Source organism: Bartonella sp. AA126HLJHH, assembly GCF_042197425.1.
Classification (GTDB): Bacteria; Pseudomonadota; Alphaproteobacteria; order Rhizobiales; family Rhizobiaceae; genus Bartonella.
The window spans coordinates 1-57,671 of record NZ_JBHIRU010000001.1 but is presented as its reverse complement, the minus strand read 5'-3'; the positions used below and the strand labels follow the sequence as shown (position 1 = coordinate 57,671).

Here is a 57,671-nt window from a genome sequence, read left to right as displayed (position 1 = left end):
TTACTAAGCCGCGCCCTCAAGGACGAAATTCAATGATATCCTGTTTTTTAATAATTCCAATCGTAAAAAATAGAAACATGCTATGATAGACATATAAAATAGATTTTATTGATGGTTGTATAAGGCAGTCATATTCCAGAAAATTATAGATTCATATCATTCGATTCTTTATGAAACATGGCTGAAATATAAAAGTTTTGGCTTTTGTCTAAGAGCTATCTCTTTGAAGATAAATTGTCGTTTCCACTTATACATGTTTATGTAATGTAATGAACAAGATATTTTTATTGTCTCTTAAATTCATCTCACAATGATATTTGCAAACAGAATAATACAAGACTCATTAGGTAGAAGCATCTTATTTATGTAACGTATAAGCTAAGAATATCGGGGCAGGGATATTGCGAATCTCTGTTTTTGTAATTCTTTAAAACAAGAAGACAATCTAATTTGGGAAGAAGATGAAATTTTAAAGCTGAAAATCTGTTCCCATTTCTACAATCATTTTTAAATTCGGTTTTACGCTATCTAAAGCAATATCTTTTAAATAATAGAGATTATCTCACACCTTTATTTTCTCATTTTCTAATGAAAGCATTTCTCTGATGTGTCAGGTAAAATAGAATGCCCAAAAAAACACGATTGCTGTTGTATATTCATGTTCTTGTTTTAAAGAGACCTCTCTCTTAAAACTCCCAAGTCCACTTCGCGACGGTGACCGTGAATAGTATAACGATAAAGCCATTGTGCACATCCCCATCTTTACGTTTATGAAGGAGGAAGACGAGCATCATTACCCCCCAATGTTGAAACAGCTCTTGGCACTTGAAGCTGTTCAGTAGAGATATTTAAGCCTTTTATTTTCTCACATGTCAATTCTGTTTTTTATATGCAAGAAATGATTTTTGGAATTATAACTTTGAAAGTCTAAGATTGAGAAAATGTTATTGTACTTGTTTGTGACTGTCAGTTAAACTAAAAAATAATGTGATTATAAAGATAAAAAATTGATTTATATAAATAATTCATTTTATTTTTGTATTGAGTTAATTAAAAATATGTGTTTGCTTGTCACAAGCGGGTTAGTACGTGGATAAAAAATTATTAAAGATACTTCTAATGAATCATCTCAAGTGTCAAGGGTTGTTTCAATATTAGAACATGGCAAGTAAAATGACGGTGTCGGTTTGTCATCTGTATAAACATTAAAATGGTGGTAAAAAAAGGATTTTATATACTTCACAGGGATTTTTTATACGTTTTACAGGTACCATTGTGAAATGGAATGGCATGCATTGAGAGATATCTTAAAAAAATGCATGAAGGAGCAACAGCTATAGTGTTTTTGGGTGTTCTATTTTACCTGACATATCAAAGAAACGCTTTCATTAAAGAACGAGCAAAATAAAGGTGTGAGGTAAAGAGTAATCTCCATTATTAAAAAAACATTGATGTAGATGCTTTTAAAATCGTAAAGTCTCATTAAAGAATAATAGTAAAATTAACGATTGATTTCTTTACGCCTTCATATTCTTCCTAAATTAGATTGTATTTGCGTTTCAAGAATAAATCAAACGGTAAAATATTTTTTTTCAATTTGCTACACAAAAGCTGAAACTAAGGATTTTAATAATTCTCTAATCTCTGTTTCAAACTGCGGTGGCATGAGAGTTGGATATTGATTTATAAGCAATGGCAAAAGCGTATACTTTAGTAAGGTAAATGACGTCATAAAACACAAACTTTATCAACCATGAATTGAAGAAATATTCCGGCTTTTTATAAAATATTTTGCGAAACAAGGCATCGTACATCTGGTTTTGTATTCACTTATTCTTACAAACACTTGTACACATGCCTTACGTCATATTATTATAAGTCAATACACTGTTATATAGCTGAGAAAGTACTCAATACCCGATTAAAGCACTATGCACATGATTGATTTTATTTTTTAGTGCAATAAAATAAAATTTATCCTTCTTGAGAATCGTCACTTTTTTTTAGTTCTTCAAGTATTGGCATAGACATGATGTTATAGCCTGAATCAACATAATGGATTTCACCTGTGACACCTGATGATAAGTCAGAGAGTAGATAAAGAGCAGATTTTCCAATTTCATGAATATTTACGGTACGACGTAATGGGGCATTACGGCGTTGATGTGAAAATATTGCCCGTGCAGCTGCAATACCATTACCTGCTAAAGTTCTAACAGGACCAGCGGAAATCGCATTGACACGAATATTTTGAGGACCAAAGTCCGCTGCTAAATAACGTACCATAGCTTCTAAAGCTGCTTTAGCAACACCCATGATGTTATAATTAGGCACAACTTGCTGTGAAGCACCATAGGTAAGAGTTAAAAGTGCTCCTCCATTCGGCATAAGCTTACCCGCGCGCTGGGCAATTTCAGTAAAGGAATAAGCTGAAATAACCATCGTGCGTTGAAAGTTTTCACGTGTTGTAACATCAACGTAACGCCCTTTTAGCTGAGTTTTATCTGAAAAACCAATGGCATGGACAATAAAATCAATTGTTTTCCATTCTTTTTCAAGTTGCTCAAAGACGTAATCAATATTTTCACTTTTTTCAACGTCACACTCTAGCACTAATTTGCAGCCAAGTTTATCTGCTAGGGGATGAACACGTTTGCCAAAAGCATTTCCTTGATAAGTCAACGCTAATTCCGCTCCTGCTTGTGCGAGCTGACAGGCAATGCCCCAAGCAATTGAATGGTCATTCGCAATTCCCATAATAAGGCCGCGTTTGCCCTCCATCAAACCTTTCATATTATTCTCCGTAAGACCGTACTTTTTTCAATTACTAAGAGCTTTTGTTTATACATAACGTTGGAAAACAAGCGTTGCATTGGTACCGCCAAAGCCAAAAGTATTCGACAATACGGTATTCAGTTGTTGATGATCACGTCGTTCACGAACGATTGGCATATCAGCAAAAGCTGGATCAAGTTCTTCAATATGGGCACTTTCACAAATAAAATTATGATTCATCATTAACAATGTATAGATTGCTTCGTGAACACCTGCTGCTCCCAAGGAATGTCCTGTTAGAGACTTGGTAGCGGAAATGGGGGGGCATTGATCACCTGCTCCAAAGACACGACGGATAGCTTCTATCTCAGGAGGATCACCAACAGGAGTTGCTGTCGCATGGGGATTGATATAATCAATTTTATTATTGACTGTTGCAAGAGCCATGCGCATGCACCGCTCCGCTCCCTCTCCTGATGGGGCAACCATATCATGTCCATCGGATGTCGCACCGTATCCAACGATTTCTCCGTAGATTTTTGCACCACGTGCTTTAGCAAGTTCTAAATCTTCAAGGACTAAAACGCCAGCCCCTCCAGCAATGACAAAACCATCACGATTAACATCATAAGCACGTGAAGCTTTGTGAGGGGTGTCATTATATCTGCTGGACATAGCGCCCATGGCATCGAATAAAACAGATAGTGTCCAATCCAAATCTTCGCAGCCTCCGGCAAAGATGCGCTTCTGTTTACCATATTGAATCATTTCGTAAGCATTACCAATACAATGATTGGAGGTAGCACAAGCTGAAGAGATTGAATAATTGATCCCCTTTATTTTAAAGAAAGTTGCTAATGTTGCAGATGCTGTAGAACTCATCGCTTTAGGGACAACAAAAGGTCCAACACGTTTTGGGCCTTTTTGGCGTGTAATGTCAGCAGCTTCTACGATTGAATGTGTTGAAGCACCTCCAGAACCCATAATAATACCCGTGTGTTCGTTCGATACTTCATGCGGTTCTAGACCCGCATCAGCAATTGCTTGATCCATGGCGATATGATTCCATGCTGTTCCACGCCCATGAAAACGTAGAGCACGTCGATCTACGAGTTCTTCTATATTAATATCGGGCTTGCCATAAACTCTGCTACGAAAGCCTAATTCAGCATATTGAGGTGCGTAAGAAATTCCGGATTTTGCTTCACGTAAACTGGTTAAAACAGCTCCAGGGTTATTTCCAATTGCGGAGACAATTCCCATTCCGGTTACAACAACTCGACGCATTCATACCTCCTCGTTCCATACAGAATAGTGAAAAGTTCTTTCTGACGGAAATAACGTTCAATCTTCTTTGAATAAAGCAACGCGTAAATCGTTCGCCTTATAAATAGTCTCTCCATCTGCTTTTAGCCACCCATCAGCTATTCCTAAGACTAAATTTCCACGTCGAATACGCTTAAAATCTATTTCATATTCAAGAATTTTGGTTTGTGGAGTTACCATCCCTGATAACTTTACTTCACCTGTTGATATTGCTCTTCCTTTGCCTGGTTCGCCTAGCCAACCAAGAAAAAAACCTGTTAATTGCCACATACCATCCAGTCCAAGACATCCTGGCATGACGGGATCGCCTATAAAGTGACAATTAAAGAACCACATGTCTGGTGTAATGTCAAATTCGGCGCGAACCATTCCTTTATTGTATTTACCATCAGTTTCACTAATTTGAGTGATTCGATGAATCATTAACATTGGCGGTGCTGGCAATTGCGCATTACCTCTACCAAACATTTCGCCGCGAGCGCAGCTTAGAAGCTCTTCATAAGTGTAGCGAGACTTTTGTTCAGCCATTGTTACTCCATTTATTTGCATATATCTTTATTTCTGCGCTTTTCCCAACCTACTTTTAGAGCAAATTTTAAAGAGAGGGAAATGATTTTATATCATTTTTAATGACAAAAGCCTTTTTTTATGTATTCTACATAGGTAATTATTTAAAAATGGAATACAAGATTACACCATACTATTCCCATTTTTTTGTATTTTGATCTTATTTAGCAGGAATATATTTGGGTTTGTAATTATGTCAGTGAGTGCAGACAATTTAGATATGAATGAAGAGCAGCAGTTCACAAAAGAGTGTGGAAAAATTGTGCAATATTATTCCATTTCTATGTTAGAAAAACATTTGCGTCAAAATGGTCTGCGTCCAACACGTCAGCGGTTAGAGCTTGCACATATGATTTTTTCTCAAGGAAATCGTCATATTACTGCTGAAGAGCTCTATGAGGAAGCGGTGAGGGCAGGTGTACCTGTATCTTTAGCAACGGTTTATAATACGCTTCATCAATTTACGGAAGCGGGATTATTACGGATTATTGCCGTAGAAGGTTCAAAAACTTGGTTTGATACCAATACCTCTGATCACTACCATTTTTATATAGAAGGTGAAAATCGTATTCTTGATATTCCTTATAATTTGGAAGAAGCTCCCATTATTAGAAATTTGCCTAAGCCACCAGAAGGTATGGAAATTTCACATGTTGATTTAATCGTGCGATTGAAACCAAAAAATCAATCTTGTGATAGGCAGTGAGGATATTCAATGAGGAATAAAAATTAAACTTGTTGAGTTTGATTATTCACCAGCCTTTTACTTTTACTTTTTCATCAGGATAGATTCCCCATAACTGGGGTTGTTGAAGCCATCCGCGTGTATTATTAATGTTTAATTCGCACCATTGTCCATCACATTGGCGGATGTTACCAATGACATTAGGTTCTACTTCTGCCACAAGTTCTGCGTTGTCGGTGGGATTTTTTCGTAGCATCAGCCTTTTAGTTTTATCTTTTTGCCATGGAATAGTTATAGCAGTTCGCTTTCCCGATAAAAGCGATTGATACACCCACCCCTCATCGCCTTCGGCATCACGAATTTTGCGCCATTGATCATATTCTTGAATGATTTCAATAGGTAAGCCCTTCTTTTTGTAGGTAAAAATGATAGAATAGTTGCTTCCTGGTCCGACGCGTACATTAACGCTGGTGGGTTTAATCGAAGCAAATCGCGGAAGTGGTAAACCACTGGGCCCTAAATTTTGATTAAATGTTTGTGCATGCAACAAATGAGGTGAAACTAATACAATGACTGTTGCTATTAAGATACATGATGCGAGTATTGAAACGCGAAACCAACGAGAATTTTGCACACCGAACTCCTTTATTTCATCATATATTGGAAATTTAAAATCTGAAAGATAAGACTGGAAACTGATAAAAAGTATGACACATTGCTCGTTAAAGAGATCTAAACGATGAAAAAATTGCTACAAAAATATCAAAATAAGGAAAACAAAAGGTTTGTATTTCTTAGTGCTTATCTTGTTTATGAGGGGGTAGATATAAATAAACATTAGATTTTTATGTAGCTGTAAGCGTGATAAAACAGTAAAGTATATTGGAGCCATAGGCAGTTTTTGTACAGGAAATTAGGGCTAAAGTATTGCATCTCTTTTTTGAGTTTGTTTCTCAAAGTAAAAGTGCATGTATGCATACTATGAACAAAGAGCTGTTCAGAAAGGGATTATTGTGTGGCTTGAAAAGAAGTTTTGAATGAACAAAATAATACGATAAATAAAACATTTAAGCGTAAAAATATGAGCAACATTATAGAGTAGATTGATATATGAAGGGCTAATTTTAACAGGACACTTTTTCGTGATAATTCATTTATAAAATTTTCTACACTCTAATCTTATGCCATGATAATGCTTATCCGTATGGTAGATAAGCGGGCTCCATCGTTCTATTTACCAGCTTTCAATGTTATGCAGTTCCTATTATTTATAGTGTTTATAAGAAGCATTTTTGTTTTTTCTTAAATAGCTTTTATTCTATTTGCATACGAATCCCGCTTATGATGTACAAGAAAATAATCTTGATTGATTCAATATGAGAAAGTGTTGAGAAACTTTACGTTATTCAGAATTATTACTTAATATGAAAAACGATTACTTATAATAATAAATCTCCGCGTTAAAAACTTTAACTCGTTATTTAAATTTTAAAAACATTTCCATCAAAAATGGTAATAAAAGGCACATTCATCCATATTAAAATACAGTGTTTTCCCTGTTTATTGTCAATTTTCTTTTTCTCTAACTCAGTATAGAAGAAAGTTGAATGAAATAGAAAGGCTTATTCGATACACTGATGAGGGTAATTACATAAGTGATGAATAGAAGAAATTTATCAAGAAAAAAGAATCTATAGTGCAGTGGTTGAAATTCGTCATCCTTTAGAGAGACAGAATCAAGAGATATAAAAAGTTATGGAATTATATCGTTTCGTTACATAACTGAAGGGAAAGAGGATTATGAATTTGATATTATATTTTACACACAATCGCATATTGCGATAGTTATTTTTGTTTTGTAATCAGACCTAGGATGATCGAAAGATGTAGAATATTTAATGACAAAAAAGAAGTTCATCATGAAATTTGTACATAAGAAGCAGTGATGTAAGAGATATCCAGAAGGAGAAAATTATAGCGAAAAGTAATAATAAAACACCCCGCACTCAATTTACATAGGAAAAAGTCGCTTAAATATCTCAAGTGTAGTTTGTTATCTATTTTTAAAATATAAGAGTGAAATAAAAACCACCTCTATGATAGAAACCTTATTATTTTCAAATAACTAACATATTAGATAACATTGTACATAAAAACCTACACAAGCAATGCATCGCAATTGCCTATGAAGATAAAATTTTCTAGTAGCTTACTATCTATTGCTTATGCAATTATATAATATCATAAAGTATATTACTTTACCGCAACAGTTCGTCCGTTACTAACAAAACCTTCTCTTTGTGCACGCTTACGAGCAAGCTTACGTGTACGACGAATAGCTTCAGCTTTTTCACGAGCACGCTTCTCAGATGGCTTCTCATAATAACTACGCATTTTCATTTCACGGAAGATACCTTCACGCTGCATCTTTTTTTTCAACGCACGGAGCGCTTGGTCAACATTATTATCACGAACGAGTACTTGCACTATCTATCCTGCTTTTTTCAGTGTCATAAATGATAGGAAAAAACCTACGTCCTTTTAAAGGCATATCCAAAAGGACAAGCACTTATATCATATAAATGAGACATTTGTCTATATCGCTTTTTAAAATTCTATTTTTTTTACAATAAAAACGCTTTTTATAATGAATGATAGAATTTACGGTTATAAATTTATGAAAGTCCTTGTATTTGATCATTTTCGTCAAGATGAATTTTTTCAGCCGTGGGATAATGGGGTAGTCCCGGCATGGTCATAACATCTCCACAAATGACAACAATAAAACCGGCTCCCGCACAGAGACGAACTTCTCGTATGGGAATTTCAAAATCAACAGGAGCTCCGTATTGCGTGGGATCAGAAGAAAAAGAATAAGGTGTTTTTGCCATACAAATAGGGTAGACGCCAAAACCTTCTTTTTCCCAAGTTTCAAGTTGTTTGAGAATAGGGGCTGAGATGATGGCGCCACGTCCACCGTATAGCTTTGTTATAATACAATTAATTTTTTGAACGAGTGGAATATCATCTTGATAGAGAACTTTAAAATCAGAATCGTGCTTTTCAATCAAGGTAACGAGTTCTTGTGCAAGTTCTATAGCGCCTTTTCCACCTTGTTCCCAATGCTTACAGATAATAGCTTTGTGTCCAGTTGTTGCAACTATTTTTTGTAATGTTTTTATTTCAGCATCGCTATCGCTGTCAAAATGATTGATAGCCACAACACAAGGAATACCGTAGTGCTTCATATTTTTTATGTGTCGTAAAAGATTGGCTGCCCCTTTTTCTAAAGCGGTGATATTTTCTTCTGTCAGGTTATTTTTATCCAGACCACCATTCATTTTTAATGCACGAATAGTTGCGACGATCACTGTCGCATTTGGTACAATACCTGCTTGCCTACATTTGATATTGAAGAACTTTTCTGCTCCAAGATCTGCTCCAAACCCTGCTTCTGTGACAACATAATCAGCAAGTTTTAAAGCAGTTTTTGTTGCTATAACTGAATTGCAACCATGAGCAATGTTGGCAAAAGGTCCTCCATGAACGAGAACAGGATTATTTTCAATTGTCTGTACGAGATTGGGTTGTATAGCATCTTTGAGAAGAACTGCCATTGCACCTTCCGCATTGAGATCAGCAACGGTGATGGGCGTTTTATCATAACGATAAGCAACAATAATTTTTTTGAGTCTTTGTGTAAGGTTTTCTAAATTTTCAGAGAGACAAAGAAGCGCCATAATTTCTGATGCAACAGTAATATCAAAACCTGTTTGACGTGGAAAACCATTTGTTATGCCCCCCAATGAAATGACAATATCGCGCAATACACGGTCATTCATATCAAGAACGCGTTTCCAAACAATGCGACGTGGATCAATGTTTAGAGTATTTCCCCAATAAAGATGATTATCTATCATTGCGGCAAGAAGATTATGAGCAGCTGTAATAGCATGAAAATCACCGGTAAAATGTAAATTAAGGTCATCCATTGGAATGACTTGCGCATAACCACCACCAGCAGCACCACCTTTTACACCAAAACAGGGACCTAAAGATGGTTCTCTCAAGGTAGCTATTGTTTTTTTACCAATAAGATTAAGAGCATCACTTAGTCCAACTGTTGTTGTTGTTTTGCCTTCTCCGGCAGGTGTGGGATTGATAGCTGTGACAAGGATAAGTTTACCATCTGGATTTTTATTAAGCGATTTTATGTATTCAGAAGAAATTTTAGCTTTATCATGACCATAGGGAATGAGATTTTCATGTGAGATACCAATTTTTTGTGCAATTTCAATAATATGTTGCTTTTTAGCAGTGCGAGCAATTTCAATATCAGTTTTAGGCATGGAAAAATTCTTTAAATTCAGCTTTTATTAATGTTTGGGATCTGTACCCCATGGATTAATTAGAAAAATTCATAAAGAACAGAAAAATATTAAGATATCATAGAAATCGTTGATATGCCATGCAAGAGATAATGCTAAAGAAGCACAAGAAGAGTTTTATTGTTTTTTAGGAAAAAGAATCACTTTGCTTTTAAGCAGTAAAAATACGTTTAATTCAATTAAAAATATTACAAAAAGAAGCTGTGGTTTGCAACAAATGCTGATGATATTAATGGATACCATAAGTGTTTCATAGTAGTACGTTTGAGAAGTAGTTTATTTATTCTTTCCAACAACACACTGAAAAAGTTTCACATGGTGGTAAACCGGAATTTATGGCGGCACATCTGAAGTCCCTCTTAAGATGGGACTGCTAGGAATAAAATATCCAGAAACATCCAGTTATGGAACAATTAGAAATAAGCACGTAAAAAATTACCTAACTGAGTAGAGAGTATAATCCGGAAGAGACCAAAAACAAGCGCATAGATTGAAAAAAGAAAACAACAACATACGCTACTCATGCAATCGCTACGATTATAAGCTAATAAAAGCACCTTAGAGCTGAATTGAAGGATTCATAACATCTTATTCTAGCAAAATGGCTAAAGAAACGACTCACAACAGAATGAAATAACAAAATACAAAGATAGGTAAAAATAAATCACAAAATAAAGAATTTAAAAAGTCTGACTTTATAAGTAAGATATTGATAGATGGCGCACCCGAAGAGATTCGAACTCCTGACCCCCAGATTCGTAGTCTGGTGCTCTATCCAGCTGAGCTACGGGTGCATACATTTCAATTTTTTACATTGTCTAAGACAAAGGGTTCCTAATCGTTTCATTAAAGAAATGCAAGTGAAACTTGAGTCGTCATAAAAAAATCTCTCTTTTTTTATGATATATTTTAAAAAAGGATATAATATATTATGGCTTCAGTTGGTTTTGATATGAACATTTTTTTGTCATGACCATACAAAGCAATATGAACGATAGTTAACTTGACGTTTTAATCTATGAAAGATAGTCAAGCAGAGGTGAGATGTGTTTTTTGCGGTGGGGGTAAGATATATGCACCCGCTGTTGGGTTTTTGTGTAAAACGCCGATATTACTGTTGAAAACTATTTCAGATGAACATGACACAGCAAGGGCGGATGTATGGCGTTATTAAAAAAGAGCTTTCCATTAGTGTTTTTAATCGTTGTTTTAACGGTTACTTATTGGGCTGGAAAAAAGAGTGCAGACCAACCCATTTCTATGGTGGATAAAACAAGAGTATCGGATAAAGCTTCAAATGAAAAAATGGGAAGGCCACCGGTAAATGTTGTCGTTGATCTTGTAAAAGTTCAAGATCTTTACGAACAACTTAACGTTCTTGGGAGTGGAAAAGCTCTTGCAGAAGTCGAGCTTACCCCTTTATCCTCAGGTGTTATTGATAAGCTTTTCGTATCAGCGGGTACAAAAGTACAAGCTGATGATGTGATTGCAAAGCTTGATTCTAAAAAAGAAGAAATAGCGGCTGCAAAAGCAAAAGTGCAACGTGATAACAATGCATTGACGCTTTCGCGTATTCTTAAATTACGCGCCAGCAATACAGCAACGGAAGTTCAAGAAATTATGGCACGCTTAGAGTTGGATAACGCAAATTTAGTTTTGCGTAATGCTGAATTAGATCTCGATCGGCGAACAATTCGAGCACCGATTCCTGGAGTTGTTGGTATTTTGCCCGTTGATGCGGGGAATAACGTGACCCTTAATACTGTAATAGGCCGTATTGAGAATAGAGAACGTATTTTGGTCGATATATGGGCCCCTGAACGATATGTGTCGCGCATCCATAAAGGAGATGAGGTAACGGCAACGTTAATCGCGCAGCCAGATAGATCTTTTGTTGGTCATATTTATGCGATTGATAATATCGTTGATCCAGAAAGTCGCACACTTCATGTTCAGGTTGAAATCAACAATGAAAAAGATACGCTCATGTCTGGTATGTCCTTTTCTGTTTCCTTGCAGTTTCATGGTGGTTCTTTTCCTGTCGTTAATCCTCTTGCAGTGCAATGGAATAGTAAAGGGTCATTCGTTTGGCGTGTGAGAGAAGGAAAAGTAGAGTCTATACCCGTAACAATTATTCAGCATAAAGCGGATCAGGTTTTCGTGAAAGCTCCCCTAGAAAATGGTGATCAAGTTGTCATTCAAGGGGTGCAAATGCTTTATCCAGGAAGTAAAGTAACTATTGATGATCCAAAGTCTCATCAACAGCAATTATCAGTAGGTTATGGAACGGATATACAATGAGCCAAGAATTGAGCACAAAACAGCCTATGTCAAAGGTGGAGCAAGGTGGTCTCATTACCTTATTTATTCGCAGACCGGTTTTTACTCTTGTTTTGAATGCTATGATCATCATTGCAGGATTTGCAGCATGGTTAAATGTTGATGTAAGAGAATTACCCGATGTTGATACTCCTGTAACAACGATTGTGACGATGTTTTCTGGTGCATCGGCAGAAACAATTGATCGTGAAGTTACAAAAGTTATAGAAGATGCTGTTTCTCGTGTTTCAGGTGTTAAGACGATTTCTTCAACGTCTTCTTTTGGACGCTCCCGTGTGAAGATTAACTTTAATGTCGGTGTTGATTTGAATGTTGCAGCATCTGATATTCGTGATGCTCTCTCTCGTGTTACCTATTCTTTACCGAAAGATGCGGATTCGCCTTTGATTATTAAAGCAGATTCGAATGCTGCTGCCATGATGTATTTGGTTGTGACGTCACCAACAATGAGTGTTGATGATTTAACCACGATTGTAAACGATCAGATTGTTGATGCTATTTCTGCTGTTGATGGTGTTGGTGATGTACAGGTCGATAGTGCTCGCACAAAGATTTTTCAGATTGATATAGATCAAGCAAAACTTGCAAGTTATGGATTAACTGTAGCAGATATTTCACGTGTTCTTGCTGATATGACAACAGATGTGCCAGTAGGGTCATTACGCAATTCTAAGCAAAGTTTAGTTGTACGTGCTACTGCACGTTTAACAACACCAGAATCTTTTGAACAAGTTGTTTTAAAGCCTCATGTGCATCTTGGTGATGTTGCGCATGTTACTTTATCGCCGGATATAGAAACAGTTATTCTTCGTATCAATGGAAAGACAGGTATTGGATTAGGTATCGTGCGTAAAGCACAATCCAACACTCTTAATATTTCTGAAGGTGTGAGAGCCGTTGTTGATAATCTCAAAAGTATTGTTCCTTCTTCTGTAAATATAGACGTTATTAATGACGATGCAATTTTTATTAAAAGCGCTCTTCATGAGGTTGAAGTTGCGTTGGGTATTGCTATTTTGAGCGTTATCTTGGTCATTTTTCTTTTTCTCAGAGACATTCGTGTAACGCTGATACCTGCTTTATCTCTTCCTGTCGCTTTGATTGGTACCATTGCGGCTATTTATCTTGTAGGGTTTTCATTGAATATTCTCACATTTTTAGGACTTGTTTTAGCAACAGGGCTTGTTGTGGATGATGCCATTGTTGTTCTTGAGAATATTGTTCGGTGGCGCAACATGGGATTAGGTTCCAGAGCAGCAGCGGTGATAGGAACACGTGAAGTATTTTTTGCTGTTTTAGCAACAACATTGACTTTAGTGGCTGTGTTTGTTCCTATTTCCTTTCTTCCTGGGCAAGTTGGAGGTCTTTTTAGAGAATTTGGTTTTGTTTTGGCAATTTCTATTTTGCTTTCTTCAGTTGTTGCCTTAACGCTTTGTCCAATGTTGGCTTCGCGTTTTCTCAAAGAACATATTGAGGAAAAAGAGGAAAAGTCCCATCATTTTGCTTTTTTATATAAATTAGGTACTTTTTTTCATAAGGCATATACTTACAGTTTGCATAAGTGTTTAGAAAAGCCTTGGGCTGTTGTTTTTGCTTCACTTATTTTTGCGGGTCTTTGTGTTGGAGGCTATACGAAGCTACAACAGGAATTAACGCCAGCAGAAGACAGAGCTGTGATCTTTTTGGTTATTAATGGACCACAAGGTATTTCAACACAATATTTGAACGAGCAAATAGAGCAAATTGAAGCAAGTCTACAGCCATTACGTGATGCAGGGGAGATTGCTAACAGTTACTCTATTGCGGGTGCTGGCGGTTCACCCAATACTGCTTTTTTGATTTTATTGCTTTCATCTTGGGATAAACGTTTACGGAGTCAGCAAGAAATCGTGAAAGATATTAATGCAAAGGTTAAACAGTTTCCCGCAGTTTTTGTGTTTGCTGCGCAGGGAAATTCTCTAGGTGTGAGCGGAACTGGGCAAGGGTTGCAATTTGCAATTCTTGGCAATGATTATGCAATATTACAACCCATTGCTGATAAGCTGGTAAGTGCTTTACAAGATGATCCGCGTTTTATTCGCCCACGCCTTACTGTTGATGCAACGCAACCGCAATTTTTTATTGAAATCAATCGAAAAAAAGCCTCCGATTTAGGGATTGATATCACCAATTTGGGCGATACATTACAAACAATGTTGGATGGTAAAAAGATTGGTTCCATTAACGTGGATGATCATTCTTACGATGTTAAATTGATATCGCGTACAAATTCTATGAAGAGTCCTAGCGATTTAGAAAATATTTTTTTAAAAACCAAAGACAATCGATATGTTCCTTTATCGGTTATTGCGCGTTTACATGAAAAAGCTATTGCTCCTCAATTAAAACGGGAAAAACGCATGAGTGCTGTTATTTTAAGCGCAAATCTTGCTCCAGATATCGCTTTAGGGGAAGCTTACCAAACTGTACAGAAAATTGCTTCTCCTTTGTTATCAAAAGGAACCTATTTGGTTCCCTTAGGGGAAGCCGAAACGCTTAATGAAACATCTTCCAATTTTATGATTGTTTTTGGCATTGCCTTTTTGATTATTTTATTGATTTTGGCTGCTCAGTTTGAAAGCTTTATTTCAGGATTCATTATCATGGCCACTGTCCCATTAGGGATTGGTTGTGCTGTAATTGCTATGCTATTAAGTGGTGTGAGTCTTAATATTTACAGCCAAATTGGATTAATTTTGTTAATTGGTGTTATGGCAAAAAATGGTATTCTCATTGTTGAATTTGCAGATCAATTACGTGATCAGGGAAGAAGCGTGCGTGAAGCCGTAGAAGAAGCAGCAAACATTCGCCTTCGTCCAGTTTGTATGACAATGATTTGTGCCATTTTAGGAGGTATTCCTTTGGTTTTAGCCAAAGGTGCTGGCGCAGAAGCTCGTATAGCTTTAGGTTGGGTTATCGTTGGTGGCTTAGGTTTAGCAACTATTTTTACGCTTTATGTTACACCGGTTGTTTATCTTTTTTTAGGGCGTTTTATAAGACCAAAAGCAGAAGAAGATTTACGTTTAACAAAAGAACTCAATCAAGTTAAATGATGTATATGATAGAAAAGATTTGAAAATTTATTCTTGTAAAAATATCATTTTCGGATCTTATCCTTTATATTTTGTATATTCCTTCATTTTTATGTGAGCAGTGAAAATAGCGAGCAATAAAAGAGATGCTTTCTGCTTTGTTATTGTTTGGGCATAGATTTCATTATCAATAACCGTATAGGATAAGCTTATGGGAGATAGCTTTTCGATTCGAAATGAAATGGCTTTTGAAGCCACATTAAAAGCTTTAAGAAACCATGCCGCAAAGGATGGGGTCTATGATATTCGTCGGCATTTTGTAGAAGATGAACAGCGTTTTTCCCATTTTTCCCTCAGACTTGATGATCTTCTTTTCGATTTTTCAAAATGTGGTGTGACATTTAAAACATTGCAACTTCTAGATGATTTAGCGGTCGCAGCAGATGTGTTAGGCCGGCGTGATGCAATGTTTTCTGGTAAGGCGATTAATACAACTGAAAAACGCTCAGTTCTTCATATTGCATTACGTTTACCTGCTGATGAAATTTTCATGTTGGATGGTCATAATCTTATTCGCGATATTCAAGACGTCTTTGACGATATGGAAAGATTTTCTGAAAAGGTGCGTGATGGAAGCTATAAGGGAGGCAGTGGCGAGAGAATAAGTGATATTGTCAATATTGGTATTGGTGGTTCTGATCTTGGTCCTGCAATGGTCACGTATGCTTTAAAACCTTATCATGATGGTCCACAGTGTCATTTTGTTTCGAATGCTGACAGTGCCCATATTTCTGATACTCTCTCTATTTTGAATCCAGCAACAACGCTGTTTGTCATTGCTTCTAAAACTTTTACAACGGCTGAAACAATGGTCAATGCTCAAGTTGCACGTCAGTGGATTTGTTCACATTTAGGAGAAGAAGCCGTTTGTACGCATTTTGTTGCTGTTTCAAGTGCGCTTGATAAAGTGGCAGAATTTGGCATAGATTCCACAAGAGTTTTTAAATTTTGGAATTGGGTTGGAGGACGTTATTCAATTTGGTCAGCCATTGGACTTGTTGTTATGTTTGCAATAGGTGGTGGAAATTTTCGCCAATTTCTCAATGGTGCTTTGCAAATGGATCAACATTTTAAAACTATGCCTTTGCATAAAAATATTCCTATTCGTTTTGCTCTTTTAGGATTCTGGCATCGTGTTATTTGTGGTTATTCATCACGTTCGATCATTCCTTATGCACAGCGTTTAATACATTTTCCAGCTTATTTACAACAGCTTGATATGGAATCAAATGGTAAGCAAGTCTCGCTGGATGGAAAACCATTAAGTTTTTCAAGTGGTCCAATTGTTTGGGGGGATTCAGGAACAAATAGTCAACATGCTTTTTTTCAGCTTCTGCATCAAGGAACAGATATTATTCCTGTAGAATTTATTTTATTTATAAAAGGGCATGAGAAAAAATTACATTCTATGTATGAGATGTTGCTAGCAAACGGTTTAGCACAATCAAAAGCCTTGATGAAGGGGCGTAGTATTGAAGATGCTCGGCATATCTTGATAAAAAATGGAGTTGATGAGGGTGAAGCAGATCATTTAGCACGTCATAGAAGTTTTAAAGGAAACCGTCCCAGCATTACGCTGGTTCAAGATTCATTAACGCCTTTTGCACTCGGTCGTCTTATTGCGCTTTATGAACATCGCACTTTTGTTGAAGGGATTTTAATGAATATTAATTCATTTGATCAATGGGGTGTTGAACTTGGTAAAGAATTAGCAAACGAGTTACTACCAATTCTTCGTGGAGAAAGTAAAGCGGATAATCGCGATAGTTCAACATTAGGGTTGCTAGCACATATTCAAGCAAGACGTGCAAAATAAATATAATTTGACAGTAGGTTTTGTACTAACTAAGCAAAAGTAGAATGAGAGAGAAATATGAGATAATTCTTTAATTTTACTATGCGTTCTCTTGTTATCTGAACTAGATTTATGTAACAGAAAATCAAAAAAGTGCAAAAATTGTAAAAATGAGAATTTATTCGCAAAAACGATAAAGACCTTTGAGAGGTCTTTGAAGACCCTTTGAGAACCCCTTAAAAACTCTTTGAAAAAAATAAATTGGTAAAAACCTAGTGTCAAAATATACAAAACCCGTTGGCAAGCTACAGACAAGCTACGATTAAAGACAGTTTTAATAATATCGCTTTATAAATTAATGGCGGAGAGAGAGGGATTTGAACCCCCGATAGAGTTGCCCCTATGCCGCATTTCGAGTGCGGTGCTTTCAACCACTCAGCCATCTCTCCATAATAAAGTGAAACAAAAATCGGCACTATTTGAGTGTATAAGGGGTAGATAACCTTCAATTGTTTTTGGTACAACCTTTTTTTCTTTTTTATGGGACTTTATTGACAGAGAATAGAAATTCCTTCATATATACAAAATATAAGCGTGGGGAAATCTGCGCATATTTGTGTTGAAGAAGGTTTTATCCTTCTTTGGGATCTATTACGACTGATAAAAAGCAGCCTATTTTCCCTTATTTCAAGGCAGAAATTAAATAAGAGCTGGAGTGAACGGAAGGATAAAAAATGTTCGCAGTCATTAAAACTGGTGGTAAGCAATACCGCATTGTTGCTAATCAAGTGGTAAAAGTTGAAAAAGTTAGTGGAAATGCGGGTGATGTGGTTGAATTCAATGACATATTAATGGTTGGGCAAGAAGGTAATGCGGTTATTGGTACCCCTGTCGTTGCTGATGCATTGGTGACAGCTGAGATTTTAGAACAGGCACGTGGGCGCAAGGTTATCGCATTTAAGAAGCGCCGTCGTCAAAATTCTAAACGCACGCGTGGCCATCGTCAAGAATTTACGAGGCTTCGTGTTTTAGAAATTTTAATGGGTGGTTCAAAACCTAAAAAAGTTGCTGCGAAACCTATAAAAGAAGAAGAAACTACACCAAAAGAAACAAAAGCTGCTGCTTCTGTTGAGAAGACGGCTAAAAAAACGGTTGAAAAAAAGACTGCGTCGCAGAAGAAAGCATCTGTAGCATCAAAGAGTAAGAAAGATTAAAGGAGAGCGTCTATGGCACATAAAAAAGCTGGTGGTTCCTCGCGTAATGGTCGTGATTCAGAATCGAAACGTCTAGGCGTTAAAAAATTTGGTGGTGAAACCGTTATTGCCGGAAATATTATTATTCGCCAGCGTGGTACACGTTGGCATCCTGGAAACAATGTCGGCATTGGAAAAGACCATACGCTTTTTGCATTATCAAATGGAAAGGTTTCTTTTCAACGCAAAGCGGGTAATCGTTCCTATGTTTCAGTCATTCCTATGGTGGAGGCAGCAGAGTAATCTGTAACACTCTCTAGCCATCAACGGGATTTCATTGAATTGTAGTTGTGGTTTTATAAGTATTCAAAGGGAAAGATGAATCTCATCTTTCCCTTTTTGCGTTGGTACTATAATAAATGTAGAAGATAAAAAGGTAGAATCGGGGAAATAGCTTTTCTCAATGAGGGAAAAAGTTTGTGCGCTGTTATGTTAGTATTTAAGTACTGAACATATTGATATTATGATAGAGTTTGTTGATAAGTTTCTGTATAATAATCAGTGAGGAGAGATTTTCTTTTTATGTATGAAGAAGCGTCGAGTAATTTCTTATAAGAGAAGCAGTTTGTTTTCAGAAAATTATGAGAAATTTAATGAGAGCATTATTGATGTAATCATTTTGATAAAGATGGATCTTTTTATCGGCATTGTGGTATTGATGAGTTGTCATACTGTTTTTAGGTGGTAGTGTGGGTAGGTGGGGCTATTCATTTAAAAAGACATAGGGATAAAAAATCCATAAGAAGGTAGTCAAAACTACTTTGAAAGTGACGTGCATTAAGGAATTTTCGGTAAATCGAGAGTGAAATTATATTTTTAAGGAGTACGGTGTTTAAAGATATAAAAATAACCAACTTGCAATCAGCGCCCTTCAAGAATATTTTTTCTGATTTCACTATTATTGTGTATTGTTGAAATAGACAAGCATAAGAGCTAGGGTTAAGGCAATAATTGCTTTTCATTTTTTACTTTATTTATCTTATTTGTAGAGTTTTTCTTGATTTTAGTAGTTGGTGATGGTGCTTGGGAGGGGATGTCGTACTTTGCAAATGTGCGACAGAGGGTATTGTGTATTTGCGATATTGATTGAAGTAAAGGTGTAGCTTAAAATATATAAATATTATATATCGAGAGTTTGATATCATAAGATGGGTAGCACGGAATTTTAAAGATGATAAGTTGCATGGAGCAATTTGTAATTATGTAATGAACTTATAAAGAGGGATAATAGGTTAAATAAACTTTGAGGAATCAATTAAAATATTAGCTGAAGTTACGGATGATTGGGAAGGATGCTTTCTTGTAGGGAGAATAGTGAAAAGTTATGTTGGATAACTTAGGATAATGAGAGCATTTTGAAAGCATAGTTTTTCAGGTGATTGGTGCTGTAAAAAACGGGGTTTTGTCTTTGTAAAGTAAAAGAGTAAGAGGCAGACTTGTTTATGATGGTTTTAAGCACTGAGGTGGATAATAATATCTAATTGTTTTATCGGTTATATTGAGGTATTTAAGCACCTCACTTAGCTATATTCTGTAAATATAAAGAGAGCTGTGGTGGTATTTATAGCTTGTATTTTGGGAAATGCAGCTTTGAAAAGGAATGTATCAGAGATATTGGTGTTCAAATGTGAGGCAATTTGAATTCATGATGAGATATGAGAAAGCAGAAGCAATGAATGTAGATTTTACTGATGGTGAAATCTTGTCTATAAGATCTGTACAACTTGCAGCTGCTTTTGATCATAAAAATGATGCAATTTATGCTGCTGCTGAATTGCTTGTGCAGGTTGGTGCAGTTGATAAGTGTTATCTGGCAAGTATGCTTGCACGTGAAGAAACAACCAATACTTGGCTTGGAAATGGTATAGCCATTCCTCATGGTATGGCTGAAAATCGTGATTTAATTATCAAGGATGCTGTTGCTGTTATACAGGTGCCTGCTGGTGTTGAGTGGCAGGATGGCAAGAAAGCATATTTGGTTATTGCCATTGCAGCGTGTCCAGATCGCTATAGAGAAATTTGTAAAAAATTGACGTCTCTTTTATTTGATAAAAAACAGCTTGAAGTACTTGCAACAACTGTGGACAAACAGCAAATTGTTACAACTTTGTTTGACCAAGAGATGAAGATAGAAAAAACTTTTATTGGTGACCTTTCGGTGTGTCAGGAATGGACTTTAGATTATCCAAGTGGTCTTCATGCACGACCAGCTTCTCTATGGGTTGATTTTGCGAAAAAGGCTCAAAACTCTATCAGAGTTCGCCATGGTCAATATACCGTTGAAATGAAAAATTTGGTTGGTTTATTGCAATTAGGAGCAAAAAACGGTGATGTTCTGATTTTTTCTACAGATGCTGCAGAAGGAGCACAACTTCTCAATGATGCCATTGCTATTGCAAAAAAAGTGAGTATTAGTGAAAAATGTCTGATGAGAGCAATGGAATCTCAAACAAAGGCTTTTCATGGTTGGTATCCACGCTCTATGCAAAAAGGCATTTCTGGTGTTGGAGCGAGTTCAGGATTAGCATTTGGTAAGATTTTTGTTTTAAGGCAAAATGATATTTCCATAATAGATCAGCCAATTGATTTTGCAGCTGGTGCAGCATGTCTTGAAAATGCTCTTACAAAAACAAAACATAAAATGGCATCTGTGATTTCTGATATTACAGTGCGTATGGGAGCAGATTCTGCTGCGATTTTTTCTGCGCAAATGGTTTTGCTTGAAGATGAAAATTTAATAGCTCAAGCTTGTCGTTTTATAGCGGAAGGTCATGGTGTCGCTTGGTCTTGGGATAGAGCGGTTCGTCAATTTTCAGATATGTTTTTTAAGGTAGATAATCCTTTGTTAGCAGCACGTGCTGTTAATTTAGTTGATGTTGGTCGACGTGTTTTAGGTGAAATCAATCCATCCTATAGATCGTTCTTTTTAAATGATATTCCACATGGTGTAATTCTGGTTACAAATGACCTTTCTCCTTCTGATGTAGCACAACTTGATTGTACAAGGGTAAAAGGATTAGCAACAGCATGGGGAGGTCCATTATCTCATACAGCTATTTTGGCGCGTACTCTTGGTATTCCAATGGTTGTTGCTGCAGGTGATGATATTTTAGCAATTCAGTCTGATATTCAGGCTATTATTGATGGCGATAACGGGTTTATTTACCTTAATCCTACGCTTGAAGACGTTGAAGATGCTCAAAGGCATATTGATACTGTTGCGCAAAAACGTGTCAGTGAAATAAATGCATGTAGATTACCAGCGCAAACGACAGATGGTCAAAGAATTCGTATCATGGCTAATGTCAATTACGCAAATCAGGTTCCTGTTGCGCTTGATTTAGGGGCTGAAGGTGTTGGACTCATGCGCACGGAATTTTTGTTTTTAGAGAATCCATATATTCCGGATGAAGAGCTACAATTTAATATATATCGGGCGATGATTACAGCTGTAGGAGATAAGCCATTAATTATTCGTGCACTTGATATTGGTGGAGATAAACAGGTTACGCATTTACATTTATCTAAAGAGGACAATCCTTTTTTAGGTGTTCGAGGAACGCGGCTTTTGTTACGTCGACGTGATCTTTTGGTGCCTCAATTACGTGCTTTATATCGAGCGGCAAAAGAGGGTGGAGATCTATGGATTGTGTTTCCGATGGTCATGTCTGTTTCAGAGATTGTCGCTATAAAAAAGATTGCAGAGGAAATCCGCAACGATGTTGATGCACCAAAATTAAAACTTGGTATTATGATCGAAGTTCCAGCAGCGGCCATTATGGCAGATGTATTAAGCGCCCATGTTGATTTTTTTTCAATTGGAACCAATGACCTAACACAGTATACAATGGCTGTTGATCGGCAAAATCCGTACCTTGTGTCTGAAGCTGATAGCCTTGATCCAGCAGTTTTGCGTATGATTTATCAGACTATTCAGGGAGCTGCACAACATAAGTGTTGGGTTAGTGTATGTGGTGGTATGGCTGGAGATCCTTTTGGTGCAATGATTTTGACTGGATTGGGAATTAATGAGCTTTCTATGATATCTTGCGATATTTCTCCAGTAAAGGCGTGTTTACAGACTCATAGTTTTGAAGATATGAAAATTTTAGCACAAAAAGCATTACAATGTGAAACTGCACGAGCTGTACGTGCTCTAAGCAAGGATATAAGGTAATAAAGAACATTAAGGGGAAAGAACGAGCTCATTTTGCAGACTAATCAGATCTTTAGTGCTGTAAAACATTAATACAGTATATTAATTTATAATGGTAATTTATCGTTTTACATAATGAGAACCCTGAATATTGTAGGGTTTTTTCGTTTTAAATTTCTCTATATTTAATTAATAAAAATTACTCTTTTATACATTACAAGGAGGAGTAATGTATGGATAAAAACACTCTAAGAAAGAATAAATTCCTTTTATGCATTCTCTCAAATAGCAATAGATATTGTAACATTAGGCGACAAATAGCGTGATAGTACTTGGCTTTTACTTTTTATTTAAGGAAAGATGATGTTATCCAATAGATTTTATACCATTCATAGATACCGTATGAGGTAGATGTAGCAAGCTTTAAGAGATGTTTTTTTACAAACGTGTGGATGGGAAAGAAAATAGTATTTTTAGAGTATTCTGTTTTGTGATGAGACCATATCACGCTTAAAGAATGCGATAATCAAAAGTATGAAGTAATACATAATTTTTTTTAAATAATTGAGATTACTTTAGATATTTTGAAAACTGTAAAGCTGGATTTAAAAATATATGGTAAAAATGAAAACAGGTTTGCATTTTTATGATTTTGTATTTGATCAAAATGAGACTATTTTTTCATTTCAGAAAATAAGATATATTCATACATATTAAATTAAAAATACAAAGTTTTTTCTGAATTTTATTTTCTTTAGTATCAACTAAATATAGAAGTGTGAAATTGAATAGAGGATTTAGAATAGGGCTTATTATGTAATCCTATGAAAGAGAAAACTGATACCATCACACTATTTTACAGCTCTCAATGTTGCAAAAATTCGTGCTATTTAAGAAAATGCATAAGAGCCGCTTATCCTCTCTTAAAATGTTCTTCCCCCACATACCATCCCTTCCTATGACGTATAAGTAAGTGATTTTAATTATTTGGTTGTGTAAAACTATGGGCTGTATGCTAATTTTAAGAGAAGTATTTTTTTGTAAAGCAGAAAGTGCGTAAATGAGCATGAAAGTTTATAACTGGTGACAATCTTTTTATTCTCATTATTGTATTCTACAAACCTATCCACGAAAAAAGTTTTTTCTTAAAAAGAAGGGATGTGCTTGTTATTCAACAGATAAAAGCTCTTACTTTAATAAATGAATTTGTTTTTTGGGTTTTGAATGTATAGTTTAGACTTGCACGTTATTTCTTTCTGGGTATAGTGCGAACTTCTGGAGAGGTGGCCGAGTGGTTGAAGGCGCACGCCTGGAACGCGTGTATATGGGAAACCATATCGAGGGTTCGAATCCCTCTCTCTCCGCCATTAACCTAAAACGAACTTTCATATGCCTTATATGCCATAGCCTCAAAAGCCCAGCATTTGCAGGATTTTTTATTGTTTGCAATTCACCAGTTCGCGTCGATCTATGCTTATCATTATGTACACCTAGAAATTGCTGTTGAATTTCCATGAATTTTATACTTTTTAAGCTCCTCTCCTCTCGATCTTAGATAACCTGATCTAGCATAAACGATCTCTTCAAATATCATTAAAGGATTTTTGCCATTATCACTAACTTCTGGTAGAGCTTTTAGAATTAATGGTGATCATAGTGCTATTTGCAATTTCGTTGATTAACGGGCTAAATGCGTTTTATCCACATGAGAGGTAACGAATACCTCAGCTTTTCTCACGCAATGTGTTTATTTAAAATTAATGTCATGAATATTTGTACAAAATTTTTATCTATACGATAATCAAAAAAAGGCTGACGTAATATAATAATTGAACATCATTCATGCGGCGCTTTCTTTTATCTCTAAGCTTTGTATGTAAATAGATAGTCCGTGCAAAATAAATAAAGGGGCGCAAAAGCCTATAAATACACACAGGACGTATAATATAGAAAATGAAAAAAATTTTCCTGCATATAAAAGCACAATAGAGAATAAAGCTGTTATGATGCGTACACTGGCATCGCCTGCCAAAATCACCTCGGCTAAATTTTCACTAGGTGTGATAGCTTGTCCAATTGTTATGCCCGATACCCTAAAATAAAATTGCCCAATACCTAATAAAAATCCCATAATATAAAGGGAATATTGAGTAAAATTTAAATATAAAACAAAAGAGATTGCGATCACGGCAAAAGCCGGTGCCCCCCATACAAAAAAACGAATTAAAGATGGAAATTTCCGTAAATAATAAGATGAGATAAGACCATTGATCACAAAACCCAGTGCTGACAAAGCAAAAATAGAATTTTGAATAGCTGTAAATTTTATATTATCTGATGTTATAGAAGCAAGAACAAGTGGCAATAAAACAATAGGTCCCGTATAGAGAGAATTATTCAAAATACGATTAATCGTTAAAAAACGCAACGCAGAAATCCGCCAAAGGCACCTGAACCCAACTCCATAAGCTTTTTGAGATGGCTTTTTTAATAGCTCTTTTGCTCTGTTTAGTTGTTGTATAGACTTTATACGAAACCATAAGCTGGCATTCAAAAGATAGATAAATACAATAAAGGCTATGGCTATTTTGTGCCCCAAATGCGCAATTATAAAATATATAAGCAATGGGGATATAATAACAAAAAACTGACAGCAACTAGTGTAAAATGCAAAAATTCCAGCTTTTTGTTTGGGAGCTGGAATCAGCTGATTCAAGGCACTATTGTTATTTGGGTTATCAGCCCCCATCAAGAGAGCAAGTAAAAAAAATACAAATAAAATAAGTACTGGATTGTTCATAAATAATAAGAAAGACAATAAACAAGCGCAAATAATTTGACTATAAAACCCAATTATAAAGCCTTGATAGTGCGCCAACACGTTTCCCAAACATAAGCCAGTAATTCCAATTGCGATTAAATTAACGACATTTAAAGTAGCAGACGCTTCTCCCGTTGTATCTTGGAATTGTAACAAAGAAAGGCCAATAGATAATACACCACTAGCACAAAAACTCGTCAAACAACCAATCATAATCATAAGAAAAACAGAATTACGCAATAGCCTCCTCCCTCTTAAACAGAGACTCAAGGCATTTTATGATTTTCTCCATTGTCGAATATGGTTCGGTACTAAATTCCAGTTTTTCATAAAAGTTTAGTTCAAATGCGTTATAGGCACTTATTTTTTGAAAGTCATCTGTCAGCATGAATTCTATACTTGGCAACGTTGTACCCATAGATTGAGACAAATAATAGGAAATTACTTTCCAATACATATAGGTACGCTCTCTTGCCAAATAATTTTCCAAGGCATATTTCAAGTGACAACTACTTAAAATATATTTCGGACAATGGTGCAACGGATAATAAATACAAATAGCACCGGCTTCATGTCCCGGACAAGAAGAAATATTAATATTTTTATCATTTCATAATATTATAAAAACGCTCAGTGAGCAGATCTTCCAAATTTAGTCTAGTCACAACAAGATTGGTTGCTAATTTTTGAGAAACATGAGACCAAGCCAATCTTACTACTAAAGTTCCAATAACCTTTAAGTCAGATTCTGGATAAGCTTTTTTTAAATTTTCCACCCATATGTCTCTGTGACATATAATAATTGGCTCATCTCGTCTGAATGAACAAGATGTAATTCTAAACCAATATTATCACAAAGTTTTGAGCTCTTGAATTCTCCGTATCCTAATCTGGTATTCTTAAATCATCATAGGAACTAAGAATTTTTAAGTATTCCAACTTTTATTAAACTTTGTAACAATCTATTAGAATCTCCCCTTCACTGACTTCGACAATTATTTTCTCACCACTACAAGAACAAAAAATTATCTTTGAATTTGCTTACTTTTAGAAAGAAAAATGAGCAATACTTTTCCTTAACTAAAAGAAACACGCTCTATACCTTTTTCTTTATGATTATCAAAAAACTATCCCGTTACAATTAACCATCAATTATTAGAATAATATTTTGCGTTTAGCCTAATAAACTGTTATAATCAATGTTTTTCTCTGTTCTAAAAATCAGTGCTTTTCATTCTAGAGATACTCGTAATTGCTGTAAAATCTTTCCCAAATAACACGATCATCCTGAGAAGTTTTATACATACACACTACATTATACGGAATGCTATGTATTTTTTAACTTACTCAACTAACAAACATCTTTTAATGGACAAAATAAATCACGAAATTTCTGTGCTGTCACAATTCGAAAAACAATCATATATCTCCTTCCAATGATAGACGATGTCATTAGAAGAAAGCTTTAATGATATTGGTAGAATAAATTAACCAGAAAAAATTGCAGCGCTGATGGAATAAATTCTATTTTATACCTTGTAATTCTATCTAAATTTTAATCATTTTTGTTAAAGGTTCTTATGCAATTTTTTCTACATTCAGCATCATTTTACCACTTGTTGGCAACAAAAGATTAATAGCTAAATTCACCTATGTCATAATAGTTCTTTTTTGGGTAAAATAGGACATCTTCAATTTCGATATATAAATATTTTAATTCTTTAATATATTCTCTTCACATGCTTTAGATTAACAACACAACAAAACCCAAAATAAAAATATTTATTTTACTTAAGTTATTGAATATTATTTAAAAAGTATGGAAATAAAGTGATGCAAGAGTTAAAAATTATTTAAAAATTCAAATCCATCTACATTTTAGAGCCATCACGCATGGTAATAGCAGTTTTCATTAGGTATACTAAATATGCTTGATAACTTTTCTGCTTCATGCTTGTAGGGAATTTCAGATAGAGATAATACCAGAATCCATTCGTGAATGCTCGACAATAAAGCTGTAAACAAAATTATTTCCTTTTTGTTTAATCCGTTAAGCTTGATCCATTTTTTTTCTTAAAGAATAACGTTCTATTTTGTACTGTAAAATGCGGTTTCTGAAAAGTTTCCACGTTGGTTTGGGTAGAGGACGTAAACTTCATAGCCTTATTTTCTGCAGAATCTATGGGCGCATTATGGGAGGCAGGAGTAAAAGAATAAAATCCTGTATGAGAAAGAATCCATTAAAGAGCGTGCGGTTACCCATCTCTAATATCTCCAATAGTGAGATTTTCTGTAGCAATTGCATATATGCATCCTACATCTGCCGCAATTGATTTGTGCCTTGTATTGGCAGGTAGATGTATAATATCTCCTAGTGTACAGGTTATATGTTTTTCGCTATAGAAAAAATCTAACTCACCCTCTATAATTAAGAGAGTTTCATCGACCTGGTGAATATGCCAATCGTGTATTTTTTTTTGGAAAATCTCTTTGTATCTCTATTGATCCTTGCTCTGGAAGCATCATTTTGAATATATCATAGATATTTTTATTTAATTTAATTTTAGAAAATTTAGTCATTATCGTGCTCCATTATATGATATGGGCAAGGTGGGGATTCAATATTATTATCTTGCAGGAAGTATTGCGTCCATTCTCTATTTTGGGGTTCGCCATATTTTCCTAAAAAAGGAGATTTTGTGACAATATCAAAAGGTTCAAGTCTTTTTGTTACAGCGGAGAATGCATTTTTTGCTTTTTGTTCTGTATCGAGCAGATCAGAAAAAACCCACCTAGGCTGGAAAGTTAACATAAATGTAGAACTTCTCCTACTTATTCTGTTTATATGAGACGGGATATTGCAAACTATAAACATAGGTTCGCCATGAAAGCAGAACTCCCATAGACGATTGTACATATTTTTTGGTATATGCTTAGGCCATTCTTGGTCATCAAGAGTTCGCAAATCTTTAAGTATAGACCAGAATTTTTCTCTATAAACTTCAATACTTTGTACGGGGGCAGGCTTCTCGAATACAACAAAAGATGTGTTCTTTCCAAAACTTTTATAGTTATCGCAATAAGTTATCAGGTCTTCCATCATATTTTTTGCGGTCAACTTATTGTAGAACCCAAATCTAAGCATATTTTTTGAGTATCCATTTACACCGAATAGGCAGAAAAGGCCTAATTGTGTTATTCATGGTTGCATTGAATTCTTTAAAAATGACTTGCTTCCATTTTTAATATTTGTCTATATTTTCAATTGACTGCGCTTCTGAATCCATGTTTTCCTCCCAATTGCTGTATTTTATAAGAAATTGCTACGAATGATCCTCTCCAAAGCTGATAATTCATCATCACTGTGTCCCCAAATTGCTATAATAGCTGGGCAGGTATTTAAATCGATGGTTAGGGGGAGGGGCTCATTTTCTTTAAAAAAGAGCATAAAATGAACCACATTTTCCCAAGAATGAAGCTTTTGCCGCCATACATTAACATCTTTTATAATATGACCGTCGATCTCGTTGATAAGGAAGATAATACGCCCTTTTTTCTTAAAGCGACTTGGTGTTTGCGAAAACACGCCTGCAATAAGGTTAACGGAGCTTTCAAGTAAATCATCTTCATAGCAATGTGCGAACAAGGTGGGTGCAATTCCTCCGTGGAGTCGGGCTCCTACTTCAATCATCACTGGACCACGAGCTGTTTGCATGATTTCCATATGCGCAGGTCCATATTCAATTCCCAGCACGCGAATGCATTGTTTTGCATAAGAGATAAGAGGGGCATAAGAGGGATCTTGAGAATCAAGTACATCAAGCGTTTCATAAACAAAAGTACTTCCATTATGAATACCTTTTTTATATCGTGACAAACTACATATTTTTATAGCCTCTCCCTTTACAACGGCATCGACGATGTATTCCTCTCCCTCCAATCTTTCTTGGAGCAAATAAGCCTCGTTAGGTGCGTCAAAAATATTTTTTTTCTTCCAGTCGATTTCAGAGGTCCACGTTACTACTTCCTCAAGATTAGAGAAAAATAAAACACCATCACTCCCTGCAGAATCATTTGGCTTTACCACATAGCCGCTGTGGCTTTCAAAACCATCGAAAGTACAATCGTTTTTTGTAAGAATCTTTGATCGGATGTAAGATAAACCATTTTCACAAAGGCGTTTTTGCATCGCTGCTTTTTTCCGTCGCCAATCGGTAGTCAAGGGGTTATTCCCAAGACAACCATAATAAGCCGCCAATTTCTCTGCACAATAGATACCTCTTTCGGCACCCGCTATTACAGCCTCTATCGTGCCGATAGGAAAGCGTTTCTTTATCTCATCGACACTATGAAGCTTCGCTTCTGCCATGCCCTTTCCCTGATAAGAAAGCATATAGTGTGAAAAAGGAGCTGCTTGAGAGACAACACCATAACAAGCATAGCCTAATTTTTGCAAAGCAGGGCCATAGAGGGCACCCGTGGAGAAAGGGTCGACAATAAGAATAGGTTTTCTCATACTTTGTTCCGCTGCGATAAAAGGAAAAGAACATAAATAAAGATTATCAACCCTATAAGGGGCAGAAGATAAACAGCTGCTTGAGGACCCATAAGGGCAGAGCTTGTAAGAAGACCAAGAATGACATAACCTGCCGATTGGGAGAGAGTATAAAGCATGCCGCTATAGCTTCCCACCAGCTCTGCTTGAGCCTCTGTTTTGGTCGCTTCAATCGTATGTTTGCGGGCATTAATTCGCATGGTATTCATTGAAAAGCCAATAAAAAAGCAAAAGACCACAGCCAAATAGGGCGATTGTGTGGTGCTAAAAATAAGATCAGCCATGCTCAACATAAGGGCTGGGAGAATAAATTCAAAACGAGGGATTTTGATAAAAGCAGCCAAAAAAGCGCCCACGCCTGCAACCGCACTGCAAAGCCCATAATATTCAGAGCCAAAATTTTTCACACTCTGAAAAAGAATAGTTGCCAGCGTATTATAAGCGCAAATATGAAAGCCAATAAGTCCTATGCAGACGCATAAAAGTTTAAGCTCATGGGAGAGCTCATCCACTTGCGGTGTAGGTGCTGGCTTCTTACCAGTTGCAAGTGCTGTGGTATCTGTAGCGTTGTATTCATCGCAAAAGATAATATATCCGGCTATAAGGCTTATAATGATGTCAAACACACAAAGTGTCACAATCAAACCATTATAACCGATTTCAGCTGCTGCCCCTCGAGGGCTGGTCGCTTCTAAGAGATAACCACTCAGTGCTGCTCCCAAAAATGCGCCAATTTGCACCACTGTTTGCATAATGCGGGAAGCCTTTTGGGCGCTAATATAACCACTAAGTGCTAGTTTAGTATTATAAGTCTCGAGTGTGCTTAAGGTAATCAAAGAGAGATAGCCGATAGAGATAGAGACAGCAATAAAACCAAAGGGGGAATCAGCGTAATGGAAAAGAGCAATCAATAAAAGAAGGCTATAGATAATGATTCGCCTTTTGTATAAATCGACCAACCGCAGTGAGGCTTTAATGCGCACAAGACTGCTTTTTTTCAAAAGATAGGGCATAAGGGTGCCCAAAGCCATGGTTACGCCTAGAAAAACCGATGAGGATGTTATGCGATAAGCATTCCAAAGATTACTTAAAAATAAAACCATATCAGAAAGATACAGCAGGACAACAAGCCCATAAAACTGAAACATCAGTTGTTTGTGCACATTATCCCCCCATGTTAAATAGACATGCTATAAATTATACATTTTTACAAAAAGCTAATATATATGTTGTTAGGCATGTCAAGTTTTTTCGATAGAAGCATGGTACAGATTTGAACGATAACGTTTATCATAGCGATAGCTAATTTTGGAGAAACTGAGAGCGGAGGCGGTTGGTATTTTTACTGTATCTCTTGTGAGGTGCTTTTCCAATGAGGAGTTTCTTCGCTAAATGACCAGTATAGCTATGTTCTTGGGAAGGCTGTGTTTGCACTCTCAAGATTGCCTCCATTTATACTCAAGGTTGAGGTTTTTCTATTGACCGTTGTTAGATGTTATTGTGACAATAAACTTCGTTATCTATCAGAAACATTTATGGCATTAGCGCTAAGGTATTGTATTAAAGCCTTTACATAGTAGTCTTTTTCAGAGAGAGGTATTATTGGTTCAGTTTTAGGAGGCTTTATTACGGCCGATTTGGGCGTCGTCGTTGTTTGAGGGCTTATTATAATATTCTTAGTTTCAGTTTATGAATATACCGAAAGATATATTGAAACATTTGATTCAAACGCTTTTGCAAGACATATTTCAATATCTCAGCGATGTTTTCTGAGAATTGCTCTGCTGCTTTTTGACGGAATTGAATATCAAATGCTTATAGTGTGAGCGGTGGTTTGAGAAAAGATAGAGCTGATTTCATTAGATTTCTATGTAGTGCAATCCAGTACTAGCTCTTAGGACAATAATATACTGAGATCGAACTCATTTCTATACATTTACACGACGCTATAGGAGTAATCCTCAGAAATCTACTAGAATTCGTTAGAAAATGGCAGGTTATGGAGTGTGAACAAAAAAATATATTTTTTACAAATACTTAATCTTATTTTAAGTTGTCTAAAATATAACCTTATCTTAAAACTAAGTCTATATACTGCCATTTATCATAAAGTTAATAAGTTATACAAAATGCGGGAGTATTGTGTTTTTCTGTTTAGAGACGAGTTAAAAAACATCTTATTGAACATTAAAAGATTTTAGACAAAAAACAATTTAACTTATGGAGGGTATATAGACAGAATGTATCTTGATAAAAAAGTTTATAACTCCATGCGGTCTTCAAAGAAATTTCTCGTCATTACTCAACAGAACAACATATAATACAAACTTTTAACACAGTTCTTAGTATAGAAATAATCCATAAATTAGAGATATTTAGATAAAGGAAAAGCAATTGATCCGTTGCTTTTAGCACTCTTAGCAAGACAGATAGACGCAAACATACGCTTGAAATTATTGAACCTTCCTTAGCTTCATTGCAAAATTTATTAATTAGCGATTGATCTGTTTATTCTAGTCTTGCTTATTTTTATGCTCGAGAGCTTTCTATTGAAAGTGTCGTTAAATTAAATCAATCTATTCCAAGACCCCATATTACATTTTATCTTCATTTACCGCCCACTACAGTACTGGAACGATTGCAGAAAAGGAATGGTTTAAACTTAAAATACGAAGAAAAACTCTCTTTTATTGAAAAAATTTATTTAGAAAACTAATTGTAATGGGCTTGTTTTAAAAGATTTAGAGAAGGGGAGTAGAAAAGTTAGCAATATTTATTGTGAGGATAATAGTATGTTTATTCTTTTAGAGACGAAGTGTGGTGATAGAAGAACGACATGGAGGAATATACTCGAGCATATTTTAGTGCACGGAATAATAAGGACAATAAAATGTGAGTGAAGCTTCCATACCGTAAAATTGTTTCACATATGTATAAAGGTGTAGCTTCTGAATAAAACGCACATAAAATATTAATTTTGTTTTTGTCCATAAATGTTCCGTTTTCATAGAAGAATTAATCATAAAACAGCACAAAGATTGTAAAAGCCTCAAAAAAGAAATTTTGCTTTCTTAAATTTAATGATCTAAAATGAAAATTGTAAGAATGCCTGTTTTTAAACAGGATGTATCATGCATATCGACTGGTATTCATTTTAGAGGATAATTTATGTTCACTTCAAATTTGAAGGAACGCATTGCTTTATTTGAAAATAGAACTTTTCTCTATTTTACTTTGAGCGGCTTATTTGCTACATTTGGAAGTGGACTAAATTATATTACATTGTCATGGATCGCTTACAATCAGACGGGCTCAATCCGTGGTGTGGCGTTGATAATGCTTTTTCTTTGGACGCCTAGCATTATTTTTGCGCCTATTTTTGGCATATTGGCAGATAAATATAACCGTAAAACGCAGATTATTATTTCAAATCTTGTGAGAGGTTTGGTAATCGTGAGCTGGGTAATGCTTTGGCATTTTGGTATAGAAATTGAATTGATGGTCTTATCTGCTCTTTTGGGTATTTTTATCCCTTTTTATATGCCATCAGCTATTTCTTTAATTCAAAGTATTGTGCTGAAGGAACAGCTCATCAATGCAAATGCAACCATCGATATGGTTTATGAACTTGGCACTATCGTAGGTATGGGCTTAAGTGGATTTATACTGTCCTATGCAGGAACAAAAGGAACTCTTCTAATAGGTGGTATATTCTTTATCATTGCTGGTTTATTTAATTTTGCAATGAAGGTACCTAAAAACCGAAGATCTAAAAAACAAAACCAGCAAAATTGGTGGGAAAATTATACAGCATCCCTTCATTATTTTAAACAGAATCCGGCTCTTTTTGTACCTTATATAAGCCAGATGATTATTATGACTCTTTTGATGACCATTCCTGTTATTCTCGTTCCTTATATACAAGAGGTTTTACATGCGGATAACAGGACCTTTGCAATATTTGAGGTGCTTTATTCTATGGGTGTATTGACAGGTGCGTTTTTTTCACCACTTCTTTGTAAAGTTTTATCTATCAGGAAAACATTAGCCATTTTATTAGCTTTTATGGCTATTGGCCTCGCTATTTTATCTGTTAATACACACAATTTTGTTGTTTTTCCTGTTTACTTTATGATTGGATTTGGACTTTCGAGTTGGGCTCTTTCGATTTCTTTATCACAACTCTCTTGTGATCCTGAATACCAAGGAAGATTGCAGGCAAGTTTTAATGGTATCTCTGGATGCTTGATCCTCGGAGTCTATCTCATCATGGCAAGCGATAACAGTAACATATCACCTCAATCGATATATTTTTTTCAAAGCATTGTTGCGTTTGTTGGAATACTCATAGTGCTGTTTTATAAACATGAAAAACAATAAATTACGTTTAAGAGTGGTCAATATACGCTATTTTTAAACATTTACGCTGCAGCACATTTCATATTTTGCTTTTAAAGGAGAGTTGAGAAAATGTAAAAGTTGGTGCTTAATGAACAAAGCATAAATTGATGTATGCTAGAGAATACTCTCTATTTTTTGATAATGATCTAAAAGAATTGATGCGTTTCTTTAATTCATCTCACTGTTGTTAAGAAGACGAAAACGTAACACTTTAAATCTTCTTGAAAGTTTTTTGTTTAAGCGTAGTAGAAAGTAAAGCAATGAGGTAATATCGTATCATATGGGGAGAGTATTGTATTATTTTTGTTTTTCAAAATCCATATGAAAAATTGTATCAATTTCATCTTCACTGGAATGAGTATTTCTACGACGATGCAAGGTTTGCACAATCTCTTTTTTAAAAACAGCATCTGTTTCACTTAAACGGTGAATACTGAGTTCCAATTCAAGAGATAACGCCAAATCCACGCACAATTTAAGCTCTTCTCCAATGTCGAAACCGCGTTGATAGTCGTCATAAAGACCAACCAGTGTATCAGATAATTCTTTATCGCATAAAGAGGTCATGCTTAATTCCTCAACGTTGCGGGTTTCCATGCAGCTTTTTTAAGTATCACTCCACTATCATCACTTAAAATTGCCATGTATACGAACCTCATGGTTTTGTCAATTTTCTGTAAAATACGCGCTTTTAAATCAAAGCCTATTAAAGATTTTATTACTCCAAGATTTTGAAGCGCCCAATTGTAAATATGGATGGCAATGTGTTTACTATAGAATTTATAGCATTTAAATACATTGCCAAAAGGCTTTTAATATGCGTAGAGGAAGAGTATTCTGACGATAAACCAAACACCCTGAAATCTCTATTGCCAGTTACAGCTAAATCAGTGCTATTAATATATAAAATAAGCAAACAGGGTTTGTAAACGTCTAACTTTTTAATAACGAGTGATAATCTCATTTTTTGTAGAATACCAATTATTTTGCCTATTTTATATTGATTTTTAGACATTGATAAACTTTTTACCTTATAAAAACCTATGGGAAATGCATTAGCATATTTTTGTAATAAGATTTCAGTGGTATATTACACAGCATGAAATGAAGAGAATCGTATTAGGCTTTTTGCTTTTGAAAGAATATGACTGCAACTTTTGAGAAAGCAGTTGGCAAGAATTGGCTTGGCATGCACTCTGATAGAGTTGGCAGTGGCGCATTTAGTTTTTTCATTGGCCTGTGTCCAAATGTTTTTGACTCTGGAAAATAGCCTCTGATAGGCTTGAGTTTTTCCAAGGTTATATTACAGGGGCGCAGCTCAGAAAAATACCACGGCGATTGCATTTTTTGTAATTGTCATAATTTTCGCTCCTGCTTAAATGGATGCTGTAACATCCGTTTTTGTGGGGTTATGTATGTGATAACTGCTCTTCTTAAGGGGCAGTAATAATAGATATAAATCAATATAATTATTTAGTCAGCAATTATATTGATTTTGGAGTGTTTTTTTTGGCTCGTCCGGAAGCAAAACCTAAAACTGAGTTGGCAAAACGTTTTCGTGAAGTGCGTCACGCTCTTGGTTTTACAGAGCGTAAGCAGTTTGCTGAACATCTTGGTATCACTGCTGGCTCTATAGGAACTTATGAAACTGGTATAAGTGAGCCTACAGCCTCTGCGCTCTCCAAATATCAAGAAATTTGTGGTGTTTCATTAGATTGGCTTGTAACGGGTGATGGTGAGATGTTTTCAGATGTGGCAAAGGCGAAAGCAGCTGGTTTTAAACCGCGGGCGATTCCTACTGGGCTGATGAAAAAGCTGGGACATTTAGTTTATACGACCTATCATGATGCAAAAATAACACTTTCTCCTGAAGATGTTGCGGAATTAGCAGCAGAGCTTTATGGAAGATTGCAAGAGCTTATTCAAAACCTCAATGATATAGAAGAAGTCGAAGCCACTTTGCCACTTTTAAAATTACATTTAAAGCGTAAAATCGAAACTGAAAAGCACATCTAGAAATTTCATAAGATACGAATGAACAGCCTTTAAAAAAAAATAAAACTTTTTTGATTTTCTGCTGTATAACCAAGTTTGGAATGTGAAGATCTCACGATCTTCGAGTCTCTTATTCGATCTGAAAAACGAGAAACTATCATTATAAATCAATAGACTGTTCTGATTAAAAATAAAACGGTTCATAAAAAGAATGACGAGTAGTGATACAAACAAAATTTCTTCAAAAGGAAGCGAGTATAGCATCATTCCTGAAATATTTGTTGGTTGAAGAAAAGATACGGACAACAGTGAAAATACAGTGGGTTCTGTGAGAGGAAAGAGTTTAGAAAACAGCTTCTTTTCGGTTTGTGATATTAAAAAATTTATACAATAGTGAAAATACAATGACGATGTTTTGTTCCTATAGAAGGGTAACAGATATATAAGAGAGAAGAACGAAAGACTATTTATAGATGCGCTTTTGTCTTTTTATGAAGATGATAAGATGAGTACGTTAAAACTTTTTACAGAGCGTGCATCATTATATTTAAGACAGATTTCTTTCAAAGAGATGTATAGTATATTGAAACAGTTTACCTCGCAACAAAAAGTGAGATTATGATGATAATCATTATCTATTACATTGTGCGATAAGTTAAAAAAATCATAAATTTGTGCTTATAAGAACAGCTAATTTATTGAGAAGTATTTTTACAAATTTATAAAAAATTATTTTTACGCTCTTGCCATTCTTCTGATGCGCTTTATTTGAAAAGTAGAATTGCTCTTTAGTGAAACTATTTTTGTTAAGAGATAAATCGCAGTGTTTTTGAATGGAGATTACGGTATATTTTCAAAGTCTTGTGTTTTTATTTATTTTTTAGCTTGAATCCCTCTAGCTAAAAGGGTTGGGGACTTTTCTAGATTCGATGTTGTTGCAGAGATTTTAGGTCGATGCCGTAATAAATAGCGGTGTCGATGGGAGGGGTTTTTCTTGATTTATTGGTTTTTGAAGTGCGCAAACTAAGGGGTTTGCCATGTGTGTTTTCACGCGTTGTGATGATGTTGAACTCTGTAGGAGGAGATTCTTATGAAAAAAAAATATTCCCCACCAAATTTAATTAAAGCTTTTTCTCTCAGCGCGGCAATGGCCACACTCTTATCGAGTGTTTCTCCTGTTGTTGCTTCGAATCTCGCGATAACGGGTGACAAAACTATGAGCACGAGTGGTTCTGGTGTGTCTTATGACCATGGTAGCCATGGCAGTATTGTTTTTGCGGGTGATGATAATTACTGTGGTGTGGATAATGTCATTGGTCGTGGTGGCAAGCAACAGGAGTCAATTGCTAGTACTAATCAAATAACCGCAGAGCAGCAATATGATAGATTTACCAAAAATACAAATTTTTCTGGTCGTTATCCTTATGGCGTGACCACTGATAAGGTCACTTGGAGTGGTGATAGTAATACGAGCAACAGCAGCACTGGTTATATGGGGAAGCTTACAGGTGGTAGCACGAGTGCTATGCCTGAGGCTTATGGTGTGTATTCTTTTGCAACCGGTTGTGGATCTGCTGCAACAGGGAATTATTCAACAGCATTTGGTGCGGGTGCAACTGCAAAGAGTGGAGGAGCACAAGCTTTTGGTGTTTCTGCTCTTGCGAATGGAGCGGCAAGTGTTGCCATAGGGATTGGATCGGAAACGGTAAAAAGATCGTCTATCGCTATAGGTGGGCTTTCAAAGGCAGATGGCATTGATAGTATTGCGTTTGGTAGCAGCGCGGCTACAGGTGGTCAAGATGCGATTGCGATAGGTTATGCCGCTAAAGCCGGCGCGCAAAATGCGGTTTCAGTTGGTTCAAGTACAAAAGCGACTGGTAAAAGTAGTTTGGCTCTAGGCTATAAGGCAAGTGCATCAGGAGAATTAGCAGTTGCTATTGGTGGACTTGCAACCGGTATCCACGGCATTGCTATGGGGAATAACGCAGAAGCGAAGGATCAAGATACGATTGCGATAGGTTATGCTGCTCAAGCTCAAACAAAGTATTCGATTGCAATTGGTCCAAATGCACAGGTGATTGCTGGAGACGGAGTTGCTTTGGGTGGAGCTTCCGTTGCCAGTGTTGTTAATAATGTTGCTGGTTATGATCCTGTAAGTAACAAAAATTCACAACAAAACAATGGTGCATGGAAAAGTACAAAAAGTGCAATCAGTGTTGGAAAAGCTGACGGTAGTATAACACGCCAGATTACTGGGTTGGCGGCTGGTACTGCAGATACTGATGCCGTCAATGTGGCACAGTTGAAAGCTATGAGAGCTGTCGTAGAAGGAGCAGGGGGATGGAAGTTATCTGTTAACGGTGAAGCTGCTGTGGATATTCTGCCTGGTGAAACAGTCAATTTTGCTGGAGCTGAACTTGAGAATTATGAAAACAAGAACATTAAAATTGTAAGAAAAGATGATAAAACAGTAGAATTTGATTTGAATGACTTCATTACAGTTGGACGTGTACAAGCAGGAAAAACCCAATTAAGCGACCTTGGTTTCGTGATTACTGGTGGTCCGCGTATGACTGGTAGCGGTATTTTTGCTGGTAATAAACAAGTTTATGGAGTGGCAGCGGGGAGTGCAGAGACTGATGCGGTTAATGTTGCACAGCTGAACGATGTAAAAGAATTGATATCAAAGGCGGGAGGAAGCTGGAAACTTTCTGTTGATGGTAACAATGCTACAGATGTTGGGGCAGGAAGTACAGTAGATATTGTTGCGGCAGTGAGCGGGGACGGAAGCAAAAATATCAAGATTGAAAAAGATAATAATAAAGTCACATTTTCTTTGAATGATACTCTTAAGCTTACGAGTGTCACGACAGGCAACAGCATTATGAATAGTGAAGGCTTTATTATTGAGAATGGGCCAAGAATGATTTTGGATGGTATTTCTGCTGGAAATAAAAAGATTACAGACGTAGCAGCAGGGAAAAGCGATACCGATGCAGTCAATTATGCGCAGTTGAGCGAGGTAAGACAATTGGTATCAAAAGCAGGGGGATGGAAGTTATCTGTTAATGGTGAAGCTGCTGTGGATATTCTGCCTGGTGAAACAGTCAATTTTGCTGGAGCTGAACTTGAGAATTATGAAAACAAGAACATTAAAATTGTAAGAAAAGATGATAAAACAGTAGAATTTGATTTGAATGACTTCATTACAGTTGGACGTGTACAAGCAGGAAAAACCCAATTAAGCGACCTTGGTTTCGTGATTACTGGTGGTCCGCGTATGACTGGTAGCGGTATTTTTGCTGGTAATAAACAAGTTTATGGAGTGGCAGCGGGGAGTGCAGAGACTGATGCGGTTAATGTTGCACAGCTGAATGAAGTAAAAAATCAAATAGCAGGAAATGGTCTTGTTAAATGGGATGAAGAACAGAAACTTATCACCATTGGTAAGGAAAAAGATGGTACGAAAATTGATGTTGCAGGCAGTGGGGGAGACCGTAGTATTTCTGGTGTAAAGGCCGCAGAGAGAGACAATGAAGCCGTTAATAAAAAACAACTCGATGGTGAAATTGCAACTATTACTGATACTATTAACAATATTAAGGAGGGTGGTGCTTTTGCAGTTCTCTACGATAAGAATGGTGATAGCAGTGTTAATTATAACAGTGTGACTTTAGGTGGCGGTAAGACTGGTGGGCAGGTAGCTCTGCACAATGTTAAAGATGGCAAAATTGCTAAAGATTCGCATGATGCTATCAATGGGAACCAAATTAATACAATATCCGGAGATATTGCAAAGTTTTTTGGCGGGGGTACTGTATTTCAAGATGGTTCTTTTTTAGGACCAAGATATAATTTATCTACTGTTTCTGCAGATGGTACTGTAGGACAGAAGGTACATACTGATGTTGGCTCAGCGTTGACAGGACTTGATGACAATGTCAACAATGTGAATAGCCGCTTAACACATGTAGCTAATGAGTTTACTCAGAAAATTGAGGGCGTTTCTAAAGATTCTCTATTGTGGAGTAATGATGAGCAGGCATTTGTAGCACAGCATGGAGAGGGAAGAACCAATAGCAAAATTAAATTTCTTGCCAATGGAGATATTTCTGCTAATTCAACCGATGCTATAAATGGTTCGCAACTTTTTGTTACTAATCAGAATGTTACCACTGTTACGAATAATCTAGCAAAAATTTCTCAAAATACATCTCAATATTTTGGTGGTGGTGCAGACGTATCTAACGGTAAGGCTCCCACTTACACTATTCAGGGTAAGCCACATAATGATTTTGAATCTGCTTTTAGTACTGTTGATAATTCTATCACGAATATACAAAATCAGATTACGAATGCGACAAAAAATAGCCTTGTTAAGCAGGAGGAAAATGAAGGTACTATCACTGTTGGTAAAGCAACAGGTGGGACTAAAATCAATGTTGCAAACAAATCTGGTGATGCTCGTACAATTTCTGGTGTAAAAGCTGCAGAGCGAAATGATGAAGCTGTTAACAAAGCCCAGCTTGATAAAAGTATAGAGAAGATTTCTAATGATATTAATCTTACAAGTGCTGCTGCAGTTCTCTACGATAAAGAAAACGGTACCGTTAATTATGGTAGCGTAACTTTAGGTGGGGTAGATAACCAAGGCCCCGTTGCTCTTCATAATGTTAAAGATGGGAAAATTGCTGAAGATTCGCATGATGCAATCAATGGGAACCAAATTAATAAAATATCTGGAGATATAGCAAATTATTTTGGTGGTGGTGCCTCGTTTGAAAATGGTGCCTTTAAAGGACCAAACTATAGTTTATCTGTTATTGTTGAAGATGGTCAGGTGGCAAAAGCCAATTATCATGACGTTGGCTCAGCTTTGAGTGGTCTTGATGCAAATGTGAAGAGTGTGAATACGCATCTGACGAATGTAGTAAAAGATGTCAATGAAAAAATCACGAATATTACACAAGAAGTCAAAGGGGACGCTTTGTTGTGGAGTAATGATGAGCAGGCATTTGTTGCTCTCCACGGAGAAGGACAGAAGACAAACAGCAAGCTTACCTCTCTTTTGAATGGAGACATTTCTGAAGATTCAACGGATGCAGTAAATGGTTCGCAGCTCTATGAAACTAACCAAAAGATTAGTAAGTTGGGTAATGGCTTTGACGGTATAAGTACAAATATATCGAAGTATTTTGGTGGTGATACAGATATAGCTAACGGTAAAGCGCCAACCTATACGATTCAGGGCACTACACATAATGATGTTAGTTCTGCTTTTAGTTCTGTCAATAATTCTATCACGGAGATTTCTAATCAGATTTCCAATGCGACAAAAAATAGCCTTGTCAAGCAAGAGGAAAATGAAGGGGATATCACCATTGGTAAGGAAAAAGGTGGAACGAAAATTGATATTACAGGCAGTGGAGGAGCTCGGACTATCGCGGGCGTGAAAGCTGCAGAGAACGATGATGAAGCAGTTAATAAAAAACAACTCGATGAAAGTATAGGAAAGATTAACAACAATATTGAGAATATAAGTGCCTCTGCGGTTCTTTACGATAAAAATGATGATAGCACTGTCAATTATGAGAGTGTAACTTTAGGAGGTAATAAGGTTAACGGGCAAGTTGCTCTTCATAACGTCAAAGATGGAGAGATTTCCGATCAATCGCATGATGCAATTAATGGTAGCCAGATTAATAAAATATCCCAAAACGTTGCTGAATTTTTTGGTGGTGGGACCTCATTCGAGAATGGAGTCTTTAGAAAACCGAGATATAATTTAACTACTATTGATGAAAATGGTCAGGTAAAACAGCGGGAATATAATGATGTTGGATTGGCTTTGTCAGGGCTTGATACAAATATCAGACATGTTAATCATCATTTAGTCCTTTCAATGAAGGACGTTGCTTCTTATTTTGGTGGTGGTGCTGGATATGATGAAAATGGAGAATGGTATGCTCCTACTTTCAAAGTTTCTCAGCGTAATGAGGATGGCACTATTGTTGAGAAAAAGCATCATAATGTCGCTGATGCTTTTGAGGGTGTCGATAATTCTATCACAGATATTTATAATCAGATTAATAATGTAACAGAAAATAGCCTTGTAAAGCAGGAGGGAGAAGATAGTCTTATTACTGTGGGTAAAGCAACCGGTGGTACTGAAATCAGCCTTGTAAATAAAGATAAGCAAGAAAGAACACTTTCCGGTGTAAAAGATGGAGAACTTTCTCAAACATCAACGGAAGCGGTAAATGGTTCACAGCTTTTTGCTACGAATAAGAAGGTTACAACTGTTAACAATGATCTCAAAACAGTCGCTCAAAATACATCGAAATATTTTGGTGGTAGTACAGATGTATTGAACGGTATAGAACCAGCTTTCCTTATTCAGGGGGAGACCTATCATAATGTTACGGAAGCGTTTACAGGTGTTAATACTTCTATCACAAATATTGATAATAAGATTTCCGAAGTGGTAAAAAATAGTCTTGTTAAGCAAGACGGAGTTTCTGCTCCTATCACTATTGGTAAGGATACAGCTGGTACTGAGATCAATATTGCGGGATATGCTGGTGTAGCGCGTTCTATTTCTGGTGTTAAGGCAGCAGAGAAGGGCGATGAAGCTGTTAACAAAGACCAACTGGATAAAAGCATAAAGGATATTACGAAGGATATTGAGACAGTAACTGCTGCTGCGGTTCTCTATGATAAGAATGACGATAATAGTGTTAATTATGGTAGTGTAACTTTGGGCGGCGATAAGAACAACGGACCAGTTGCTCTTCATAACGTAAAAGATGGTAGCATTTCTGAAAATTCCAACGATGCAATCAATGGTAGTCAGATTAATAAAATATCAGCAGATATTGCAAAGTTTTTTGGTGGTGGTGCAAAGTTCATTAACGGTGCTTTTGAAGGGCTGAAATATACTTTATCCGCTATTGTAGGTGGTGAAGTAGGGAAGGCTAATTTTTACAATGTTGGTGATGCTTTAACAGGTCTTGATAAAAATGTTCAAGATGTGAATCAACGCTTAACGAATGTATCCAATGAGTTTAACCAGAAAATTGAAGATTTCTCTAAAGATGCTTTACTGTGGGATGATGAGGAAGAAGCATTTGTGGCACGTCATGAAAAAGATGGCAAGAAAACAAACAGCAAATTGAAGTATCTTTTGGATGGTGAGATTGCTCAAGGTTCAACAGATGCCATTACGGGCAACCAACTTTATTCCATGAATAACCAACTTGCGAATTATTTCGGTGGCGGTGCCAAATATGAGAATGGCAAATGGACAGATCCTACTTTTAAGATTGTTCAAGTCAATGCTGATGGTACGACTGTTGAGACAGAGCACCATAATGTTGCTGATGCTTTTGGTGACGTCAATAAAAATATGTCAAATATTAATAACCGTATTGATGATGTCATCAACAAGGTCGATTCAGATGCTTTAAAGTGGAATGATAAAGAAAAGGCCTATGATGCTGGTCGCGATGGAAAGCCGAATAAAATTATCAATGTAGCTGATGGTAAAGTTGAAAAAGGCTCGAAAGATGCCGTCAATGGTGGGCAACTTTGGGAAACCAATGAACGTGTTACTGGTGTCGAAAAAGATGTGAAGCATCTTACCAACAGAGTTGATACCATTTCCAATACGATTGCTGATATTGGTGATACAGTTATCAATATTGATGCCAAAGTTGATAACATCAATAATAGAGTTGACGGCATTGAAGAGGATGCTGTTCGTTATGATAGAGATGAAAACGGCAAAAAAACCAATAAAATCACATTAGCGGGGGGGGATGCCAGTGAACCTGTTCTGATTGATAATGTAGCTGATGGTAAAATTGAAAAAGGCTCGAAAGAGGCTGTAAATGGTGGTCAACTTCATGATTATACTAAAGAACAGATGAAGATTATTCTTGATGAATCCAAGCAGTATACAGATCAACGGGTTAATAATATTGTGATTGATGCGATTGATGATGCTGTTGATCGGGCTAAGCAATATACAGATATGAAGTTTGATGTCTTAAACTATAGTATTGAGAGTGTGAAAAAAGAGGCTAGACAAGCAGCGGCTATTGGTCTTGCGGTGTCTAACTTACGCTACAATGATACACCTGGAAAATTAAGCGTTGGATTTGGTACTGGTTTATGGCGTAGTCAGTCTGCATTTGCCTTTGGTGCAGGTTACACCTCAGAAAATGGAAAATACCGCTCTAACATATCCGCAACAACTTCTGGAGGTCACTGGGGTGTAGGTGCGGGATTCAATATGACATTGAATTGATAATAAACAAAATACATAAAAACTCCTTCTCACCCCTGTCTCATGAGGCAGGGGTGAATTGTTGTTAGGTATGTAAATATATATATATATATATATATATATATATTGATAAGCGCTAACGATAAATACAGGTTTAAAAAACAGAAAAACCGGACGCTTTCAACAAAATGAACTTCTTATTTCAAAATAAGATAATGAGTTTTTTCATAAATTATAAGTTTATTATTTTCTTCTTTAATTTTTAAATCTGAAAAATCTGTAGCACTCTACAGATAAAAAAACCTTTTGCTCTCTACAAATCTATTAAAAAGCTTTCTACTAAGACAAAAATTTCCATTCAAATGTATTTCAACTTTACTGGAAGAAGCTATAAAACAATACGCTAAATTAACTCTACCCCTTGCAAAAAACAACAAATAAGTTTAAAGGTTTAAAAAAACCAATCACCACAAAAAAATTTTCTTTCTTAAGAAATGTAAAAGAGCAAAACGCATTAACCATAAAACCTAAAACACAACGTCTCTATCTTTTCAGTCAGGTACTAAATTTTTGAATACGTTTAGAAAAACCAATTTCAGGAGACCTAATAGCGCTTAAATGTGTCTTTTTTGTGTTTATAGTTATTTCTTTCATTGGGGAGTTCATTATGAAAAAATTATATACAAAATTAGCAGGGAGCAATTTAAAATTTTCTCGTTTTCCTTTTATTAAAGTCCTATCCTTGACTTCAATAGCGGCACTTTTAGCCAGTGTTTCCCCTGTTTTTTCGAATGATTTGGATTCTTCTAGTTCATCACAGGAAAATTATTTAACAGCGCTGAATGTTGCTTTGACATCCAAGGTAAGTGCTGCTGATGACTATGAAAATTTTTTAACCAAAACTCTTACTGGTGTAAGTGATTATAGTCCTATAGTGAATATTTTGGCAGAAACCAGCGATTCGATACGTTCAATTGATATGAATGCTGGAAGTAAAAAAATAACAAGAGCAGCTTTAACTCCAGGAGTTGTAAAGGGAGATCAGATAACTAGGGATGATTTGGGTAATCCTCTTGTCTATGGTGAACGAGCTCAGGGAGAAGCGCATGATGCTATTGTTTTCGGGCAAGTAGCGCAGACAAAGGCTGACCAAGGGATTGCTATCGGCTTAACTGCTTTAGCTGGTAGTAGTAGAAATACTAAAAATAGCATTGCAATCGGCTCTTCTCTAACCGATAGTTCTGATGAAAAAGAGAGAACAGTTTCAGTTGGTGATTTTTCAATAGCCTTCGGTAGTAAAGCACATAGTTATGCAAATGAAGCGATTGCTATGGGGTACAATGCATATGCAAAGGAGCAGGCGACGCAGGGAATTGCTATAGGCGCTAGCTCTAATGTGACGGTTGCGGGAGGTGTTGCTCTAGGAAGCGATTCTATATCCGATAGGGCTGCTGGTGAGTTTGGCTACACTTCTTTGTTGCAGGGTCCTGCAACAAACATCGAGGCGCAATGGAAAAGTACGCGGGGCTCAGTTAGTGTTGGTGATTATAGTAAGGGTATAACCAGACAAATTACAGGCGTAGCTGCTGGTTCTAATGTTACCGATGCAGTGAACCTTAGACAGTTGCAGGACTTAGAACAAGTTGTAAGACAAAACGGTTGGAAATTCTCTGTTGGAGATAAAAATGCTACCACTGTTCTTATGAATAGCGCGGTAGATTTTTCCGCTAGAAGTAGCAACCTAAATATTACAAAGGGCGAAGATGACAATAAAGTAAAATTTGATCTGGCGCAAGACATTGCACTGGAGAGCGTAAAGACAGGTACAAATACCTTCGATGCCACGGGCTTAGTAATTACTGATGGTCCGAAAATAACCACCGGTGGTATTGATGCTGGAAATAAAAAGGTAACGGGTGTTACATCTGGTGATCTTAGTGCAGATTCACAAGAGGTGGTAAATGGTAGTCAGTTGAATGTTGTAGCTACCCATATAGCTGGATATTTAGGCGGTGGTGTTAAATTTACGAATGGTCAATGGGATAATCCAGAGTTCAAAATTAAAACTTTAAATCCTGAGACGAATGAGATTGAAGAAGAAAGTTTTCCAAATGTAGCCAAAGCCTTTGAAGGTGTGGGTAAGTCTTATGTAAATCTTCACAATGAGATTAAAAAAGCTACCGATGATAGTGTCTTTAAATGGCATGCCGAAACGGAGAGCATTACAATTGCTGCCAGTGAGGGAAAAGGTGGGCAAGAAAGTATTGCTATAGGTAAGCTTTCAAGTGCAACTGCCAACAATGGTATTGCATTAGGTGGTTCTGCAAATGTATCTGGTGAAAATAGTATTGCATTAGGTGGTTTTGCAAATGCATCTGGTGAAAATAGTATTGCATTAGGTGGACTTTCAGCTGCAACAGCTAAAAATAGTATGGCATTAGGTTCAAATGTACAAGTACTTCCTGAGGGTGGTGTTGCTGTGGGTTATAAATCTGTTTCTCGTAACTCAGTGTCCGCAGTTGGCTATGATCCTTCCATAGGGAGCCAGTCAACGGATGATGGTGTGATATGGAAGAGCACTCAAGGAGCTTTTAGTGTTGGTGATACTCCGAATAAGATAACACGACAGCTTACAGGTGTAGCAGCGGGTTATGCAGACACTGATGCCGTCAACATTGCACAGCTGAAAAAATTAAGAGAATTTGTAGCACAAGGGTGGACACTTTCTCTTAATGATAAGGCTGTTTCAAACTTTCAGCCGGGTGATATATTAAATTTGGTTTCTGGAAGCAAAAACTTTGAGATTAAAAATAGTGATACAACAGAAAATAAAGACAAAAAAATAACATTTGATTTGGCACAAGATGTCACATTGAACAGTGTAAAATTAAAAGACGTCACTTTAGATAAAACGGGATTAACCATTGAAAATGGTCCCAAAGTAATAGCGGATGGTATTGATGCTGCAGGTAAAAAAATAACAGGTCTTGCGGGTGGAGATCTTAGCACAAATTCGACAGATGCCGTTAATGGTGGCCAGCTTCATACAATCACTGGAGATTTATCAAAAATTTTAGGTGGAGATGTATCCTTTGATGGAACAAACTTTAAAGTACCAGAGTATAAATTATCGAATATTGATGAAAAAGGTGTTGTAACAGATAAACCGCATACCGATGTTGGTTCTGCCTTTAAAGGACTTGATGATAATATCAAGAATGTGAACGCTCGTATTAAGGAGTTTGAAAAGGACATCTCTTCGAATAGTTTAAATTGGGATGGCAGTGTAGGTGATGATGGTGCCTACAATGCTGCTCATGGTGAGAAGGATGCGAGCAAGATTGTTAATGTCGCTGATGGTAAGGTAGAGAAAGATTCGCACGAAACTATAACAGGTTCCCAGCTTTATGCACTGGGCAACAAAGTTGCAGAATATTTTGGCGGCGATGCTACGTATGAGAATGGCATATTGAACAAACCAACCTTCAAACTCAAAGTTTTCAACTTAGAGAGCAATGAAATTGAAGTTGAAGAAAAAACCTACAATAATGTAGCGGAAGCCTTTGACGGAATTGATAAGAATTTCCAGAGTGTGAATAAGAATGTGCAGAACATCGTTAATGATTTTAATGACAAAGTCACGAATATCAAAGAATCTGTCCAAGGCGATGCTCTGTTGTGGGATGGTAAAGAACAATCCTTTGTAGCCAAGCATGGGGAAAAAGATGGAGAAAAGGAAAACAGCAAGATCACATCACTTGCCGCTGGTTCTATAATATCAGCTTCGAGTGATGCGATTAATGGCGATCAGCTTCATGCAATCACTGAGGATTTATCAAAAATTTTAGGTGGAGATGTATCCTTTGATGGCAAAAACTTTAAAGTACCAGAGTATAAATTATCGAATATTGATGAAAAAGGTGTTGTAACAGATAAACCGCATACCGATGTTGGTTCTGCCTTTAAAGGACTTGATGACAATATCAAGAATGTGAATGCTCGCATTAAGGAAGTCTCAGAAGGAGTTGCACAAGATTCTTTATCTTGGAGCGATGCTGACAAAGCTTTTGTTGCCCAGCATGGGGAAGGTGATGACAGAAAGGCAAGTAAAATCACATCGCTTGCTGTAGGAGATATTACGAAAGAATCGATGGATGCCGTAAATGGTTCTCAACTTTATTCACTGGGCGATAAGGTTGCAAAATATTTTTCTGATGACGCTGAATATAAGGATGGGGAATTGAAAGTTCCTGATTTTAAGCTCAAAATTATCAATGATGATGGCACTGAAGCTGAATCAAGCTATAAGAATGTATCAGATGCATTTTCAGGTGTGGGTAAACTTTTCACAAAGGTTCAAACTGCGATCAGCGATGTAATCAGTAATTTGCTTGTTACGAAAAATGAAGATGTTATCAACATTGGTAAAGGAGTAGAAGGTAGTGAAATCAATATCGCAAACAAGGGTGGTAAGGATCGAACTCTTTCTGGTGTAAAGGCGGCAGAAAAAAACAATGAAGCCGTGAACAAAGAACAATTTGATAAAGGTTTGAAGGATCTTTCTGATACCCTTCTGTCGGATAGTTCTTCTGTTGTTCTTTACGATAAAACAACAGATAATCAAACTGATTATACAAATGTAACTTTTGGGAAAGGGAAGGATGCTACACCTGTTGCGCTCCATAATGTAGCCGCCGGATCGATTGCGGAAAACTCAACGGATGTTATCAATGGAGGGCAGGTTCACATCCTTTCAATGGATATAGCAAAATTGTTGGGTGGAGATGCTGAATTTAAGGATGGTGCTTTTAAAGGGCCAACTTATAATTTATCCAGTATTGATAAAGGTGGCGAAGTAACAGATAAACCGCATACCGATGTTGGTTCTGCCTTTAAAGGGCTTGATGACAATATCAAGAATGTGAACGCTCGCATTAAGGAGGTCTCAGAGGGAATTGCACAAGATTCTTTATCTTGGAGCGATGGTGACAAAGCTTTTGTAGCTCTGCATGGGGAAGGTGAAGACAGAAAAGCAAGCAAGATCACATCACTTGCGGCTGGCTCTATAGTATCAGGCTCGAGTGATGCGGTTAATGGTGGACAGATTTATGATCTGAATCAGTCGCTAGCAAAGTATTTTGGTGGTGATGCTAAGTATGATGGTGATGGCTGGGCGCTTCCAGGTTTCAAGATAATGACTTTCCAAGAAGATGGAAGTTTTGAAGAGAAGGATTATGATAGCATTGCAGCCGCGTTTGCCGGTGTAAATAAGGTTTTCAAGAATCTTCATAATGAGATTTCAGACAACATTGAGCAAAATGCGTTGTTGTGGAGTGATGATGCAGGTGCGTTTATAGCACAGCATGAGAAAGAAGGTAAAAAGGAAAACAGCAAGATCACGTTCCTTGCGAAAGGAAAGATATCAGAAGATTCGACTGATGCGATTAATGGTGGTCAGATTTATACACTTCAACAGACATTTGCCTCATATTTTGGTGGAGGAGCTGGTTATGATAAGGAAGGAAACTGGCAAGGACCAAAATTCACCGTTCAGGTCTTTAATAAGGATGGTACGAAAGGTGATAAAGAGGAGCGTAATAATGTCTCTGAAGCATTTGATGTTGTTAATGACAGCATGAGCACTATCAACGATCGTATAAAAGAAGTTGAAAAGAGTACCTCTTCGAATAGTCTGAATTGGAATGAAGAAAAAGGAAGCTATGATGCATCTCATGTTGATGCTCAGGGTGTTAAGAGTCCAAGTAAGATTATCAATGTAGAGGATGGCAAGGTAGACAGAGATTCAAAAGAAGCTGTGAATGGAGGACAGCTTTGGGAAACTCAGCAAATGATTACAGATCAGGTCAAGGATATTGAAAATAAAGTTACGGAGGGATCTGTACAATACGATAAAGATAAAAAAACGGGCAAAAAGACCAATAAAGTTACATTAGTTGGTGGAGATGACAGTTCTCCAGTATTAATAGCCAATGTAGCCGATGGAAAGATTGAAAAGGATTCGAAAGAAGCGGTTAATGGCGGTCAATTAAAAGATAAGATGGATTTTGTGCTTGAAAATGCCAATAAGTATACGGATGAGCAAGTTTCTCATCTTGTAAAAGATGGAGTTAGTGAGGCTAATTCGTATACGGATATGAAGTTTTCGACATTAAGTTATGCTGTTGAGGATGTTCGAAAAGAGGCAAGACAAGCAGCAGCTGTTGGTTTAGCGGTAGCTGGTTTACGCTATAGTGATATTCCTGGAAAATTAACAATCGCATTTGGTAGTGGTTTATGGCGTAGTCAATCTGCTTTTGCTTTTGGTGCAGGTTATACTTCAGAGAACGGTGATATTGGTTCCAACTTGTCAATTACCACTTCTGGAGGTCACTGGGGTATAAGTACAGGGGTTAATGTGATACTCAACTAATAAACGACTAAATCCATAAAATTGATTTGCCTTTTTCTTAATTGAAGAAAAGGGCAAATTTTTTACTTTCTTCCAGAGCTCTCTAAAGCTATTCTAAATGTATAAAACACCCGTAATTATATAAAATCCGAATATAAAAAGCCTATGACAACTTTTGTTGAGAATAAAAGACCTTAATGGTAAAGATTTAAAAAATTGATTGCTATTATTTTGATTTATTAAAATGCTTCAAGAAATGTAAATACGAATATACCCTTTATTAAAAGAAGACAGTTTTAGCTTTTATTTTCGTATAGTTTTAAACGTATGCTTTATAATGCAACGATCTACAGATATGCAACGTACTCCAAACACAAGTATTGCTTTAGGGTAGTGGAGCGCAAACGGAAAAAGAATGAAGCGTTTCTGTAGGCAATATGGCTTACGCTTTAGAGAAAAGCAGTATCGCAATAGGTAGTGAATATAATAAGAAGAGCGAATACGGGGAAAATGATTATACAACTTGCGAAGAGTGATTATTCAACAGTAGTGGGAGCTGTTTCTAAAGCTTTAGAATATGGTTCGATTTCACTTGGTCATTCCGTGCTATATGCATTTGCTCAAGAAGCTATTTCTATGGGCTTCTATTCAAAAGCAAATGGGGTTGGAAGTATCGCTTTAGGTTCTTATTCTAAAGTGACGGTTGATGGGGGGCTATTGGGAACAACTCTGTGTCCGGTAGGGCTGATGGCGTTTTTGGGTATACGTCTCTTCTGAAAGGACCGGCTAAAAACACTGAATCTCAATGGAAAAGTACGAAATTTGCAGTAAGTATTGGTGTTCCTAGTAAAAACATAACGCGACAAATTATAGGTGTAGCAGCTGGTAGCAAACCTGCCGATGCAGTGAACCTTAGATAGTTGCAGGGTTTAGAAGAAGTCGTAAGAAAAAAAGGTTGGAAACTGTCTATTTCTGGTGAGGCAGCTAAAGGTATGGGTGCTAGATAGTACAATAAATTTTTCATCTGGAGGAAGTAACTTCAGGGTTAAAAGAGATAAGGACGATGAAAATAAGCTCATATTTGGTTTGGCTAATGATATAGCATTGAAAAGCATAACATTAGGAGAGAAAAGAAAAGTCGATGCAACAGGCTTAGTAATTACTGATGTCCCGCAAATAACCACCGGTAATATTAATGCGGCAAGTAAAAAAGTAACAAATGTTGCAGAAGGAACTAGCAATACTGATGCAGTAATTTTTCACAACTGAAGGGAATAAAAGAACAAGTAGCAGTGAGTATTTTTGTAAAATAGGATACAGCAACGAGACACATTACTATTAGTAAGGATATAGATGGGGCATTTTAGTAAAAAGCTTTCATAAATCCTCTAATGAAATAAAAGATCTTACTCACGAAAAATAAACTGATGCCTAAGCGGATGATCAATAGGCACAAAAATTATACCTTTTTCAAAGAGATCAAAGCTAAAAACGATACACAACCTTTGATAGAAAAATGAAATCCATTCTAATATTAAGTATTTTTTTACCTTCCTCAAATTGACTTTCACGAACCTACCCCTAATTACCCTCTAAAGACACTGTAGAAACAACAGTTTATGTCTTAATTTTATTTATGTCCTAAAACACGCTGTAAAAGCAGGAACACGCAAAGGAAATAAGAAAGTTTTAGAGTTCTAGAGCATACATTTTTTGTGTTTTTAATCTGTTATTATGAAGGGGGTATTATGAAAAAATTATATACTACACAAAATCTGCGTGATTTGAGTTTTTCTCGCTCACATCGTCGATCATCATTGTTTAAAGTAGCTTCGTTGGGAACTGCGGTTGCCTTGTTTTTATCGAATGCTGCTCCTGTTTTTTCAGCAAATCTCGATTTAACAAAGGCATCTCTTGAAAATGTGAAGAATGCCGCTGTAGTTTATCCGCAAAGTACTATTTCTGCGTATGATGATTATAACAGTGGTATGGATGGTTATAATTCTGTAATAAATGTTTTAACAGCCGACGGAAAATTTGCATGGGAAGATGCGCAAAACATCTTCACAGCGAATGGCACGCTCGTTTCTGATTCAAAAAGGGATAAGAGGGCTAAAAAAGCTGTTGTTTTAGATCCAGAGAAATATACGGCAAAAGAGAAAAGTTTTACTATAAACTCTATGGCTCGCGCTTCAGGGCTAGACGGTATTGCGATAGGTTCCGTATATGATAATCAAGATAGCATTGAGGAATATACATTCGCGAATGGTTACTCTTCAAAAGTGAGGGCTGATGGTAATGGAGCTATTGTTATAGATAAGAATGCTGAAACGCGTGCGGCTGAAACGCGGGCGTATGGCAATGTTGTTCTTGGGGACGGTTCTTCGACTACATCGCTTGCTGGCGCTAGCGGTTACAGTCCTATCGAGCTAAGCGAAAAAAATAAAAACAGTGAGGTATGGAAAAGTACTGCGCATGCAGCGACTATTGGTGATTATAAAAATAAGGTAACACGCCAGCTTGAAGGAGTGGCTGCTGGTAGTTATTCTACCGATGCCGTTAATGTTGCACAGCTAAAAGCGTTAAAAACTTACGTAGACCAAGGTTGGCAGCTATCTATTGGGGGTAAAAATGCTAAAGCTGTTGGTGTACAAGATACTGTAGATTTGTCGGCTGCAAGTGACAACCTTAAGATTACAAAAGGTGAGGAAAACAATAATGTAACATTTGATCTAGCTAATAATATTACAGTGGAACGAGTTACCGCTGGGAGAAGCTCTATCAGTGATGATGGCATTTTGTTTGCTGATGGGGCTAAAATAACTGTGGATGGTATTGATGCTGGCAATAAGCAGATTACAGGAGTGGCAGCTGGGGAAGAACCTGATGATGCAGTGAATTTTGCGCAGTTGGAGCAGGTTAATCGGGACGTTGCAAGTGTAAGTCAAAATACATCACAATATTTTGGTGGTGGTGCAGATGTATCTAATGGTAAAGCACCAACTTACACAATTCAGGGTAATTCTCATAATGATGTTGGTTCTGCTTTTAATGCTGTTGATACTTCTATCACGAATATCCAAAATCAGATTACGAATGCGACAAAAAATAGCCTCGTTAAGCAGGAGGAAAATGAAGGTACTATCACCATAGGTAAGGCAACAGGAGGTTCTATAATTAATATTGCAAATAATGCAGGCAACGATAGGACAATTTCTGGTGTGAAGGCAGCTGTGAATGGTAATGAAGCTGTTAACAAAGCCCAGCTTGATAAAAGTATAGAGAAGATTTCTAATGATATTAATCTTACAAGTGCTGCTGCAGTTCTCTATGATAAAGAAAACGATACCGTTAATTATAATAGCATAACTTTGGGTGGTGATAAGACTACAGCACCAGTTTCCCTCCATAATGTTAAAGATGGGAAAATTGCTGAAGATTCGCATGATGCGATCAATGGGAACCAAATTAATAAAATATCTGGAGATATAGCAAATTATTTTGGTGGTGGTGCCTCGTTCGAAAATGGTGCTTTTAAAGGACCAAACTATAGTTTATCTGTTATTGTTGAAGATGGTCAGGTGGCAAAAGCCAATTATCATGATGTTGGCTCAGCTTTGAGTGGTCTCGATGCAAATGTGAAGAGTGTGAATAGTCATCTCACGAATGTGGTCAATAATTTTACACAACAAATCAATGATATTACACAAGAAGTCAAAGGGGATGCTTTGTTGTGGAGCAATGATGAGCAGGCATTTGTAGCACAGCATGGAGAGGAAAAAACCAATAGCAAAATTAAGTTTCTTGCTAATGGAGATATTTCTGCTAATTCAACCGATGCAGTAAATGGTTCGCAGCTCTTTGCTACTAATCAGAATGTTATCACTGTTACGAATAATCTCTCAACAATTTCTCAAAATACATCACAATATTTTGGTGGTGGTGCAGATGTATCTAATGGTAAAGCACCAACTTACACAATTCAGGGTAATTCTCATAATGATGTTGGTTCTGCTTTTAATGCTGTTGATACTTCTATCACGAATATCCAAAATCAGATTACGAATGCGACAAAAAATAGCCTCGTTAAGCAGGAGGAAAATGAAGGTACTATCACCATAGGTAAGGCAACAGGAGGTTCTATAATTAATATTGCAAATAATGCAGGCAACGATAGGACAATTTCTGGTGTGAAGGCAGCTGTGAATGGTAATGAAGCTGTTAACAAAGCCCAGCTTGATAAAAGTATAGAGAAGATTTCTAATGATATTAATCTTACAAGTGCTGCTGCAGTTCTCTATGATAAAGAAAACGATACCGTTAATTATAATAGCATAACTTTGGGTGGTGATAAGACTACAGCACCCGTTTCCCTCCATAATGTTAAAGATGGGAAAATTGCTGAAGATTCGCATGATGCGATCAATGGTAGGCAGATTGAAAAAATATCTGGAGATGTAGCAAACATTTTGGGTGGGAATGCGGAATTTAGCGACGGTATTTTGTTCGGTCCGCTCTATCATTTATCGCGCATTTCTGAAGATGGCGTAGCAGTATCTAAAGACCATAATAATGTTGGTGACGCTTTGACAGGGCTTGATGACAATATCAACAATGTGAATAGCCGCTTAACACATGTAGCAAATGAATTTACTCAGAAAATTGAGGGCGTTTCTAAAGATTCTCTATTGTGGAGTAATGATGAGCAGGCATTTGTAGCACAGCATGGAGAGGGAAGAACCAATAGCAAAATTAAATTTCTTGCCAATGGAGATATTTCTGCTAATTCAACCGATGCTATAAATGGTTCGCAACTTTTTGTTACTAATCAGAATGTTACCACTGTTACGAATAATCTAGCAAAAATTTCTCAAAATACATCTCAATATTTTGGTGGTGGTGCAGACGTATCTAACGGTAAGGCTCCCACTTACACTATTCAGGGTAAGCCACATAATGATTTTGAATCTGCTTTTAGTACTGTTGATAATTCTATCACGAATATACAAAATCAGATTACGAATGCGACAAAAAACAGCCTCGTTAAGCAGGAAGAGAATGAAGGTGCTATCACCATAGGTAAGGCAACAGGTGGTATAGAAATCAATGTTGCAAATAATGCAGGCAACGATAGGACGATTTCTGGTGTGAAGGCAGCTGTAAATGCTAATGACGCTGTTAACAAAGCCCAGCTTGATAAAAGTATAGAGATGATTTCTAATGATATTAATCTCACAAGTGCTGCTGCAGTTCTCTACGATAAAGAAAGCGGTGCCATTAATTATGGTAGCGTAACTTTAGGTGGGGTAGATAACCAAGACCCTGTTGCTCTTCATAATGTTAAAGATGGCATAATTGCGCAAGGATCGCATGATGCAATCAATGGGAACCAAATTAATAAAATATCTGGAGATATAGCAAATTATTTTGGTGGTGGTGCGTCATTCAAGAATGGTACCTTTAAAGGACCAAAATATAGTTTATCTGTTATTGTTGAAGATGGTCAGATGGCAAAAGCCAACTATTATGACGTTGGCTCAGCTTTGACAGGTCTTGATGCAAATGTGAAGAGTGTGAATACGCATCTGACGAATGTGGTAAACGATGTTAATGAAAGAATCACGAATATTACTCAAGAAGTTAAAGGGGACGCCTTGTTGTGGAACGGTGATGAGCAGGCATTTGTAGCACAGCATGGAGAGGAAAGAACCAATAGCAAAATTAAGTTTCTTGCCAATGGAGATATTACTGAAAATTCAACCGATGCTATAAATGGTTCGCAACTTTATCTTATGAGCAACCAATTGGCTGCGTATTTTGGTGGTGGCGCTGGCTATAATAATGGAGAATGGACTGCTCCTACTTTTAAGATAGTACAATTCAAGGCTGACGGGAGCTCTGGTGAAAAGAAGAATTATCATAACGTTGCCAGTGCTTTTGACGGCGTAAGTGAGAGTATGTCTAAGATAAACGACCGCATTCAAAATGTTGAAAACAATGTCTCGTCCAATGGTTTAAATTGGAATGAACAGAAAGGAATGTATGACGCTAGTCATAAAGGTAAAGCGAGCAAGATTGATAATGTATCTGATGGTAAAGTTGAAAAAGGCTCAAAAGAAGTTGTAAATGGAGGACAGCTATGGGAGACGAACAAGAAGGTCACAGAAGTTGAAAACAGGGTAGACACAATTGAAAACAGAGTAGATAATATCCATCAACATATACAAGATATTGAAATTTCAGTCGCAGATGGTGCGGTTAACTATGATAAAGATGGAGAAGGAAACAAAACTAATAGGATCACTTTAGAGGGTGGAGATTCCAGTGAACCTGTTTTAATTGATAATGTTGCGGATGGCCGTATTGAGAAGGACTCGAAAGAAGCTGTGAATGGTGGTCAACTGCATGATTACACTCAACAACAGATGAAAATTGTTCTCGATGATGCAAAAAAATATACGGATAGTCGGGTGGATAATATTGTTATTAATGCCATTGATGATGCTGTTGATCGGTCTGACCGATATACAGATATGAAGTTTAATATTTTAAGTTATGATATTAAGAGCGTACGGAAAGAGGCAAGGCAAGCAGCCGCCGTTGGTCTAGCAGTATCCAACCTACGTTACTTCGACGAGCCAGGATCTTTGAGTGTCTCATTTGGTAGCGGCACATGGCGTGGACAATCCGCATTTGCTCTTGGTGCTGGTTATACATCTGAAAACGGAAAAATCCGCTCTAATCTCTCTGCCACGAGTGCTGGTGGTCATTGGGGCATAGGTGGTGC

Annotated in this window: 29 protein-coding genes, 3 tRNA genes and 1 pseudogene (1 of these 33 running past the window's edge); 18 read left to right on the top strand and 15 right to left on the bottom strand. The window is 36.6% G+C overall.

The genetic code is table 11. The features are described 5' to 3' along the window. Window positions 1-36: the 3' portion of an NAD(P)H-dependent glycerol-3-phosphate dehydrogenase gene (gene gpsA / locus ACFIQC_RS00165; RefSeq protein ID WP_375620836.1), read on the top strand. The gene continues 972 nt to the left of window position 1, outside the view; 36 of the gene's 1,008 nt are visible here — the last part of the coding sequence; its start codon lies beyond the left edge, outside the window; the stop codon is at window positions 34-36. A 1,938-nt stretch (window positions 37-1,974) separates the two neighbouring features. Here gpsA and fabI read toward each other — a convergent pair. Genes fabI through fabA form a run of 3 tightly spaced genes read right to left on the bottom strand, consistent with a single transcriptional unit; the run spans window position 1,975 to window position 4,629 of the window. Further along, a complete protein-coding gene (fabI, locus tag ACFIQC_RS00160; RefSeq protein WP_375620835.1) occupies window positions 1,975-2,793 on the bottom strand; it encodes an enoyl-ACP reductase FabI in 819 nt (272 codons plus the stop codon). Between the two features lie 48 nt (window positions 2,794-2,841). Next, window positions 2,842-4,062 carry a beta-ketoacyl-ACP synthase I gene (fabB, locus tag ACFIQC_RS00155; RefSeq protein WP_375612835.1) on the bottom strand — a complete coding sequence of 407 codons (1,221 nt, stop codon included), beginning with the start codon at window positions 4,060-4,062 and terminating at the stop codon, window positions 2,842-2,844. A 57-nt stretch (window positions 4,063-4,119) separates the two neighbouring features. Further along, on the bottom strand, window positions 4,120-4,629 hold the full coding sequence (fabA, locus tag ACFIQC_RS00150) for a 3-hydroxyacyl-[acyl-carrier-protein] dehydratase FabA (RefSeq protein WP_375612836.1): 510 nt from the start codon (window positions 4,627-4,629) through the stop codon (window positions 4,120-4,122). Window positions 4,630-4,861: 232 nt separating this feature from the next. On the opposite strand from fabA, the gene irrA reads away from it, so the two are divergent. Further along, the gene (gene irrA / locus ACFIQC_RS00145) at window positions 4,862-5,374 is read left to right on the top strand and encodes an iron response transcriptional regulator IrrA (RefSeq protein ID WP_375612837.1); all 513 of its coding nucleotides are present in this window, start codon (window positions 4,862-4,864) and stop codon (window positions 5,372-5,374) included. 46 nt (window positions 5,375-5,420) lie between these two features. Here the strand turns inward: irrA and ACFIQC_RS00140 are convergent, their stop codons facing one another. The 4 genes from ACFIQC_RS00140 to ACFIQC_RS00125 all read right to left on the bottom strand — a co-directional run bounded on the left by ACFIQC_RS00140 (window position 5,421) and on the right by ACFIQC_RS00125 (window position 10,535). Further along, on the bottom strand, window positions 5,421-5,987 hold the full coding sequence (locus ACFIQC_RS00140; protein WP_375620834.1) for an SH3 domain-containing protein: 567 nt from the start codon (window positions 5,985-5,987) through the stop codon (window positions 5,421-5,423). 1,619 nt (window positions 5,988-7,606) lie between these two features. Beyond that, window positions 7,607-7,840: a 30S ribosomal protein S21 gene (rpsU, locus tag ACFIQC_RS00135; RefSeq protein WP_012754552.1), complete on the bottom strand. Its 234-nt coding sequence runs from the start codon at window positions 7,838-7,840 to the stop codon at window positions 7,607-7,609. A 188-nt stretch (window positions 7,841-8,028) separates the two neighbouring features. Beyond that, on the bottom strand, window positions 8,029-9,702 hold the full coding sequence (locus ACFIQC_RS00130) for a formate--tetrahydrofolate ligase (protein ID WP_375629266.1): 1,674 nt from the start codon (window positions 9,700-9,702) through the stop codon (window positions 8,029-8,031). Between the two features lie 756 nt (window positions 9,703-10,458). Continuing rightward, window positions 10,459-10,535: transfer RNA gene (locus ACFIQC_RS00125), tRNA-Arg, on the bottom strand. A 367-nt stretch (window positions 10,536-10,902) separates the two neighbouring features. Between ACFIQC_RS00125 and ACFIQC_RS00120 the strand changes: the two genes are divergently transcribed. The 3 genes from ACFIQC_RS00120 to pgi all read left to right on the top strand — a co-directional run bounded on the left by ACFIQC_RS00120 (window position 10,903) and on the right by pgi (window position 17,028). Further along, window positions 10,903-12,042, top strand: a complete 1,140-nt coding sequence (locus tag ACFIQC_RS00120) for an efflux RND transporter periplasmic adaptor subunit (RefSeq protein WP_375620832.1) — start codon at window positions 10,903-10,905, stop codon at window positions 12,040-12,042. Continuing rightward, window positions 12,039-15,173 (top strand): efflux RND transporter permease subunit, encoded by a 3,135-nt coding sequence (locus ACFIQC_RS00115; protein ID WP_375620831.1) that lies wholly within the window; start codon window positions 12,039-12,041, stop codon window positions 15,171-15,173. Before ACFIQC_RS00120 ends, ACFIQC_RS00115 begins: the two co-directional genes overlap by 4 nt. A gap of 190 nt (window positions 15,174-15,363) precedes the next feature. Further along, complete coding sequence (gene pgi, locus ACFIQC_RS00110; RefSeq protein WP_375620830.1) at window positions 15,364-17,028, top strand: glucose-6-phosphate isomerase; 1,665 nt, start codon at window positions 15,364-15,366, stop codon at window positions 17,026-17,028. 338 nt (window positions 17,029-17,366) lie between these two features. On the opposite strand, the gene ACFIQC_RS00105 is transcribed toward pgi, so the two are convergent. Beyond that, window positions 17,367-17,456 (bottom strand) — tRNA-Ser (locus ACFIQC_RS00105). A 285-nt stretch (window positions 17,457-17,741) separates the two neighbouring features. On the opposite strand from ACFIQC_RS00105, the gene rplU reads away from it, so the two are divergent. The 4 genes from rplU to ACFIQC_RS00085 all read left to right on the top strand — a co-directional run bounded on the left by rplU (window position 17,742) and on the right by ACFIQC_RS00085 (window position 23,783). Beyond that, window positions 17,742-18,221 (top strand): 50S ribosomal protein L21, encoded by a 480-nt coding sequence (rplU, locus tag ACFIQC_RS00100; protein WP_375611445.1) that lies wholly within the window; start codon window positions 17,742-17,744, stop codon window positions 18,219-18,221. Window positions 18,222-18,233: 12 nt separating this feature from the next. Then, entirely contained in the window at window positions 18,234-18,503 is a 270-nt protein-coding gene (gene rpmA / locus ACFIQC_RS00095; protein WP_273723965.1) for a 50S ribosomal protein L27, read from the top strand. Window positions 18,504-19,905: 1,402 nt separating this feature from the next. After that, a complete protein-coding gene (ptsP, locus tag ACFIQC_RS00090) occupies window positions 19,906-22,437 on the top strand; it encodes a phosphoenolpyruvate--protein phosphotransferase (protein ID WP_375706586.1) in 2,532 nt (843 codons plus the stop codon). Between the two features lie 1,256 nt (window positions 22,438-23,693). Then, window positions 23,694-23,783 (top strand) — tRNA-Ser (locus tag ACFIQC_RS00085). Window positions 23,784-24,256: 473 nt separating this feature from the next. On the opposite strand, the gene ACFIQC_RS00080 is transcribed toward ACFIQC_RS00085, so the two are convergent. The 6 genes from ACFIQC_RS00080 to ACFIQC_RS00055 all read right to left on the bottom strand — a co-directional run bounded on the left by ACFIQC_RS00080 (window position 24,257) and on the right by ACFIQC_RS00055 (window position 30,940). Then, window positions 24,257-25,477, bottom strand: coding sequence for an MFS transporter (locus ACFIQC_RS00080; RefSeq protein ID WP_375706585.1), 1,221 nt, complete (start codon window positions 25,475-25,477; stop codon window positions 24,257-24,259). Between the two features lie 365 nt (window positions 25,478-25,842). Next, entirely contained in the window at window positions 25,843-26,013 is a 171-nt protein-coding gene (locus ACFIQC_RS00075; protein ID WP_375611449.1) for a hypothetical protein, read from the bottom strand. 1,479 nt (window positions 26,014-27,492) lie between these two features. Then, window positions 27,493-27,663 carry a hypothetical protein gene (locus ACFIQC_RS00070; protein WP_375706623.1) on the bottom strand — a complete coding sequence of 57 codons (171 nt, stop codon included), beginning with the start codon at window positions 27,661-27,663 and terminating at the stop codon, window positions 27,493-27,495. A 146-nt stretch (window positions 27,664-27,809) separates the two neighbouring features. Beyond that, window positions 27,810-28,355 (bottom strand): YqcI/YcgG family protein, encoded by a 546-nt coding sequence (locus tag ACFIQC_RS00065; protein ID WP_375706584.1) that lies wholly within the window; start codon window positions 28,353-28,355, stop codon window positions 27,810-27,812. A 192-nt stretch (window positions 28,356-28,547) separates the two neighbouring features. Continuing rightward, window positions 28,548-29,753, bottom strand: a complete 1,206-nt coding sequence (locus ACFIQC_RS00060) for an ATP-grasp domain-containing protein (protein ID WP_375629281.1) — start codon at window positions 29,751-29,753, stop codon at window positions 28,548-28,550. After that, window positions 29,750-30,940 (bottom strand): hypothetical protein, encoded by a 1,191-nt coding sequence (locus ACFIQC_RS00055; RefSeq protein WP_375706622.1) that lies wholly within the window; start codon window positions 30,938-30,940, stop codon window positions 29,750-29,752. Before ACFIQC_RS00055 ends, ACFIQC_RS00060 begins: the two co-directional genes overlap by 4 nt. A gap of 1,370 nt (window positions 30,941-32,310) precedes the next feature. Between ACFIQC_RS00055 and ACFIQC_RS00050 the strand changes: the two are divergent. Together ACFIQC_RS00050 and ACFIQC_RS00045 are read left to right on the top strand one after the other, a co-directional pair. Beyond that, window positions 32,311-32,508, top strand: a pseudogene (locus ACFIQC_RS00050) (hypothetical protein); the annotation flags it as partial. Window positions 32,509-32,960: 452 nt separating this feature from the next. Further along, window positions 32,961-34,172 carry an MFS transporter gene (locus ACFIQC_RS00045; protein ID WP_375706583.1) on the top strand — a complete coding sequence of 404 codons (1,212 nt, stop codon included), beginning with the start codon at window positions 32,961-32,963 and terminating at the stop codon, window positions 34,170-34,172. Between the two features lie 318 nt (window positions 34,173-34,490). Here the strand turns inward: ACFIQC_RS00045 and ACFIQC_RS00040 are convergent, their stop codons facing one another. Next, window positions 34,491-34,760, bottom strand: a complete 270-nt coding sequence (locus tag ACFIQC_RS00040) for a hypothetical protein (protein ID WP_375629290.1) — start codon at window positions 34,758-34,760, stop codon at window positions 34,491-34,493. 942 nt (window positions 34,761-35,702) lie between these two features. Here ACFIQC_RS00040 and ACFIQC_RS00035 point away from each other — a divergent pair. The 7 genes from ACFIQC_RS00035 to ACFIQC_RS00005 all read left to right on the top strand — a co-directional run. After that, a complete protein-coding gene (locus tag ACFIQC_RS00035) occupies window positions 35,703-36,209 on the top strand; it encodes a helix-turn-helix domain-containing protein (protein ID WP_375706582.1) in 507 nt (168 codons plus the stop codon). Window positions 36,210-37,278: 1,069 nt separating this feature from the next. Beyond that, the gene (locus ACFIQC_RS00030; RefSeq protein WP_375706581.1) at window positions 37,279-44,496 is read left to right on the top strand and encodes a Vomp family autotransporter; all 7,218 of its coding nucleotides are present in this window, start codon (window positions 37,279-37,281) and stop codon (window positions 44,494-44,496) included. Window positions 44,497-45,142: 646 nt separating this feature from the next. Next, on the top strand, window positions 45,143-50,905 hold the full coding sequence (locus ACFIQC_RS00025) for a YadA-like family protein (protein WP_375706580.1): 5,763 nt from the start codon (window positions 45,143-45,145) through the stop codon (window positions 50,903-50,905). Between the two features lie 489 nt (window positions 50,906-51,394). Next, window positions 51,395-51,661, top strand: coding sequence for a hypothetical protein (locus ACFIQC_RS00020; RefSeq protein WP_375620821.1), 267 nt, complete (start codon window positions 51,395-51,397; stop codon window positions 51,659-51,661). Beyond that, window positions 51,616-51,804 carry a hypothetical protein gene (locus ACFIQC_RS00015; protein WP_375620820.1) on the top strand — a complete coding sequence of 63 codons (189 nt, stop codon included), beginning with the start codon at window positions 51,616-51,618 and terminating at the stop codon, window positions 51,802-51,804. Before ACFIQC_RS00020 ends, ACFIQC_RS00015 begins: the two co-directional genes overlap by 46 nt. Before the next feature lie 76 nt (window positions 51,805-51,880). Continuing rightward, on the top strand, window positions 51,881-52,153 hold the full coding sequence (locus ACFIQC_RS00010) for a hypothetical protein (protein ID WP_375706579.1): 273 nt from the start codon (window positions 51,881-51,883) through the stop codon (window positions 52,151-52,153). Between the two features lie 479 nt (window positions 52,154-52,632). After that, on the top strand, window positions 52,633-57,671 hold a 5,039-nt coding region (locus ACFIQC_RS00005; RefSeq protein ID WP_375706578.1), incomplete at its 3' end, for a Vomp family autotransporter.

Bases quoted from the DNA above. Each gene is read 5' to 3' on its own strand.
- fabI (WP_375620835.1), bottom strand. From the start codon at position 2,793: ATGAAAGGTTTGATGGAGGGCAAACGCGGCCTTATTATGGGAATTGCG.
- fabB (WP_375612835.1), bottom strand. From the start codon at position 4,062: ATGCGTCGAGTTGTTGTAACCGGAATGGGAATTGTCTCCGCAATTGGA.
- fabA (WP_375612836.1), bottom strand. From the start codon at position 4,629: ATGGCTGAACAAAAGTCTCGCTACACTTATGAAGAGCTTCTAAGCTGC.
- irrA (WP_375612837.1), top strand. From the start codon at position 4,862: ATGTCAGTGAGTGCAGACAATTTAGATATGAATGAAGAGCAGCAGTTC.
- ACFIQC_RS00130 (WP_375629266.1), bottom strand. From the start codon at position 9,702: ATGCCTAAAACTGATATTGAAATTGCTCGCACTGCTAAAAAGCAACAT.
- ACFIQC_RS00120 (WP_375620832.1), top strand. From the start codon at position 10,903: ATGGCGTTATTAAAAAAGAGCTTTCCATTAGTGTTTTTAATCGTTGTT.
- ACFIQC_RS00115 (WP_375620831.1), top strand. From the start codon at position 12,039: ATGAGCCAAGAATTGAGCACAAAACAGCCTATGTCAAAGGTGGAGCAA.
- pgi (WP_375620830.1), top strand. From the start codon at position 15,364: ATGGGAGATAGCTTTTCGATTCGAAATGAAATGGCTTTTGAAGCCACA.
- rplU (WP_375611445.1), top strand. From the start codon at position 17,742: ATGTTCGCAGTCATTAAAACTGGTGGTAAGCAATACCGCATTGTTGCT.
- rpmA (WP_273723965.1), top strand. From the start codon at position 18,234: ATGGCACATAAAAAAGCTGGTGGTTCCTCGCGTAATGGTCGTGATTCA.
- ptsP (WP_375706586.1), top strand. From the start codon at position 19,906: ATGATGAGATATGAGAAAGCAGAAGCAATGAATGTAGATTTTACTGAT.
- ACFIQC_RS00060 (WP_375629281.1), bottom strand. From the start codon at position 29,753: ATGAGAAAACCTATTCTTATTGTCGACCCTTTCTCCACGGGTGCCCTC.
- ACFIQC_RS00055 (WP_375706622.1), bottom strand. From the start codon at position 30,940: ATGTTTCAGTTTTATGGGCTTGTTGTCCTGCTGTATCTTTCTGATATG.
- ACFIQC_RS00045 (WP_375706583.1), top strand. From the start codon at position 32,961: ATGTTCACTTCAAATTTGAAGGAACGCATTGCTTTATTTGAAAATAGA.
- ACFIQC_RS00040 (WP_375629290.1), bottom strand. From the start codon at position 34,760: ATGACCTCTTTATGCGATAAAGAATTATCTGATACACTGGTTGGTCTT.
- ACFIQC_RS00030 (WP_375706581.1), top strand. From the start codon at position 37,279: ATGAAAAAAAAATATTCCCCACCAAATTTAATTAAAGCTTTTTCTCTC.
- ACFIQC_RS00025 (WP_375706580.1), top strand. From the start codon at position 45,143: ATGAAAAAATTATATACAAAATTAGCAGGGAGCAATTTAAAATTTTCT.
- ACFIQC_RS00020 (WP_375620821.1), top strand. From the start codon at position 51,395: ATGATTATACAACTTGCGAAGAGTGATTATTCAACAGTAGTGGGAGCT.